At 71.3% G+C, this 56,569-nt stretch carries 51 protein-coding genes and 1 pseudogene (2 of these 52 running past the window's edge); 21 read left to right on the top strand and 31 right to left on the bottom strand.

The window, feature by feature from the left end:
- The 6 genes from ACWEN6_RS12650 to mshB all read right to left on the bottom strand — a co-directional run.
- Nucleotides 1–421 carry the beginning of a hypothetical protein gene (locus ACWEN6_RS12650; RefSeq protein WP_452570304.1) on the bottom strand. It extends 773 nt beyond the left edge of the window, so 421 of the gene's 1,194 nt are visible here — the first part of the coding sequence; it begins with the start codon at nt 419–421; the stop codon falls past the left edge of the window.
- A gap of 562 nt (nt 422–983) precedes the next feature.
- Nucleotides 984–2,174, bottom strand: a complete 1,191-nt coding sequence (locus tag ACWEN6_RS12645) for an MBL fold metallo-hydrolase (protein ID WP_452570303.1) — start codon at nt 2,172–2,174, stop codon at nt 984–986.
- A 254-nt stretch (nt 2,175–2,428) separates the two neighbouring features.
- Nucleotides 2,429–2,854 (bottom strand): hypothetical protein, encoded by a 426-nt coding sequence (locus ACWEN6_RS12640; RefSeq protein WP_452570302.1) that lies wholly within the window; start codon nt 2,852–2,854, stop codon nt 2,429–2,431.
- Nucleotides 2,855–2,868: 14 nt separating this feature from the next.
- A complete protein-coding gene (locus ACWEN6_RS12635) occupies nt 2,869–3,375 on the bottom strand; it encodes a flavin reductase family protein (protein WP_452570301.1) in 507 nt (168 codons plus the stop codon).
- 10 nt (nt 3,376–3,385) lie between these two features.
- Nucleotides 3,386–4,288, bottom strand: coding sequence for a DUF6113 family protein (locus tag ACWEN6_RS12630; RefSeq protein WP_452570300.1), 903 nt, complete (start codon nt 4,286–4,288; stop codon nt 3,386–3,388).
- Nucleotides 4,289–4,298: 10 nt separating this feature from the next.
- Nucleotides 4,299–5,204, bottom strand: a complete 906-nt coding sequence (mshB, locus tag ACWEN6_RS12625) for an N-acetyl-1-D-myo-inositol-2-amino-2-deoxy-alpha-D-glucopyranoside deacetylase (RefSeq protein WP_452570299.1) — start codon at nt 5,202–5,204, stop codon at nt 4,299–4,301.
- A 67-nt stretch (nt 5,205–5,271) separates the two neighbouring features.
- Between mshB and ACWEN6_RS12620 the strand changes: the two genes are divergently transcribed.
- Both ACWEN6_RS12620 and ACWEN6_RS12615 read left to right on the top strand, forming a co-directional pair.
- Nucleotides 5,272–7,335: a prolyl oligopeptidase family serine peptidase gene (locus tag ACWEN6_RS12620; protein ID WP_452570298.1), complete on the top strand. Its 2,064-nt coding sequence runs from the start codon at nt 5,272–5,274 to the stop codon at nt 7,333–7,335.
- A gap of 288 nt (nt 7,336–7,623) precedes the next feature.
- Nucleotides 7,624–9,042: a pectinesterase family protein gene (locus ACWEN6_RS12615; RefSeq protein WP_452570297.1), complete on the top strand. Its 1,419-nt coding sequence runs from the start codon at nt 7,624–7,626 to the stop codon at nt 9,040–9,042.
- 85 nt (nt 9,043–9,127) lie between these two features.
- On the opposite strand, the gene ACWEN6_RS12610 is transcribed toward ACWEN6_RS12615, so the two are convergent.
- On the bottom strand, nt 9,128–10,906 hold the full coding sequence (locus ACWEN6_RS12610) for an ABC transporter ATP-binding protein (RefSeq protein WP_452570296.1): 1,779 nt from the start codon (nt 10,904–10,906) through the stop codon (nt 9,128–9,130).
- Nucleotide 10,907: 1 nt separating this feature from the next.
- Nucleotides 10,908–12,599, bottom strand: coding sequence for an ABC transporter transmembrane domain-containing protein (locus ACWEN6_RS12605; RefSeq protein ID WP_452570295.1), 1,692 nt, complete (start codon nt 12,597–12,599; stop codon nt 10,908–10,910).
- Between the two features lie 176 nt (nt 12,600–12,775).
- Here ACWEN6_RS12605 and ACWEN6_RS12600 point away from each other — a divergent pair, with 176 nt between their 5' ends.
- The gene (locus ACWEN6_RS12600) at nt 12,776–13,009 is read left to right on the top strand and encodes an RNA polymerase subunit sigma-70 (protein WP_354840311.1); all 234 of its coding nucleotides are present in this window, start codon (nt 12,776–12,778) and stop codon (nt 13,007–13,009) included.
- A 1-nt stretch (nt 13,010) separates the two neighbouring features.
- Nucleotides 13,011–13,553, top strand: a pseudogene (locus ACWEN6_RS12595) (Clp protease N-terminal domain-containing protein); the annotation flags it as partial.
- Nucleotides 13,554–13,946: 393 nt separating this feature from the next.
- On the opposite strand, the gene ACWEN6_RS12590 reads toward ACWEN6_RS12595, so the two are convergent.
- Nucleotides 13,947–14,075, bottom strand: coding sequence for a hypothetical protein (locus ACWEN6_RS12590; RefSeq protein WP_452570294.1), 129 nt, complete (start codon nt 14,073–14,075; stop codon nt 13,947–13,949).
- A gap of 263 nt (nt 14,076–14,338) precedes the next feature.
- Between ACWEN6_RS12590 and ACWEN6_RS12585 the strand changes: the two genes are divergently transcribed.
- Both ACWEN6_RS12585 and ACWEN6_RS12580 read left to right on the top strand, forming a co-directional pair.
- Complete coding sequence (locus ACWEN6_RS12585; RefSeq protein WP_452570293.1) at nt 14,339–14,824, top strand: DUF2975 domain-containing protein; 486 nt, start codon at nt 14,339–14,341, stop codon at nt 14,822–14,824.
- The gene (locus ACWEN6_RS12580; protein ID WP_354840300.1) at nt 14,824–15,045 is read left to right on the top strand and encodes a helix-turn-helix domain-containing protein; all 222 of its coding nucleotides are present in this window, start codon (nt 14,824–14,826) and stop codon (nt 15,043–15,045) included. Before ACWEN6_RS12585 ends, ACWEN6_RS12580 begins: the two co-directional genes overlap by 1 nt.
- Nucleotides 15,046–15,056: 11 nt before the next feature.
- On the opposite strand, the gene ACWEN6_RS12575 is transcribed toward ACWEN6_RS12580, so the two are convergent.
- Nucleotides 15,057–16,073 carry an aldo/keto reductase gene (locus ACWEN6_RS12575; RefSeq protein WP_452570292.1) on the bottom strand — a complete coding sequence of 339 codons (1,017 nt, stop codon included), beginning with the start codon at nt 16,071–16,073 and terminating at the stop codon, nt 15,057–15,059.
- Nucleotides 16,074–16,186: 113 nt separating this feature from the next.
- Here ACWEN6_RS12575 and ACWEN6_RS12570 point away from each other — a divergent pair, with 113 nt between their 5' ends.
- Nucleotides 16,187–16,810 carry a TetR/AcrR family transcriptional regulator gene (locus ACWEN6_RS12570; protein ID WP_452570291.1) on the top strand — a complete coding sequence of 208 codons (624 nt, stop codon included), beginning with the start codon at nt 16,187–16,189 and terminating at the stop codon, nt 16,808–16,810.
- 714 nt (nt 16,811–17,524) lie between these two features.
- On the opposite strand, the gene ACWEN6_RS12565 is transcribed toward ACWEN6_RS12570, so the two are convergent.
- A complete protein-coding gene (locus ACWEN6_RS12565) occupies nt 17,525–18,502 on the bottom strand; it encodes a quinone oxidoreductase family protein (RefSeq protein ID WP_452570290.1) in 978 nt (325 codons plus the stop codon).
- A 228-nt stretch (nt 18,503–18,730) separates the two neighbouring features.
- Here ACWEN6_RS12565 and ACWEN6_RS12560 point away from each other — a divergent pair, with 228 nt between their 5' ends.
- The gene (locus ACWEN6_RS12560; RefSeq protein ID WP_452570289.1) at nt 18,731–19,339 is read left to right on the top strand and encodes a TetR/AcrR family transcriptional regulator; all 609 of its coding nucleotides are present in this window, start codon (nt 18,731–18,733) and stop codon (nt 19,337–19,339) included.
- Nucleotides 19,340–19,682: 343 nt separating this feature from the next.
- Here ACWEN6_RS12560 and ACWEN6_RS12555 read toward each other — a convergent pair whose 3' ends face one another.
- From ACWEN6_RS12555 to ACWEN6_RS12540, 4 genes are all read right to left on the bottom strand, one after another.
- On the bottom strand, nt 19,683–19,808 hold the full coding sequence (locus tag ACWEN6_RS12555; protein ID WP_354840281.1) for a hypothetical protein: 126 nt from the start codon (nt 19,806–19,808) through the stop codon (nt 19,683–19,685).
- A 438-nt stretch (nt 19,809–20,246) separates the two neighbouring features.
- The gene (locus ACWEN6_RS12550; protein ID WP_452570288.1) at nt 20,247–21,611 is read right to left on the bottom strand and encodes an MFS transporter; all 1,365 of its coding nucleotides are present in this window, start codon (nt 21,609–21,611) and stop codon (nt 20,247–20,249) included.
- A 645-nt stretch (nt 21,612–22,256) separates the two neighbouring features.
- Nucleotides 22,257–22,385 (bottom strand): hypothetical protein, encoded by a 129-nt coding sequence (locus tag ACWEN6_RS12545; RefSeq protein ID WP_452570287.1) that lies wholly within the window; start codon nt 22,383–22,385, stop codon nt 22,257–22,259.
- A gap of 624 nt (nt 22,386–23,009) precedes the next feature.
- A complete protein-coding gene (locus ACWEN6_RS12540) occupies nt 23,010–23,138 on the bottom strand; it encodes a hypothetical protein (RefSeq protein WP_452570286.1) in 129 nt (42 codons plus the stop codon).
- 484 nt (nt 23,139–23,622) lie between these two features.
- Between ACWEN6_RS12540 and ACWEN6_RS12535 the strand changes: the two genes are divergently transcribed.
- From ACWEN6_RS12535 to ACWEN6_RS12520, 4 genes are all read left to right on the top strand, one after another.
- The gene (locus tag ACWEN6_RS12535) at nt 23,623–24,411 is read left to right on the top strand and encodes a nucleotidyltransferase (RefSeq protein ID WP_452570285.1); all 789 of its coding nucleotides are present in this window, start codon (nt 23,623–23,625) and stop codon (nt 24,409–24,411) included.
- A 130-nt stretch (nt 24,412–24,541) separates the two neighbouring features.
- Entirely contained in the window at nt 24,542–24,667 is a 126-nt protein-coding gene (locus ACWEN6_RS12530) for a hypothetical protein (protein ID WP_452570284.1), read from the top strand.
- A gap of 11 nt (nt 24,668–24,678) precedes the next feature.
- The gene (locus ACWEN6_RS12525; protein ID WP_452570283.1) at nt 24,679–25,443 is read left to right on the top strand and encodes a DUF5753 domain-containing protein; all 765 of its coding nucleotides are present in this window, start codon (nt 24,679–24,681) and stop codon (nt 25,441–25,443) included.
- Nucleotides 25,444–25,474: 31 nt separating this feature from the next.
- Nucleotides 25,475–25,702: a DUF397 domain-containing protein gene (locus ACWEN6_RS12520; RefSeq protein ID WP_452570282.1), complete on the top strand. Its 228-nt coding sequence runs from the start codon at nt 25,475–25,477 to the stop codon at nt 25,700–25,702.
- A 208-nt stretch (nt 25,703–25,910) separates the two neighbouring features.
- Here ACWEN6_RS12520 and ACWEN6_RS12515 read toward each other — a convergent pair whose 3' ends face one another.
- From ACWEN6_RS12515 to ACWEN6_RS12505, 3 genes are read right to left on the bottom strand one after another with little or no spacing between them, the layout of a single operon-like run.
- Entirely contained in the window at nt 25,911–26,648 is a 738-nt protein-coding gene (locus tag ACWEN6_RS12515) for a succinate dehydrogenase/fumarate reductase iron-sulfur subunit (RefSeq protein ID WP_452570281.1), read from the bottom strand.
- A 55-nt stretch (nt 26,649–26,703) separates the two neighbouring features.
- Complete coding sequence (locus ACWEN6_RS12510) at nt 26,704–28,629, bottom strand: fumarate reductase/succinate dehydrogenase flavoprotein subunit (protein ID WP_452570280.1); 1,926 nt, start codon at nt 28,627–28,629, stop codon at nt 26,704–26,706.
- Entirely contained in the window at nt 28,626–29,402 is a 777-nt protein-coding gene (locus tag ACWEN6_RS12505) for a succinate dehydrogenase cytochrome b subunit (protein ID WP_452570279.1), read from the bottom strand. Before ACWEN6_RS12505 ends, ACWEN6_RS12510 begins: the two co-directional genes overlap by 4 nt.
- Before the next feature lie 188 nt (nt 29,403–29,590).
- On the opposite strand from ACWEN6_RS12505, the gene ACWEN6_RS12500 reads away from it, so the two are divergent.
- The 7 genes from ACWEN6_RS12500 to ACWEN6_RS12470 all read left to right on the top strand — a co-directional run bounded on the left by ACWEN6_RS12500 (nt 29,591) and on the right by ACWEN6_RS12470 (nt 37,649).
- Nucleotides 29,591–30,529: a LysR family transcriptional regulator gene (locus ACWEN6_RS12500; protein WP_452570278.1), complete on the top strand. Its 939-nt coding sequence runs from the start codon at nt 29,591–29,593 to the stop codon at nt 30,527–30,529.
- A gap of 155 nt (nt 30,530–30,684) precedes the next feature.
- Nucleotides 30,685–31,884: a PP2C family protein-serine/threonine phosphatase gene (locus ACWEN6_RS12495; protein ID WP_354840253.1), complete on the top strand. Its 1,200-nt coding sequence runs from the start codon at nt 30,685–30,687 to the stop codon at nt 31,882–31,884.
- A complete protein-coding gene (locus ACWEN6_RS12490) occupies nt 31,881–33,458 on the top strand; it encodes a sensor histidine kinase (RefSeq protein WP_452570277.1) in 1,578 nt (525 codons plus the stop codon). The genes ACWEN6_RS12495 and ACWEN6_RS12490 overlap by 4 nt, the downstream gene beginning before the upstream one ends.
- Nucleotides 33,451–33,900, top strand: a complete 450-nt coding sequence (locus tag ACWEN6_RS12485) for a response regulator (protein WP_354840248.1) — start codon at nt 33,451–33,453, stop codon at nt 33,898–33,900. The genes ACWEN6_RS12490 and ACWEN6_RS12485 overlap by 8 nt, the downstream gene beginning before the upstream one ends.
- A 234-nt stretch (nt 33,901–34,134) precedes the next feature.
- Nucleotides 34,135–34,950 carry a hypothetical protein gene (locus ACWEN6_RS12480; RefSeq protein ID WP_452570276.1) on the top strand — a complete coding sequence of 272 codons (816 nt, stop codon included), beginning with the start codon at nt 34,135–34,137 and terminating at the stop codon, nt 34,948–34,950.
- Nucleotides 34,951–34,959: 9 nt separating this feature from the next.
- Nucleotides 34,960–36,867: a fumarate reductase/succinate dehydrogenase flavoprotein subunit gene (locus ACWEN6_RS12475; protein WP_452570275.1), complete on the top strand. Its 1,908-nt coding sequence runs from the start codon at nt 34,960–34,962 to the stop codon at nt 36,865–36,867.
- A complete protein-coding gene (locus tag ACWEN6_RS12470) occupies nt 36,867–37,649 on the top strand; it encodes a succinate dehydrogenase/fumarate reductase iron-sulfur subunit (protein ID WP_452570274.1) in 783 nt (260 codons plus the stop codon). Before ACWEN6_RS12475 ends, ACWEN6_RS12470 begins: the two co-directional genes overlap by 1 nt.
- Nucleotides 37,650–38,064: 415 nt before the next feature.
- Here the strand turns inward: ACWEN6_RS12470 and ACWEN6_RS12465 are convergent, their stop codons facing one another.
- The 8 genes from ACWEN6_RS12465 to ACWEN6_RS12430 form a co-directional block, all read right to left on the bottom strand.
- Complete coding sequence (locus tag ACWEN6_RS12465) at nt 38,065–39,321, bottom strand: hypothetical protein (protein ID WP_452570273.1); 1,257 nt, start codon at nt 39,319–39,321, stop codon at nt 38,065–38,067.
- A gap of 82 nt (nt 39,322–39,403) precedes the next feature.
- A complete protein-coding gene (locus tag ACWEN6_RS12460; protein ID WP_452570272.1) occupies nt 39,404–41,911 on the bottom strand; it encodes a hypothetical protein in 2,508 nt (835 codons plus the stop codon).
- A 109-nt stretch (nt 41,912–42,020) separates the two neighbouring features.
- A complete protein-coding gene (locus tag ACWEN6_RS12455) occupies nt 42,021–42,410 on the bottom strand; it encodes a (deoxy)nucleoside triphosphate pyrophosphohydrolase (protein ID WP_452570271.1) in 390 nt (129 codons plus the stop codon).
- A gap of 63 nt (nt 42,411–42,473) precedes the next feature.
- Nucleotides 42,474–43,454, bottom strand: coding sequence for a hypothetical protein (locus tag ACWEN6_RS12450; protein WP_452570270.1), 981 nt, complete (start codon nt 43,452–43,454; stop codon nt 42,474–42,476).
- Between the two features lie 245 nt (nt 43,455–43,699).
- Nucleotides 43,700–44,890 (bottom strand): ABC transporter permease, encoded by a 1,191-nt coding sequence (locus ACWEN6_RS12445; RefSeq protein WP_354840225.1) that lies wholly within the window; start codon nt 44,888–44,890, stop codon nt 43,700–43,702.
- Nucleotides 44,887–45,543 (bottom strand): ABC transporter ATP-binding protein, encoded by a 657-nt coding sequence (locus ACWEN6_RS12440; RefSeq protein WP_354840222.1) that lies wholly within the window; start codon nt 45,541–45,543, stop codon nt 44,887–44,889. The genes ACWEN6_RS12445 and ACWEN6_RS12440 overlap by 4 nt, the downstream gene beginning before the upstream one ends.
- The gene (locus ACWEN6_RS12435) at nt 45,540–46,526 is read right to left on the bottom strand and encodes a peptidoglycan-binding protein (RefSeq protein ID WP_452570269.1); all 987 of its coding nucleotides are present in this window, start codon (nt 46,524–46,526) and stop codon (nt 45,540–45,542) included. Before ACWEN6_RS12435 ends, ACWEN6_RS12440 begins: the two co-directional genes overlap by 4 nt.
- The gene (locus tag ACWEN6_RS12430) at nt 46,523–46,945 is read right to left on the bottom strand and encodes a hypothetical protein (protein ID WP_452570268.1); all 423 of its coding nucleotides are present in this window, start codon (nt 46,943–46,945) and stop codon (nt 46,523–46,525) included. The genes ACWEN6_RS12435 and ACWEN6_RS12430 overlap by 4 nt, the downstream gene beginning before the upstream one ends.
- A gap of 88 nt (nt 46,946–47,033) precedes the next feature.
- Between ACWEN6_RS12430 and ACWEN6_RS12425 the strand changes: the two genes are divergently transcribed.
- A complete protein-coding gene (locus tag ACWEN6_RS12425; protein ID WP_452570267.1) occupies nt 47,034–47,690 on the top strand; it encodes a response regulator transcription factor in 657 nt (218 codons plus the stop codon).
- Between the two features lie 53 nt (nt 47,691–47,743).
- Nucleotides 47,744–48,808: a sensor histidine kinase gene (locus tag ACWEN6_RS12420; RefSeq protein WP_452570266.1), complete on the top strand. Its 1,065-nt coding sequence runs from the start codon at nt 47,744–47,746 to the stop codon at nt 48,806–48,808.
- Nucleotides 48,809–49,023: 215 nt separating this feature from the next.
- On the opposite strand, the gene ACWEN6_RS12415 is transcribed toward ACWEN6_RS12420, so the two are convergent.
- The 5 genes from ACWEN6_RS12415 to ACWEN6_RS12395 form a co-directional block, all read right to left on the bottom strand.
- Nucleotides 49,024–50,118 (bottom strand): C40 family peptidase, encoded by a 1,095-nt coding sequence (locus ACWEN6_RS12415; protein ID WP_452570265.1) that lies wholly within the window; start codon nt 50,116–50,118, stop codon nt 49,024–49,026.
- Nucleotides 50,115–50,795: a hypothetical protein gene (locus ACWEN6_RS12410; protein ID WP_452570264.1), complete on the bottom strand. Its 681-nt coding sequence runs from the start codon at nt 50,793–50,795 to the stop codon at nt 50,115–50,117. The genes ACWEN6_RS12415 and ACWEN6_RS12410 overlap by 4 nt, the downstream gene beginning before the upstream one ends.
- A 2-nt stretch (nt 50,796–50,797) precedes the next feature.
- Nucleotides 50,798–53,518 (bottom strand): type IV secretion system protein, encoded by a 2,721-nt coding sequence (locus ACWEN6_RS12405; protein ID WP_452570263.1) that lies wholly within the window; start codon nt 53,516–53,518, stop codon nt 50,798–50,800.
- Nucleotides 53,519–53,592: 74 nt separating this feature from the next.
- On the bottom strand, nt 53,593–56,076 hold the full coding sequence (locus ACWEN6_RS12400; protein WP_452570262.1) for an ATP-binding protein: 2,484 nt from the start codon (nt 56,074–56,076) through the stop codon (nt 53,593–53,595).
- Between the two features lie 78 nt (nt 56,077–56,154).
- Nucleotides 56,155–56,569 carry the end of a TcpE family conjugal transfer membrane protein gene (locus ACWEN6_RS12395; protein ID WP_452570261.1) on the bottom strand. It continues 3,047 nt past the right edge of the window, so the window shows 415 of its 3,462 coding nt (coding positions 3,048–3,462); the start codon falls outside the window, past its right edge; the stop codon is at nt 56,155–56,157.

Genomic DNA, 56,569 nt, shown 5'->3' with positions numbered 1-56,569 from the left:
GGCCGGAGCCGTCGACGTTCGGCGCGATCGCGGTGATCGCGTCGGGAGACCTGCGGACCAGGCGGTTCATCTCCCGCTCCAGCTCGCGGGCCGAGTAGGCCGCGGGCAGGACGCTGACGGGCACCTCCCGGCGCACCTGGCCGACCAGGTTTCCGATGTGCCTGGGCGCGTTGCCCTTCCAGTAGACCCGCAGTTCGTGGTTCTCCGGCGCGGCCACGATGCCGGCGAACCCGGCGCCGCCCTGCGCCTTGACCGCGGCGGTGATGCGGTCGGCGGCCTTGACGAGCTTCTCCTGGGTGGCCAGCAGGTCCTTCCAGGAGGCGAAACCGCCCGGGACCGCGCCGGCCGGCTCGATCGGGCGGGCGGTGGTGTCCTTGACGGGAGCGGGGGCGGGGGCCGCGGCGGCCTGCCCTGCCGCCATCCCGACAAGAAGAAGGGCGGTGCCAAGCGCCACTGCCAGACGACGGGGGGATCGTGGGGTTCTTGTGGTGCTCGGGGGGTTTTCCACCTGAATGCTCCTCCGTGGCTTGCTTGCGCGGATGCATCCGGTATTCCATGCATTAAGGGGCTAATCAATGCCTTGACCCGGGTTTCCAGGGCTGGTAAAAGCGGCGCGTCGGACAGCCGCATGCCGGTATTCCGGCTTCGCACTTATTGGAGGCGATAGCGGAGCAGCGAAGCCTCACCTGCGGACATACGCCTACACGCTTCCGCAATTCCAGCAAAAGGCGCATACCATTCGCTGTCCGCTTCTGGACAGGACGAAAAGACGTTGATCACCGGCCAGGGACGCCTTATCGGCGACGGCCCGCCGGGGCCTCGCCCGCCGGGGCCTCGCCGGCGCTCCGACGCCCGCGCTGACGCCCACGCTGACGCCCACTGCTCACGCTCGCCGAGATGCCGCCGGTGGAGGGCGAGCGCCGCCGCGAGACGGTCCTCTGACTCGCCTTCGTCACCCCCGCCCGCACCCGTCCCGAGCCGCGTCAGCCGGCGGTCAGGGTCCGGGTCTCGCCGACGGCCAGGTCCCACAGGTCGGTGCGGTCGCGTCCGGCGGCGATCCACGCGGCGCGGGTCTCCTGGACCGGGGCCATCAGCGGCTCGCCGGACAGGACGAACGTCCCCCAGTGCATGGTCGCCATCCGCCGCGCGCCGACGTCCTGGCACGCCTGGACGGCCTCGGCCGGGTCGACGTGGGTGACGTGCATGAACCAGCGCGGCTCGTACGCGCCGACCGGCATGAGGGCCAGGTCGATGCCGGGGTAGCGCTCGCCGATCTGCTTGAAGCGGTCCCCGTAGGCGGTGTCGCCGGCGAAGTAGATCCGCTGCCGCGGCGAGGTCAGCACCCAGCCGCCCCACAGCGACTTGCAGGTGTCGAACAGCGTCCTGCGGCTCCAGTGGTGCGCCGGCACGAAGTCGAAGCTCACCTCGCCGATCTGGGCGCTCTCCCACCAGTCCAGCTCGGTGACGTTGGTGAACCCCCTCTTGGTGAACCAGCTCGCGAGGTTGGCGGGGACGAACACCGGCGTGTGGCGGGGCAGGCGGCGCATCGTCGGGGCGTCGAGGTGGTCGTAGTGGTTGTGGCTGATCACGACGGCGTCCACCGGCGGCAGATCGCTCCAGGCGAGCCCGGGCGGGGTGAGCCGCTGGCGCACGCCGGGGATCTTGCGCGACCACACGGGGTCGGTCAGCACGGTCAGCCCGCCGATGCGCAGCACGTAGGTCGCATGGCCGACCCAGGTGACGGCCGCGTCCTGCGCGGCGACAGGCGGCAGGCCGGCCCGCAGGACCGGGATCTGGTCGACGTCGCCGATGTCCGGCCGCAGCCCGCCGTGCCAGGTGACGCTGACGATCTCCCGGAAGTCGGGCAGCGGGCAGGTCAGCCGGTCCTTGAAGTCGGCCGGGAACCGGCGCGGCGCGGCCGGCCCGCCGGGCGGCGTCGCGGGCTCGTGGGACGGGGTCGGGCCCGGGCGCGTCGCGGGCTCGTAGGACGGGGTGACGGGCGGGCGCGTCCCCGGGCCCGGGGACGAGGGCGCGCGCCCGGAGGGCGTCGCGGAGGCGGCCGGCTCCGGGGACGAAGGGGCACGTCCGGGCGACGGCGTGGCGAGCGGGAGCGGCATGCCGGGCTCACTCGGCTGAACGACCGGGGAGACCTCAGGACTGACGGTTTGCGACATTCGACCCTCCTGTTCGTCACCGAGTGGAGGCGGGTTGTTTCCAGTTGGGGATCACCACTCTGCTGTCATGATCCCCCGTGGGCGGAAAACATGCCTCAGCCGACGGAGGTATCCGTCATGTCCTCCCTGATGCCGACATGGTGGTCGAAAATCTGCTGCTCACCGCAGGTGTGTCGTCCAGTAACGTTCCCGCCTGCGCGGGCTTCCTCCCCGATATGTCATCTACTGACATTCCCGCCGAAGCGGGATTCCTCTCACTCCAGGGTGCGCCTTCGCCATCGGGCCGGGTGCCTCGGGTATCCGCCCTCGTCCAGATCGGCGAGCCGCTCGAACGGGTTCCACGAGGCGTAGTGGCCGCAGATGACCAGGGAGAACCCGGCCGCCAGCACGTACAGCAGCAGCATGGGCAGGCCGACGCAGAAGGCGTACTGGGTGGCGTGCCGCGCCTCGTGCCGGAGCAGGGCGCCGGTCAGATAGCCCTCCTCCTGGGCCGTCACCACGACGTTGCCCACGGTGAAGGCCCCCGCGACCGGGAAGCGGATGCGGTACCCGTGCGCGTACAACAGGCCGTGCTCGCCACGCCGCACCCGGGCCCGCCCGGCCACGGCGATGAGCAACCCGAGCGGCGTCGACAGGTTGACGTAGTTCACGACCTGCCTTGCCCGGTGCCGACCGCGCATGCCTCGATTGTCGCTCAGCCGCCCGGACGGTGGTAGCGGCCCTCGTGGAACAGCAGCGGCGCGACGTCCCGGGGCAGGTCCGCCGAGACGACGCCGCCGACCACGATGGAATGGTCGCCCGCCTCGTGCACGGCCGTCGTCCGGCACTCCAGCGTCGCGATGGCGCTGTCGAACAGGGCCAGTCCGAGCGAGCCGCGCCGGTGAGACCAGCGGTGGAGCTGCCGTTCGAGCGTGAGGCCGCGGGTGGCGAAGGCCCGCGAGGTGTCCTCGCCGTCGTGGCCGAGAATCGAGATGCCGAAAACCCCCGCGTCCAGCACGGCGGCGTGGAATCTGGCGATCTTCTCGACGCAGATCAGCACCAGCAGGGGTTCCAGGGAGACCGAAGAGAAGGAGTTGACCGTCATGGCGTGGTCGACGCCGCCGGACAGCGTAGTGGCGATGGCGACGCCGGTGGCGAAGCGGCCGGTGACCTTGCGGAAGACCTCTTGATCGAGACGGTTCTCCGCGGGTCCCTGTTGCACGCTGGCCAGCTTATGCGGACATACCATCCGAGATGTTCATGGGGCGCGCGTTGCCACCGCCGAACGGCCCCGGGCGCAGCAGCCAGGAGCCCGGCGAGGGGATCATCAGGACGGCGACCACCAGGGCGATGGCCCCGCCGCCGAGATACCAGTAGCCGGCCGGCGTGGCCGCCACGATGAGATCGCCCTCGGGCTGCTTGATCGCGAAGACCAGCGCGATGAGCATCCACCCCATGCCGATGACGAAGGCGCTCAGCTTGGTGCCCATCAGCCGCCCCGCCCCGTACAGCAGACCGAACAGGATCAGCGACAGGACGATCGGGACAGGCGGCACGAGATCGCCGATGCCCCACGAGTGCTGCAGGCCGGACACCACGCCATAGACGGCACCGAGCACGAACAGCATGCCGTAGGCGGCGCCGGTGACCACGGCACTGGGCTCGGCCTCCGGCGGGTACTCCTCCCGCCACCTCTCGGCCCAGGACTCAGCCCCCTGCGGCCACTCCCCCTGCGCCGCGACCCCACCGACGGGCCCTTGCCCACCAGGGGGAACCCACGCTCCCCCGGGCCCACCAGCGGGGACCTGGGCACCTCCCGGACCGCCGCCCGGAACGCCGGGGGTGCTGGGGCTCTCGGGGACGAGGTGGGGAGTGTCGGCCCCTGAGTGGTCGCCCGCACGCGGCACGTCAGCCCCGGCCCCTGAGTGGTCGCCCGCACGCGGCACGTCAGCCCCGGCCCCTGAGTGGTCGCCCGCACGCGGCACGTGGGCCTCAGCCCCATCACCGAGGCCCGGCACGTCGGGCTCGGCCCGGTCGCCGGAGCGCAGGACGTCGGCCTCGGCCCGGTCGCCGGGGCGGCGGGCATCGGCCCTGGCCTGGCGCGATGGGTCGGCCTTGTCCTGCTCTTCGTCCATGTTCCGAAGGCTAGCCGATGCCCGCGAAGAGATCGTCTTCGCGGTCGCCCGGCTCGCCGAGCCCGCCCTCCTCCTCCGGCAGCGCCCGCCCCGCCGGGCCACGGACGCCGGCCTTGAGGATGTAGTGCTCGACGCCGAGCGCTCCCTCACCGGCCTTCTGGGACACCACGAACCACGGCGCGGTGAGGTCGATCTGGGAGCGGTGGGCCCGCATGGCCTCCAGCTTGGCCGAACCGTACGCGCGGGCGTCGATCACCGTGGTGATCTCGGAGTCCGGGGACCCGAAGGGGATGTCCTCCACATCGTCGGCGAAGAACTCGACGCCGGCCTCGCGCATCGCCTCGCCGACCTTGCGCAGGGACGACTTGGACATGGCCGTGATGTAGAACTTCGCGACCTGCCAGGGCTCGCCCTCGCCGAAGGAGGCGTCGGCGGCCAGCTCGAAGGCCCGCCAGGCGACGCGGTGAGCCTGGATGTGGTCAGGATGGCCGTAGAAGCCGTTCTCGTCGTAGGTCACCAGCACCTGCGGCCGGACCTCGCGGATGGTCTTCACCAGCTCGCCGGCCGCCTCGTCGAGATCGGCACGCCAGAAACAGGAGGGGTTGTCGTTGGTGGGCTCGCCCATCATGCCGGAGTCGCGCCAGCGGCCGGCGCCGCCGAGGAAACGGTGGTCTTCGACGCCCAGCGCCTTGCAGGCGGCCTCGAGCTCGCCGATGCGGTGCTCGCCGAGCCGGTCTTCCTTGCCGGCGGCGAGATGGGCCAGATCGGGCACGACGATCTCGCCTTCTTCGCCGAGGGTGCAGGTGACCAAGGTGACATGGGCGCCCTCGGCGGCGTACTTCGCCATCGTGGCGCCCGTGCCGCTGGTCTCGTCGTCGGGGTGGGCGTGCACGAGCAGCAATCGACGATCTGTCATGCCAGAAGGCTAGCCAACCCGACCGACAGAACGGCGATGCCCTGAGCCCACCTGGCAGGATGAGGGCATGAGTGAGAGCTTTCCCCGTCTTTACGCACGGACCCGCCGTTTCACGCTGGGAGCCCCCCGCGGGTTCACGATCTCCCCTGACGGCGGCCGTGTCGCCTTCCTGCGCAGCCGGTCGGGCACCGACCCCGTGACGTGCCTGTGGGAGCTCGACCTCACCTCCCGCGCCGAGCGCCTGGTGGTGGACCCCGCCGACCTCGGCGCCGCCGACGAGGACCTGCCGGCCGAGGAGCGGGCCCGCCGCGAGCGGGCCAGAGAGCAGGCGGGCGGCGTCGTCGCCTACGCCACCGACGCCGCCGTGACCTCGGCGGCGTTCGCGCTGTCCGGCGGGCTCTACCTCGCCGACCTGCCGTCGGGCACTGTGCGCCGGCTCGAAACGCCCGGGCCGGTGATCGACCCGCGCCTGTCCCCCGACGGCTCCACGGTCGCGTACGTGACCGGCGGCGCGCTGCACGTGCAGGAGGTCGCCACCGGCGCCGACCGCGCGCTGGCCGCGCCCGAGGCCGAGAACGTCACCTACGGCCTGGCCGAGTTCATCGCCGCCGAGGAGCTCGACCGCATGCGCGGCCACTGGTGGTCGCCGGACGGCACGGCGCTACTGGCCGAACGCGCCGACGAGTCGCCCGTCCAGGTGTGGCACATCGCCGATCCGGCCAACCCCGGCCGAACTCCCACCGCCGTCGCCTACCCCGCCGCCGGCACGGCCAACGCGACGGTGGAGCTGGTGATCCTCGGGCTGGACGGCTCGCGCGTGCCCGTCCCGTTCGAGGACGAGTACCTGGTGAACGCCTCCTGGGACCGCTACGGGCCGTCGATCGTCACCATGCCCCGCGACCAGAAGGCGATCAGGCTCTGGTCCGTCGACCCGGCCACGGGAGCGGCCACGCTCGTGCGCGAGGACACCGACGAGGCGTGGGTGGACGTCGTCGGCGGGGTCCCCGCGCGGCTGGGGGACGGCACGCTGGTGTGGGTGGCCGACGCCGACGGCGGACGGCGCCTGATCATCGGCGACGCCCCGGTGACCCCGCCGACCCTGCAGGTGCGGGACGTGCTCGGCGTCGACGGCGACACCGTGCTGTTCCGGGCGAGCGGCGACCCGACCGAGATCCACCTGTGGACGTGGTCGGCCGGCGCGATCACCCCGCTCACCACCGAGCCCGGCGTGCACACCGGCCGGCTCACCGCGGGCACCCTGCTCATCGCCTCCCAGACCCTGGACGGTCCGGGCACCACCGTCCAGGTGCGGCGCGGCGAGCAGCGCCTGCACATCGCCTCGCTGGCCGAGCGTCCCCGGCTGGAGCCGCGCGTCTCGCTGGTGCGCACGGGTGAGCGCGACCTGGCCACCGCCGTCCTGCTGCCCAGCGGGCACGTGCCCGGCTCGCGGCGGCTGCCCGTCCTCATGGATCCCTACGGCGGGCCGCACGCGCAGCGCGTCATGGCCAACGGCCGCATCTTCCTGGAGCCGCAGTGGTTCGCCGACCAGGGCTTCGCGGTGATCGTGGCCGACGGCCGCGGCACGCCGGGCCGCGGGCCGGCGTTCGAGCGCGAGGTGCTGCACAACGTGCCGGGCCCGGTGCTCGAAGACCAGGTGGACGCGCTGCACGGCGCCGCCCGGCTCTACCCCGACGACCTGGACCTGAACCGGGTCGCCATCAAGGGCTGGTCGTTCGGCGGCTACCTGGCGGCGCTGGCCGTGCTGCGCCGCCCTGATGTGTTCCACGCGGCCATCGCCGGCGCCCCGGTCACCGACTGGAGCCTGTACGACACCGCCTACACCGAGCGGTACCTCGGCCACCCCGCCGAGCGGCCGGAGGTGTACGAGCAGACCTCGCTGATGCCCGACGCCGAGAAGCTGTCCCGGCCGCTGCTGCTCATCCACGGCCTGGCCGACGACAACGTGGTGGCGGCCCACACGCTGCGCCTGTCGTCGGCGCTGCTGGCCGCGGGGCGTCCGCACATCGTGCTGCCGCTGTCGGGCGTCACGCACATGACCCCGCAGGAGGTCGTCGCGGAGAACCTCCTGCACCTCCAGGTCGACTTCCTCAAGAAGTCCCTGGGCGCCTGACCCCGTGGCCGCCGGGCAGACCCTCCTCCGGAAAGGGGGCCTGCCCGGCGGAAACCCTCCGGTCTCCGGAGGGAGTGACGCACCGGCGTCACGACGACTCCGGCGATGAACGTTTCGCCCTCCGTGGACGGTGACCGGGCGCGCGTCCGTACTCGAAACCGCAGCTAGCACGCCGGGAGAGGGATCCCTCTCGCGAAGTGACGTGCCGTTACTTTGTTGACTAACCCAATTTAATCGGCTTAGCTCCCCCCGCGCCTCCGACTTCGCAGGGAAAGGGGTACAGGCCACATGATGCTGAAGCGGTTGCTGTCGGCCGGCGGAGCGCTGGCCGCCGTATGTTCGGCCTCGGTCCTGCTGCCGCCGCACGCGTCGGCCGCGGCGGGATGCCGGGTGTCCTACGCCATCACCGCGCAGTGGGGCTACGGGTTCAGCGCGGACGTCACGATCACCAACCTGGGCGATCCCATCTCCGGCTGGCAGCTGAAGTGGTCCTTCGACGCCGGCCAGACCGTCACCCAGGGATGGAACGCCTCCATCACCCAGAGCGGCGGCGACGTGACCGCCTCCAACGTCTCCTACAACGGGTCACTGGCCACCGGGGCCTCCACCGCCTTCGGCTTCAACGGAACCTCGACCGGTTCCAACCCCGTCCCCGCGGCCTTCACCCTCAACGGCACCGCCTGCACCGGCTCGCCCACCACCCCGACCCCCACCCCGACCCCGACCCCGACGCCCACCCCCACCCCCACCCCCACGCCGACACCCACGCCCAGCCCCACACCGACGCCCACCCCGACGCCCACGCCCACGCCCTCGCCGGGCGGTCAGCCGACCGTGGCGTCGGACGGCACCGGGAAATACCGGACCGTGCAGGCGGCCATCAACGCCGTCCCGTCGAACAACACCGGCAGGGTCACCATCACCATCAAGCCCGGCACCTACCGTGAGATCGTCACGGTGAACAAGCCGTACGTCACCCTGCAGGGCCTGGGCTCCTCGCCCGCGAACACCGTGATCGTGAACAACCGGTCGGCGGCGAGTAGCGGCGGCACGTTCAGCAGCTACACCGCCATCGTGTCCGCCCGCGACTTCACCGCGACCAACCTGACCGTCTCCAACGACTACACCGAGAACGGCAGCACGGTCGACCAGCAGGCCGTCGCGTTGCGCCTGGACTCCGACCGCACGACCCTGACGAACGTCCGGCTGCTCGGCGACCAGGACACCCTGCTGGTCAACGACTCCGCCCGCGCGTACGTCAGAGGCTCCTACGTCGAGGGCACGGTCGACTTCATCTTCGGCGGCGGCACCGCCGTGTTCGACAACTGCGACATCTACGAGAAGCGCAGCACCGGCGGTCCGCTCACCGCGGCCCGCACCGCGGCCTCCAAGACCTACGGCCTGCTGATCTACAAGTCCCGGATCACCGGCGCCACCGGCAACACCACCAACCTGGGACGGCCGTGGGGGCCCGACGCCCAGGTGCTCTACCGGGAGTCCTCGCTCAGCGCGACCATCAAGACCTCGCAGCCCTGGACCGACATGTCCGGCAACTCATGGAAGAACGCGCGGTTCCTCGAATACCGGAACACCGGCGCGGGGGCCGGGACGAACTCCAACCGTCCCCAGCTCGCCGACTCCCAGGCGGCCAACTACACCCCGCAGCGGTATCTCGCCGGATCCGACGGCTGGAACCCCATCGGCTGACCGGAGAACCGGCGGACGGCCGCCGGCGGGGCGGGGGCACCGCCGCGCCGGGCAGGAGATCACCCGGTGACCGGACCGCCCCCGGTCACCGGGTCCCGCCCGGCTCGGCGGGCTGGCGGGAGGCGCCGTGCCAGCTCTCCCAGAGGGCGGCGTAGGCGCCCTGCGCGGCGACGAGCTCATCGTGGGAGCCCAGCTCGCTGACGCGGCCGTCCTCGACGACGGCGACGCGGTCGGCGTCGTGCGCCGTGTACAGCCGGTGGGCGATGGCGATCACGGTGCGGCCCGCGAGGACGGCGGCGAGCGACCGTTCCAGGTGGCGGGCGGCGCGCGGGTCGATCAGCGAGGTGGCCTCGTCCAGCACCAGCGTGTGCGGGTCGGCGAGCACCAGCCGGGCGAGCGCGACCTGCTGGGCCTGCGCGGGCGACACCGTGACCCCGCCGGAGCCCACGGCGGTGTCCAGGCCGTCCGGCAGCGCCCGCACCCATTCGAGGGCGTCCACCGCCGAGAGCGCCTCCTCGACCGCCTCGTCGCCGGCGTCCGGCCGCCCGATGAGCACGTTGTCGCGCAGCGTGCCGCGGAACACGTGGTGCTCCTGAGTGACCAGGGCGACGTGCCCGCGCAGCTCGTCCAGCGGAAGCTCGACCAGCGGAACGCCCCCGACCCGCACCGAACCGGTGCGCGGGCCGTGGATGCCGGCCAGCAGGCGGCCCAGCGTGGACTTGCCCGCGCCGGACGGGCCCACCATGGCCAGCCGCTCCCCGGGGGCCACCTGCAGAGAGACGCCGTGCAGCACGTCGTGGCCCTCACGGTAGGCGTACCGGACGTCCTGGGCGGCCAGCCGTTCGCCCTCGGGACGCGCGGCGCCGGCGCTGCGGTCGTCGGGGACGTTCGCCACGCCGAGCAGCCGAGCCATGGACGCCCCGCCGACCTGGAGCTCGTCCACCCAGGACAGCAGCCGGTCGAGCGGGTCGATGAGCTGCTGGACGTACAGGGTGGCCGCGGTCACCTGGGCCAGGTCGACCCACCCGCGAAGGTAGAACAGGCCGCCTGCCAGCAGCGTGGCCACGATGGGCAGCACGTAGCCGAACTCGACGGTGGGGAACCACACCGTGCGCAGGCCCAGTGTGTACCGTTCGGCGGCCCACGACCGCGCGATGTCGCGGTCGGTGCGCTCGTGGCGGCGGCCCTGCAGACCGAACGCCTCGACCGTCCGCGCGCCCTCCACGGTCTCGCTCAGGCCCTCGGTGATCTCGGCGTACGCGGCGTTCTCGCGCAGGTAGCCGTCCCTGGCCCGCTTGAGGTACCACCGGGTGGAGTACCACAGCAGGGGGACGGCGACCAGCGACGGCAGCACCAGCAGCGGCCCGACCAGCGCGAGGGCGCCGATCACGAACGCCCCGGCGACCACGGCGATCAGCGTCTCGGGGACGGCGTGGCGCACGGTGCGCGACAGCGCGTCGACGTCGCGCGACGTCCGGGTGATCAGGTCGCCGGAACCGGCGCGCTCCACCGTGGACAGCGGCAGGGCCAGGACGCGGTCGACGAACTCCTCGCGCAGCTCGGCCAGGACCTTCTCGCCCAGCTTGGCCGAGGCGTAGACGGCGTAGCGGATGAGCACGGCCTGCAGGACGATGAATCCGGCGATGGCCAGCGCGATCGCGTCGATGTCGGCGCCCGTGCCGGCGCGCACGTCCTCGACCAGCTCGCCGAGGAACCGCGGCCCGGCGAGCCCCGCGACGGCGGCCAGGCCGTGCAGGCCCAGGGCCAGCGCCAGCCGGCCGGGATACTTCAGCGTCAGCCGCCGCGCGTAGGCCCGCACCTGGGCCTGGTCGGCGACGGGCAAAATCTGTCTCTGGGCGCTCACGTCAGCTCTCCCCGCGGGTCACGGTCGCGGCGTACTCGGGATCTGCGGTCAGCAGGAAGCGGTGGGAACCCTCGGCGCGCACGCGGCCGTCCTCCAGGAAGATCACGGTGTCCGCCCGGTCGAGCACGAGCGGGCTGGTGGTGCAGACCAGCGTCGTCCGGCCCAGGCGGGCCGTGCCGAGACGCTCGGCGACGCGGGCCTCGGTGTGGGCGTCCACGGCGCTGGTCGGGTCGACCAGGATGAGCACCTCGGGGTCGGCGAGCAGGGCGCGGGCCAGGCGCAGCCGCTGCTGCTGGCCGCCGGAGAACTCGCGCCCGGCCTCGGCGACGTGCGAGTCCAGACCGTCGGGCAAGGCGTCGACGATGTCCTCGGCGCAGGCGACGTGCAGGGCCGCGCGCATCTCGTCCTGCGAGCCGCGGCCGGCGACGTCGAGCTGGTCGCGCAGGCGCCCGCTGAACAGCCGCGCCGCGTTGTCGGCCACCAGGATGCGGCGGCGGACCTCCTCGGTGGCCAGGTCGCCCAGAGGCACGCCGCCGAAGGTGACGTCGGCCGCGACGTAGTGGCCGAGCCGCTCCGCCACGGCGATGACCTCCTCGGGGACCGCGCCGGCCAGGGCGGTGAACCGGCCGGCGCGCAGCACCACGCCCGAGGCGGCGTCCACCAGGTCGCCCCCCTCGGCGGTGGCCGTGCCGGCGCCCGCGACCTCGGGCTCCAGTGACAGGATGCGGACGACCCTGCGGGCGGCGACGTGCCCCTTGGTCATCTTGTCGGCGGCCTCGGTGAGCGTGCGCAGCGGGCCCACCAGGAACAGCGCGTAGCCGTAGAAGGCGACGAGCTGGCCCACCGTGATCGTGCCGTCGAGGGCGTAGTGGGCGCCGCGCCAGGTGACGAAGGCGATGAGCATGCCGGGCAGCAGAACCTGGGCGCCGTCCATGGCGGAGTCGACCGAGGCCACGCGCACCCCGGCCTCGCGCACCCCCTGGGACTCCTCGCGGTAGCGGCCGGCGAACACGGCCTCGCCGCCGATGCCGCGCAGCACCCGCAGGCCGGCGACGATGTCGGAGGCCCGGGTCGCCAGGTCGCCCTGCAGGTCGCGCTGGCGGTGCTGCCTGCGGTGCAGCGGCCGGAGCAGTGGGGCGAGCGCCACGGCCATCAACGGCACGCCGACCAGGACGATGAGGCCGAGCTGCGGGGAGGTGACCAGGAGGATGATCGTCACCGCGCCGATCGCGACGACGGCGCCGACGCCGCGCAGCAGGATGTCCACGGTGTTGCCGATGTGGGCGATGTCGGAGTTGCCGACGCTGATCACCTCGCCGGTGGACAGCAGCTTCGGCAGGGTGGGGCCGAGCCGGGTGGCCTGGCGGACGGTGACCTGCACCGTGCGGTAGGCGGCGGCCAGCCAGTTGTAGACGGCCATGCGGTGGCGCATCACTCCGCCGAAGGCGGTGAGGACGCCGAGGCCGAGCAGTATGGCCGACCAGCGGACCAGGCCGCCGGTGTCGTCGGCGGTGAGGCTGTCGATGGCCTTGCCCAGCGTCAGCGGGACCAGGGCCTGGCTGAGCCACCACAGGATCGCGTAGCCCACGCCGACGCACACGGGGCCCGCCTGCCCACGCGCCACCCACCACAGGTACCGGATCGGACTGCGGGCATCGGGAACGCCGGGATCGGCGATGGGAAGGGAGCGCATGGCCTTTCCAGGCTTCCAGCCGGGGACCCCGCTCGGCAATCGATTTTCCGGCCGTCTTGCGGGGCCACCAGCCAAAACCCCGCACCGTCCCCGATGTGCGCAATAGATCTTCCACTTTTCGGCAGGTCGTCAACCACTGTTGACACGCCCTGCCGTGTCAACCTATATTGACGGCTATGAGCGATACGGCACAGCTGGCCTCCGATGCCGGCAGCCGCGATCCGTCCGTCGGCCTGCGGGCCGTGCGGGCGCTGCGGATTCTGGTCGAGCGGCTCGAGGCACTCCAGGTCGACAACGCCCGCGAACAGGGCTGGACCTGGCAGGAGATCGCGGTCCTGCTCGGCGTCACCAGGCAGGCGGTCCACAAGAAGTACGCGGGCGGCCGCGGACTGCTAAGACGGGAGAAATGAGATGTTCGAACGGTTCCATGCCGACGCCCGGCAGGCCGTGGTCCGCGCCCAGCACGAGGCCACCGTCCTCCACCACGACAAGATCAGAACCGAGCACGTCCTGCTCGGGCTGCTCGCCCAGACCGGCTCGGTCACCGCTCGGGTACTGGCCCGCCACGGCCTCGACCACGACACGGCTGGTGACGCGGTGGCCCGCGTCCTGGGGTCGCACACCGGCGACGGCAGGGAGGACATCGACGCCGACGCGCTGGAGTCGATCGGCATCGACCTCGACGCGATACGCCAGAAGGTCGAGGCCGCCTTCGGCCCCGGAGCCCTGGACCGCGACCGGAAGCGCCCCACACGGCGCCTGGGCGGGCACATCCCCTTCAGCCCACGGGCCAAGAAGGTGCTCGAACTGTCGCTGCGCGAGGCCATTAACCTGGGTCACAACTACATCGGCGATGGCCACATCCTCCTCGGCCTGCTCCGCGAGGGCGACGGCCTGGCCGCCCGCGTCATAGCCGACGCCGGCATCGACTTCACCGCCCTGCGCCAGGAGATCCGCGCCGAGCTCAACTGAACGCCACCGCCGCCTGCCCCTCATCGCACCTCGCCGGCTCGACGCGACGGTGGCCGGACGGCCTCGAGGGCCTGGGGGGTTCGGCCGGTGGGCGGCCGAAGGGAAGCGAGGGGCGGGACAAAAGGTGGCGGCCACGATTCTCGCCGTCATGGAATTCGGCGTTCTCGTCATTCGTGGCTTCGACGCCTGCCGTCGCCGTCGTCCGGGAGCCGGAAACTTCGTCCGGATGTCAGATGTCCCGGGAATCGCGCGATGCGCTGGTTCGGCGGAGGCTTGATGAAAGAGGTTCGGGTCGCGGTCGGCCATCGCCGCGGTGAATCTATTCTTGTTTCTATCGAGAAGTCGCTCTAGGTCATCTGCGGTTCGGGCGGTTTCTCAGTCCCAGGTGGTTCCGGCGGCGCGGGAGTAACCGTCCCAGGTGGTGCCCGCGGTGCGCGAGTACGAGTCCCGGGTGGTGCCGGCGGAACGGGCGGCGGTGGCGGCGGAGAAGGCGGTGGCGGTCATTTCGATTCTCTTTTCCGGAGGGCTTTCGTGTTCGTCCTTGTACGAACAACTCTCCGGCATCGCGAGCCCCCGGAACAGACGATTCAGCGGCAGCAAACTGCACCGCGTTGACCACTTCCTGCCACCCCGCAGGGCGGCGTAGGGCTTGGGGGCGGCGGTGTCCTGCCACGACGCGGAAGCCGCCGCCGGCCCTCCAGACCCACCCTTGCCTCATCTATCGACATTCGATAGATTCCCATCGTAACTCGATGGGAGGACAGGTCATGGGAAAGCTGGCGGTGCGCGCGCTTCGCGCCGTGCTCGCGGTGCTGCTCGCAGGCACCGTGCTGGTACAGGCAGGGATGGTGTGGGCCTTGGCCACCGACCCGGAGGAGGGGTCGCTCCCGCTGACCCCGCTGCGCGTGATCGCGATCCTGGGCATGGTGTCGGTCCAGGTCGCCCTGGTCTGCGTATGGCGGCTGCTGGCGATGGTGCGACGCGGAACCGTGTTCTCCCACGCCGCCTTCCGGTACGTGGACGCCGTGATCGGCGCGATCGTGGCGGCCGCCCTCCTGTGGTTCGCGGTCACGGCCCTCAACGCGCCGGGCCAGCGGGACGACCCGGGCGTCACCGTCATCATGGGCGGGGTCGGCCTGGCGATCCTGGGTGTCGCGCTCATCGTGCTCGTGCTGCGGATGCTGCTCGCCCAGGCCGTCGCGCGCGACGTCGAAGCGGCGCGGATGCAGGCCGAGCTGGACGAGGTGATCTGATGCCGATCGCCGTCGACATCGACGTGATGCTGGCCAAGCGGAAGATGTCGGTGGGCGAGCTCGCCGACCGCGTAGGGATCACCCCCGCCAACCTGGCGGTACTGAAGAACGGCCGCGCCAAGGCGGTGCGCTTCACCACGCTCGCCGCCCTCTGTGAGGTGCTCGAGTGCCAGCCGGGCGACCTGCTGCGCTGGGAGGCCGAGGACGCCGCGGGCGGATGACCTGCCCGGGATCACCCGGCGGCGAGCATGCCGGTGACGGGGGTGAGGTCGCCGGTCCACGAGACCTCGTCCAGCCGGGCCACCGCCTCCTCCGGCAGGTCGAGGGCGAACCCGGCCATGTTGCCCTCCAGGTGGGCGACGGTACGCGGACCGATGATCACCGATGTCACCCCGGCGCGCGCCCGCACCCAGGCGAGCGCGACGGCGGCCGACGTGGCGCCGAGTTCGTCCCCCACCTTCCCCACCTCGGCGGCGACGGCGAGCGTCCGCGGGTTCAGCAGGTCGTCGGCCCAGGCACGCCCCGCGGCGCCGGGGAAGGCCAGCAACCGGCCGATCCGGCTGTCGCGGTCGGGCGCGGTCCCGCCGGCGTACCGGCCGGCCAGGACGCCGCCGCCGAGCGGCGACCACACCAAGGCGCCCAGTCCGTGCCGCTCGCAGGCGGGCAGGATCTCGGCCTCGATGACCCGCCTGATCAGCGAGTACTGGGGCTGGAGACTGACCAGCGGCGTTCCCCCGACCCGCTGGGCCGCCCACTGCGCCTCCACGATCTGGCCGGCCGTGAAGTTGGAGCACCCGATGTACCTGACCTTGCCCGAGCGGACGAAGCCGTCCAGCGTCGCCATGGTCTCCTCGATCGGCGTGTCGGCGTCCCAGGCGTGGCACTGGTAGAGGTCGACGTAGTCGGTGCCGAGCCGGCGCAGGCTGGCCTCCAGCGCCCTGGTGAGGTGGACGCGTGACAGCCCCCGGTCGTTGGGGCCGGGTCCCTGCGGGAAGAACGCCTTGGTGGCGATGACGACCGAGTCGCGCCTGCCTTTGACGGCCCGGCCGACGATCTCCTCGGACCGTCCGCCCGAGTAGTTGCCTGCCGTGTCGATGAAGGTGCCGCCGGCGTCCACGAAGGCGTCGACGATGCGGGCCGCCTCCCTCTCGTCGCAGCTCGCCACCCCTGTGTCGCCGAAGTTCATGGTCCCCAGGCAGGCCCGGGAGACCTTCAGGCCCGAACGGCCCATCGTCGTGTACGTCGTCATCCGTGCTCTCCGGCTTCCCCGCGAGGCTAGGATCGGAACAGTTGTTCCGCTTATGGTCGGCCACCATACGGAACGCCTGTTCCGGATGTCAACGAGATGACGGTGTAGCGGAGATGACCGAGGACGCGGCCGGCAGGCCCCTGCGCGCGGACGCGCGGCGCAACCGCGCGCGCGTGCTGGAGGCCGCCGAGACGGTGCTGGCCCGCGACGGACTGACCGCCTCCATGCGAGCCGTCGCCGAGGAGGCCGGAGTGGGGCTCGGCACCATCTACCGGCACTTCCCGACCCAGGAAGCCCTCTACCAGGCGATCATCGCCGACCGGCTGCGCAAGCTCGTCACCGAAGGGGAGACCCTGCTGGCCACCGGCGACATCGAGCGGGCCTTCTTCGGTTTCCTGACCCGCATCGTCGAGGTGTCGGCGGAGAAGCGGACGCTGTCGGACGCGCTCACCGGCGCGGGCGTCGACGTCAAGGACGGCACGTCCGACATCGCCCGCGACATGCGCGCCCTCATCGTGACCATGCTGACCCGCGCCCAGCGGGAGGGTGCCGTCCGCGACGACCTGCGCATGCCCGAGCTCCTCGCCCTCCTGGCCGCCGCGTGCACGGCCGTGGAACGCGGCCAGTGGCAGGCCCACGTGGCCCCCCGGGCCCTTGCGGTCATGTTCGACGGCTTCCGCCCGCGCGTACGGCGAGATGTCCCGGAGGGCGAACAGGGCGCACACCCGGCGCCGTAGAGGCCGTGCGCGTGCGGTGCGCCGGTGGGCGGGGTGAGAGATCTGTGGAGCGGGAGCAGGCGCGGCGCCGCCCTGGAAGTGGCGTCGCCCTGGAAGTGGCGTCGAATGTGCCGCGCTCGAATATCCGAGGCCCGGTATTTCCCGCGGGCCGGAAAATCGGATGCCGCCGGCGCGGCGGCGCTGACCGCGCGTGCGACGCTTATCGGGGTTCTCCGCTTTCATTCCGCCGGGCGGAGGGTGGTTCCATTGTCTTTCCGCGCGCCCGGATCGTCGTTCCGGGCTTGTTCCGGCTTTCGGTTCCTCTGTGGAGTCTTCTCGGCTCTGCCGTCAGTCCCAGGTGGTGCCGGCGGCGCGGGAGTGACCGTCCCAGGTGGTGCCCGCGGTGCGCGAGAACGCGTCCCAGGTGGTGCCGGCGGAACGGGCCGGGAAAGCGGTGCCGGTCATTTCTCTGTCTCTTTTCTGGAGGGCTTGTCGTTCGTCCTTGCACGAACAACTCTCCGTCATTCCAAGCCCTCGATACAGACGATCCGGCGGCAGCAAGCTGCGCGCCCGCGACCACTTCCTGCCACGCTCCGCGCCATATCACCTCTCCACACCCATGCCGCGCGAGTAGAGACGCCGGCCCACCGGCCGTACAGGCGCGGCGAGCGCCCGCACGACGGCGAGATGGCCCCTTCGACTACCCGGGCGTGGGACGGCGAAACGCGGGCGGGCTCAGGGCAGCAGCAGGACGCGGCCGCGGTGCGCCCGTTCCTCCAGCAGCCGGTGCGCCGCGGACGCCTCGGTCAGCGGCAGCCGGGCGTGGACGACGGCGCGCAACCGCCCGGCCGTGAAGTGACCGGCGAGTTCCTCCATCTCCTCGCGTGCCTGCACCGGGTCGGCCGCCCGCCAGGCCAGCAGGGAGAACCCTGTGACGGATCGCAGCGCGAACAGACCGGCGACCGGGATCTCCGACAGCTCACGGCTCGCGGCCCCGTAGACGACGAGCCGGCCGAAGGGCGCCAGCAGGTCGAGGCCGCTGCGCAGGACACCGCCGCCGACGGAGTCGAGCACGACGTCCACGCCGTCGGGCGCCGCCTTCCGCACCTGGTCGGGCCAGGTGTCGTCGGTGTAGTCGATGGCGACGTCGGCGCCCTGCTCGCGGACGAACTCCAGCTTGTCCGGCGAGCCCGCGGTGCCGATGACCCGTCCCGCGCCGAGCAGCCTGGCGAGTTGGACGGCCAGATGCCCGATGCCGCCCGCGGCGGCGTGCACCAGCACGGTCTCGCCGGGCGCGAGCCGGCCGGCGCGCAGGACGCGCAGCGCCACCGGGGCGGCCATGGGCAGCACGCTCGCCGCGCCGTCATCGAGCCCCGGAGGCACCTCGGCGAGCCACCGGGCGTCCGTCACGACGTGGTCGGCGAACGCGTCCTCGGCCACCAGCGCGGCGACGCGGCGTCCCACGAGTCCAGGGTCGACGCCGGGGCCGACGGCCTCGACGGTGCCCACGACATCCCCGGTGAGCAGGCCGGGCAGGGGACGCTGGAAAGGGGACCCGGCGGCCGGGCCGCGGCGGAACACGGTGTCCACGAAGTTCGCCCCGACGGCCTCGGCCCGGATGAGCACCTGCTCGGCGCCGGGAACCGGGACCTCCACCTCCTCCATGGTCAGGACCTCGGGGCCGCCGTGCTCGTAGTAGCGGATTCGGCGCATGAAGCACTCCTGGGAGTCGCGATGAACTGGACTGTCGGTCAAGTTAACACCGAAGTGGACCGTGGGTCCAGTTGCCCGTTCAGCGAAGGAAGGGCGCCGAGCGGGACCGGCGCGGGCGCGAGCCGCCAGGATGTCCGGCGGAAGAAGCCGGGATGCGACGATCGGGATCCGGGCGAAGCCGCCGGCACGTCCGGACGAGGGGCTGGAGCCTGAACGGAAGAGGAGCCGATGACCGACGGCCGTCATGAGCGCGCCGACGCCGCGCGCAACCGGCGCGCGATTCTGCGGGCGACCGAGGAACTGCTGACGCGCCGCCGGCCCGAGCAGATCACCATCGAGCAGGTGGCCGCCGCGGCCGGCGTCGGCAAGGGGACGGTGTTCCACCGGTTCGGCAACCGCATGGGCTTGATGGTGGCGCTGATGCAGGAACGCGCCCTGGCCTTGCGTGAGGCGGTGCAGAACGACCCGCCTCCCCTGGGGCCCGGGGCGCCGCCGCGCGAGCGGCTGCTCGCCTTCATGGACGCCGTCGTCGAGGTCGCCGGACGCAACAAGGGGCTGCTGGCCGCGCTCGGGCACGCGGTCAGCGCGACGCCGAAGCCGGAGGAGGCGCAGCGGCGAGAGGACCACCCGGTCTACCGGTTCTGGCACGGACACGTCAGCACGCTGATCGCCGCGGAGCGGCCCGATCTGGACGCCGAGCTCCTGGCGCACCTGCTGCTCGCCGGCCTGCACAGCGATCCTGTGCTGCAACTGCTGGAGAGGGGCGAGGCCGCGCGCCTGGCCGAGTCCCTGCGCGCCCTGGCCGACGCCTTGCTGCTCTCCCCCCCACGGCCCTGACCCGGCGGTGACCGGTCCCATGCCGCACATGGCGCCACGGTTCGCCTCGTGCGTCGGCTGATGCCTTTTGGGCGTGCTCGAACGCCGAGGGAGGCGAGGGGGGATCTCATGGGGTACGGCCGGCCGGACCGGTGGGATTACCGCGGCGGTGGCGCTGACACCCGCAGGCTTCGTTGGTGTCCTGCTCGGCCGATGGCGTCGAGGGCGGCGATCGGGCGCCCGACGTTCTCTGTCGGCCGGATGGTGCTCTTCAGATCGGTCTTCCGTCGATGGTTCGTGCGGTCGGAATCAAGTCGATGTCGTCGGATTCGATTGGTTGTTGTCGGATTGGGCTTTCTGGTTTTCAGTCCCAGGTGGTGCCGGCGGCGCGGGAGTAACCGTCCCAGGTGGTGCCCGCGGTGCGCGAGTACGAGTCCCAGGTGGTGCCGGCGGAACGGGTGGCGGTGGCGGAGAAAACGGTGGCGGTCATTTCGAATCTCTTTTCTCTGAGTTGTTCTGTTCTGTCCTTGTGAGAACAACTCTCCGGCATTCCGCGCCCTCGGAACAGACGAAACGGCGACAGCAAGCTGCACGCCCCTGACCACTTCCTGCCACCGTCGGCACGCGGTGGTCACGCTCGACATATTCGCAGGTCAGTGGCGGTGTGAGGAGCGCCGGACGGCGGCCGTGCGGGTGGCTTTCCGGCGGGCGTGCCGCGGAGGCGGCGGCGGTCCGCTCGATATGGCGGACCCGTCCGCCCACCACGGGGCCCGCCCGGCGCCCGGCCGCGGATCAGCGAGGCGTTCTCAGCCTCCGGAAGACGCCGCCCGCGAGGGCGTGACCGCCCTCGCGGCTTTCCTCGACGCACGAATACAAATGCCACAAGATAGCAGGGAAACGGGAGCGAACACCCAATCTCATCGGCGCCTTAAATGTGTGCCACGTCGGGAACGGGCTCCGCGGACATTCGCCTGACGACCGAGCGCCACATGACGAGTTGCAGCACGCCGAGGATCACGGCGAAGAGCATCAGGGTCCACATGCCGACCTGCTGGGCGACCGTGCCCGCCAGCCAGGGGAACACGGCTCCGCCCATGAGCGACACGCCGTTCGTGACCCCGATGACCGTGGGCACCAGGCGCGCGGCGGTCAGCCTCGGCACCATCGCCATGATGGTGGGGAAGATCGGCCCGAGGAAGAAGCCGAGCAGGACGAACCCGGCGGCGGCCACGGCGGGCACCGGCGCCAGCCAGGTCAGCACGGCGGACGCCGTGACGCCGGTCAGGCACGCGTAGAGCATGCCTGCGGGCCCGAGCCCGACGCGGGCGGCGGCAGGGCTGATGAGGAACCGGCCCAGCGTGAGGCCCAGCCAGTACCCGCTGATGGTGTACCCGGCCATCAGGCTCGGCTGCGCCTGCTCCTCGACGAGGTAGGTGAACCCCCAGTTGCCGACACCGAGCTCCAGGCCGACGTAGACGGCCAGGAGCGCGGACGCCAGCAGCACCGCGGGCGACCGCAGGGCACTGACCAGCAGCCCGCGCCCGCCTGGCTCCGCCCCTTGGGAGGCGGCCGAGCCGGCACCCGGGGCTTGGACGCCGCCGCCGGCGGCCGAGCCGGAATCCGCGGCCTGCAAGCCGTGGGCAACGACCGAGCCGGCATCCGCGATGTGGTGGTCCGGATCACCGTGTGTCTCATCACGTGGAGTCTCGTCACGAGCACTCCGGCCGCGGCGGGCCGGGACGTCGTCCCTGGGGTAGATCGCTAGGAAGCCGGCCAGCAGCGGCAGGGCGAGCAGGGCCAGCGCCAGCCACACGGCGGTCCACGGCGCAAGAGTGAGGATCCACGCGGCCAGCAGCGGCCCGAGCAGCGCCCCGACGCCGAAGAAGGCGTGCAGGCGGTTCAGCAGCGTCGTGGCCCTGGGCAGCCTGGTGAGGTAGGTGTTGAGCGCCGCCTCCAGGATGCCGATGCCGTATCCCGCGACCACCTGCACCGCCACGAGCGCCACGAACGGCGGGAGGGTCGCCGTGTACAGCGCGGCCAGCACGGACGCGCCGCAGCCCACGGCGAGGGTCATGCGGATGCCGAGACGCTGGATCAGCGCGCCGGCCGTGGTCCCGGCGAGCATGAAGCCGGCGGAGAAGGTGAAGAACGTGATCCCGATCGTGGCGTTGTCCACGCGGTAGTCGGCGATCTGCGATGGCAGCAGTACGCCCCCGACGCCGGCGCTGACGCCGACGTACACGAAGGCGATGTACGCCAGCACGACCGACGCTCGGCGCGTGCCGCGAGGCATGGCCACGAATCCCCCAGATGACAGCACTCAGCGCGGACAGCCCCGGACGACCGCGCAGGTCGCGGACGCGGTTGGTGCCATCGGCGAATGAATCGAGGCCACCAGGGGGGATGAAGCGGTGCAATGCTACCGAATCACCCCGGACAGGCACAGCACACCAAGCCGCCCTTCACCAGATGCCGAGGTTCGCCGGGGCGCTGACCCCTGCCTTCGCCGGATGGGATTCTTCGCCCGCTCTCGGCGGTCTTCTCCGGCGCCGGACCGGCGAGAGGGGGGACGGTGAATGCGGCGCCGATGTAGGGCGGGCGACCCGGTACACGTCCGCGGTCACCGCACTCGGTGAGGCGCGGGAAGCCCTGGAGGCCGCGGAGAGCGGAGGGTGGCGTGTGGCCCGGCGAGCGGGTCAGCCGTCCTGGAGCGGATCCCGGAAAAGAACCTGGGAAGTATCAGGATGAAAGGCCGGGGATCGCGGGGAATGTGCTGCGCTTTCAACGTTTCCTCCGGCGACTCCGTCAGCCCGGTAGGCGGAGGGTGACGATTCTGGTCGGCCGGGTCGTGCCGTTCATCTCTCAGCGGGGCGTTCCGCCGTCTTGATCGGACGTTACTCGGTGGTTTGTGATTCTATTCTTTCTCGAACAAGGCTTCTCAGTCCCAGGTGGTGCCGGCGGTGCGGGAGTAACCGTCCCAGGTGGTGCCCGCGGTGCGCGAGTACGAGTCCCAGGTGGTGCCGGCGGAACGGGCGGCGGTGGCGGCGGAGAAAGCGGTGGAGGTCATTTCGTTTCTCTTTTCTGGAGGGCTTTCGTGTTCGTCCTTACACGAACAACTCTCCGGCATCACAAGCCCTCGGAACAGACGATTCGACGGCAGCAAGCTGCACGCCCCTGACCGCTTCCTGCCACCGCGAGCACGGCGTGCCGACCTCGCGTGCTCACCGCCCAGGACACCGGCGGCACGCCGCCGAAGGACTCCGTGGCACGCTCGCCGCCCTTGGCCTGCGCGACCGTGACCACACGGCGTCCAGGCAGGTGTACCTCGGGCACAGGAGAAGAAGATGCCTGACGGAAGACGCCGAAGACGCGGAAGAACGGAGAGAGGAGGCGGGGAGGAGCCGAGTGTGTCGCCGGGCCGCGGTGCGGCGGTCCGGTCCGGCGGGCCGGGGGACGCGCAGGGCGTCGGCCTGTCATCGGAGCTCGTCCCGGAAATCGGGGAATGTGCGGCGCGAATGGTCTTCGTCGTCCCGCTGATCCAATGGGATCGATGATCGGGACGGGGGCCCTCACGGGCGGGTGGGTCTGTTATTTCTTGTCACGTGCGCTGGTGCCGGAGACGAATCTCCAGGAAGTATCGGCTTCGGGTCGCGAACCAACGGGACGGAATTCGCCGTAAGGTTTTCTCAGCCTAGTCCCAGGTGGTGCCGGCGGCGCGGGAGTAACCGTCCCAGGTGGTGCCCGCGGTGCGCGAGTACGAGTCCCAGGTGGTGCCGGCGGAACGGGTGACGGTGGCGGCGGAGAAAGCGGTGGAGGTCATTTCGTTTCTCTTTTCTGGAGGGCTTTTGTTCGTGTCCTTGCACGAACAACTCTCCGGCACGGCAAGCCCTCAGAACAGACAATTCGACGGCAGCAAGCTGCACGCCCGTGACCGCTTCCTGCCAGCCTCTGCTTCGTGCTTCCCCCGACCCGACGGCCGGACCGCGCGGAGACACCGCCCCGCCCGGTCTCACTCCCGTCGTGACCTGGGGCTTGCACCACCACCTGGTCGCCGCCTGCCGGGTACACCATGACCAGAATGTGCTGCGGCGTCCACGCCTCCCAGTCGGGTTCGCGGTAGTGCACCCGCACGCGGTAGTGGCCCTTGCCGCGAAACGCGCGTCGTCGACATGGTGCTCGCGAAACCGCACCGCTCCGCCGTGGTGACGGCGCGCGGTAGTCGACCTACAGTTGGACTAACTTGAGTTAGACCCATCCCACGGCAGGAAGGTCACGGCGCGCCGAACGGACGCAGACTGTGCCTTATGACAGATGACGCCACCCGTGTCCTTCTCGATCGGTTCCTCGGCGCCGTTCGGCCGTCCCTGCCGTTGGTCGCGTTATGGGCGCACGGGTCGCTGGGGGGCGGTGACTACCAGCCCGGACGCAGCGACCTGGACTTGATCGCCATCGTCGCCCGGCCGTGCACGGCGGAGGAGGAAAGGGCTGTCAAGGAGGCGCATGAGCATCTGGAGAAGATCATGCCCCTCGCCGCGAAGCTGCACTGCAGTTATGTCGCCGTCCCTGAGGTGGCCGATCCGGGGCAGGACCATCTCACCTGGGCTCACCAGGAGCTGTACCACCGCCCCGTCACGCCGGTGACCAGGCGTGAGCTGCACGAGTTCGGGGTGGTCCTCCACGGTCCCACCCCATCGTCGGTCCTGCCGCCGGTGACCGACGAGGAGCTGAGAGACTTCATCGTCGGCGACCTGGCGGGCTACTGGCGTCCGTCCCTGGAGTTCCCCGAGGAGTACCAGGAGGACATCTGGGTCGATCTCAGCCTGCTGACCCTGGCCAGAGCGACGGTGACCCTGCGCGAGGGGCGCCTGATCACCAAGCGGGAGGCCCTGGACGTGCTCGCCCGGCTCGGTGCCCCGGCCGAGGTCGTCGAGGACATCCGACGACGCCGCTACGAGACGCCCTCGCCCGCCCCGGCCTCCCCCGAATGGCGAACCCGCCGTGCCTCCCTGACCCTCGACTACCTCGCCCCCGCCATCGACCGCACGGTGTCCGCACACGATTTCCGGCGCGGCCATCCCCAGCATGAGGGGTAGAGGCGTACCGCTCGCTGATCGTTCAGCGGTCCACGACCACCGAGACGGACTCCGTGGCCCTCACCGGAAGCCGCCGGCAGGCCCACACCGTCTTGCCGGGTCGGCCGATGGGACGGGTCACGCCATTCTCGTGAGCCAGGGCCGCCACGATGGCCAGGCCGCGACCGTGGACGGCTTCGAGACCGAGTTCGAGCATGCGCGGCTGCTCAGGTCCGTGGTCGGTGACTTCGTCGTCTGCGTGAACAAGCAGATCTGACACGTGAGCAGGTGGCCGAGCACCTGGGATGCGCTCCAGCGACGATCACGCCCTTCGAGATCGCCCGCTCCGGCCCACGGGTAGGGGAGGTCGCGCTGATGCTGGAGTTGTACGGCATCGGCGGAAGTCAACGGGACGCGCTGCTCGCGATGGCAAAGGAAGCGCGCAAACGCGGGTGGTGGCATCCGTACAGCGCTGCGGTGCCCCGTTGGTTCGAAACGTATGTCAGCCTCGAAGAGGAGGCCGTCAGGATACGCGCCTACGAGTCAGAGCTGATCCCCGGCCTGATGCAGACCGAAGAGTACAGTCGAGCGACCATCCTGGCCGAGCCTCTCGTGCCCGAAAGCGATGAGATTGACCGCCGAGTGGCGGTTCGGTTGGAGCGCCGAAAGCGACTCACTGGTGACGCGGCGCCGACCATATGGGTAGTGGTGAACGAGGCGACCATCCGGCGCGTCGTGGGTGGTGCACCAACGATGCGAGCTCAACTCCGGCATCTACTGTCGACCACGAAGCTGAACAACATCATCCTGCAGGTCCTGCCCTTCGAAGCAGGAGCGCATCCCGGCATGGACGGCGCCTTCACGATTCTGCAGTTTCCCGAGTCGATCGATCCCGACCTGGTCTATGTCGAGTACCGGGCGGGCAGCCTCTATCTGGAGGACCCCTCCGAGGTGGATACTTACAACGTGATATTCGACCATCTGCGTGCTCGCGCACTTGGGCCGGACGAATCGCGCGCGTTGATCGCAAAGGCGGCCGACGACTTGTCCTGATCGCTGCTCGATATCGGGAGTCATAGTGGACATGTCGCAGGCCAAGTGGCGGAAAAGCTCACGGAGTAGCGGCCAGGGCGGCAACTGCGTTGAGATCGCCCTGGTGACATACATGGATCACATGGGAGGACGCCCAAGTGGCGATCCACTTCGCCTGATACGAGACTCGAAGCAACCGGATAACGCTCCGCTCACCTCCTCCCCCGCCGCTTGGAGCACCTTCATTGCCGGCCTCAAGGAAGGCTCACTCCATCCATGAGCGCCCCTCTGCCACGTGTGACTCGGCGCCCTCGGAGGGGAGCTCGAGGGGCGGAGCCCTTCGATGGCGGCGGAGCCGCCTGGGAGATACGGCCCGAGCCGGAGCGCCCCCAGGGCGCGGAGGCGAGGACCTTCGCCGTTCCCAGACTGCCGTGCCGTGAAGGGCCCCCGGGCGCGGAGGCGAGGCCCTTTGCCCGGGGGACGGAGGGTTACCTGGCGGCTTTGAGGTAGTCGCGGTTCATTTGGGCGATGGCGTCGAGGCTGATGCCCTTGGGGCAGACGGCGGTGCATTCGCCGGTGTTGGTGCAGCCGCCGAAGCCTTCGAGGTCCATCTGGTCGACCATCGCCACGACGCGGGAGTCGCGTTCTGGCTGCCCCTGCGGGAGCAGGCCGAGGTGGGTGATCTTGGCCGCGGTGAACAGCGAGGCCGAGCCGTTGGGGCAGGCGGCCACGCAGGCGCCGCAGCCGATGCAGGTGGCGGCGTCGAAGGCCGAGTCGGCGTCGTCCTTCTTCACCGGGACGCTGTGCGCGTCCGGCGCCGAGCCCGCGGGCACGGAGATGAAGCCGCCGGCCTGGATGATGCGGTCGAAGGAGCTCCGGTCGACGACCAGGTCCTTGACCACGGGGAACGGCGCGGCGCGCCACGGCTCGATGGTGACGGTGGCGCCGTCCTCGAAGTGGCGCATGTGGAGCTGGCAGGTGGTCGTGGCGCGCTGCTCGCCGTGGGCGACGCCGTTGATGACCATGCCGCACATGCCGCAGATGCCTTCGCGGCAGTCATGGTCGAACGCGACGGGGTCGTCGCCTTCGAGGATGAGCCGCTCGTTGAGGACGTCCAGCATCTCCAGGAAGGACATGTCCGGCGACACGTCCGTGACCTTATAAGTCACCATCCGTCCGCTGTCGGCGGGGCCGTTCTGCCGCCAGACCTTCAGGGTGAGGTTCATGGTTCCGCTTACCGTTCCTCGGTCGCAGGGCGGGGCTCAGGACGCGTGACCGCGCTCACTTGTAGCTCCGCTGGGTCATCTTGACGTACTCGTACTCGAGCTGTTCCTTGTGCAGCACCGGCGTGCCGTCGGGGCCGTACTCCCACGCCGCCACGTACGCGAAGCCCTCGTCGTCGCGCAGCGCCTCGCCGTCCTCGGTCTGCGACTCGGCGCGGAAGTGGCCGCCGCAGGACTCGGTGCGGTGCAGGGCGTCCAGGCACATCAGCTCGGCCAGGTCGAAGAAGTCGGCGACCCGCCCGGCCCGTTCCAGCGCCTGGTTCAGGCCCTCCCCCTCGCCGGGCACCTTGACGTTGTTCCAGAACTCCTCGCGCAGCTCAGGAATGCGCTCAAGGGCCTTGCGCAGGCTCTCCTCGGTGCGCTCCATGCCGCAGTAGTCCCACATGAGCTTGCCCAGCTCGCGGTGATAGGAGTCGGCGGTGCGGGTGCCGTTGACCGACAGCAGACGGCCGATCTTGCCGGTGACCTGGCCGATCGCCTCGTCCACGTCCGCCTGGCCGACCTCGCCGAACGGGCCGCCGGCCAGGTAGTCGCCGAGCGTGGTCGGCAGGACGAAGTAGCCGTCGGCGAGCCCCTGCATCAGCGCGGAGGCGCCGAGCCGGTTGGCGCCGTGGTCGGAGAAGTTGGCCTCGCCGATCACGAACAGGCCCGGGACGGTGGACTGCAGGTCGTAGTCCACCCACAGGCCGCCCATGGTGTAGTGGACGGCCGGGTAGATGCGCATGGGCCGGGTGTAGGGGTCCTCGCCGGTGATGCGCTCGTACATCTCGAAGAGGTTGCCGTACTTCTTCTCGACGGCCTCGCGGCCCAGCCGGCCGATCGCGTCGGCGAAGTCGAGGTACACGCCGAGCCCGCCCGGTCCGACGCCGCGGCCCTCGTCACAGACATTCTTGGCGGCGCGGGAGGCGATGTCGCGCGGCACCAGGTTGCCGAAGGCGGGATAGATCCGCTCCAGGTAGTAGTCGCGCTCGTCTTCCGGGATGTCCCCCGGCGCCCGGTCGTCGCCCTTGCGCACCGGCACCCACACCCGGCCGTCGTTGCGCAGCGACTCCGACATGAGCGTCAGCTTGGACTGGTAGTCGCCGCTGACCGGGATGCAGGTGGGGTGGATCTGGGTGTAGCACGGGTTGCCGAAGTAGGCGCCGCGCCGGTGGGCCCGCCAGATCGCCGTGGTGTTGCAGCCCTTGGCGTTGGTGGACAGGAAGAACACGTTGCCGTACCCGCCGGTGGCCAGCACGACGGCGTCGGCGAGGTGGGTCTCGATCTCGCCGGTGACCAGGTCGCGGACGATCACGCCGCGGGCCCGGCCGTCGCTGACGACCAGGTCGAGCATCTCGTGGCGGGTGTGCATCTCGACGGTCCCGGCGGCGATCTGCCGCTCCAGCGCCTGGTAGGCGCCGAGCAGGAGCTGCTGTCCCGTCTGGCCCCGCGCGTAGAAGGTGCGCGACACCTGCGCGCCGCCGAAGGAGCGGGTGTCGAGCAGGCCGCCGTACTCGCGGGCGAACGGCACCCCCTGGGCGACCGCCTGGTCGATGATGTTCACGCTGACCTGGGCGAGCCGGTAGACGTTGGACTCGCGGGCGCGGAAGTCGCCGCCCTTGACGGTGTCGTAGAACAGCCGGTAGATCGAGTCGCCGTCGCCGCGGTAGTTCTTGGCCGCGTTGATCCCGCCCTGGGCGGCGATCGAGTGGGCGCGGCGGGGCGAGTCCTGGTAGCAGAACGACTTGACCTTGTACCCGAGCTCGCCGAGCGTCGCGGCGGCGGATCCGCCCGCCAGGCCGGTGCCGACGACGATGACCGTGAGCTTGCGCTTGTTGGCAGGGTTGACCAGCTTGGCGGAGAAGCGCCGCTTGTCCCAGCGGTCCTCGATGGGGCCTTCTGGGGCCTTGGTGTCGCGGATCGGGTCGCCGATCGTGTAGTTCACTTGACTGCTCCGATCGTCACGGCGAGGGGGACGGCGAGGAAGCCGAGGACCAGCACGGCGGCGAGCACGGCCGCGCCGGCGTTGAGCAGGTGCCGGCTTCGCCCGCCGGCCAGGCCCAGGGTCTGGAAGGCGCTCCACAGGCCGTGGCGCAGGTGCAGCCCGATCATGATCAGGGCGACGACGTAGAAGGCGGTCACCCACCAGCGCGAGGGGTCGAAGCCCGCGATCACGCGGTCGTACGGGGTGGCGGCGAAGCCCTTGGGGTTGACCACGCCGAAGGTCAGGTCGAGCAGGTGCCAGACGACGAACAGCACGATGATGACGCCGCCGTAGCGCATGGTGCGCACGACGTAGCCGCCGGCCTGCGACTTCCGCTTCGCCGCGTACTTGACCGGCCGCGCCTTGGCCGCGCGGCGCGCCAGCGAGACCGCCGCCCACATGTGCAGCACGACGGCGGCGGCGAGCACGATCTCGGTGAGGGTCAGCACGGTGCGAGCCGGCAGGGCCGGTTCGCCGACGGTGCGCAGCCACTCGGCGTAGGAGTTGAAGGTGTCCCTGCCGAGGAACAGCTTGGCGTTGCCGATCATGTGACCGATGAGGAAGAGCACCAGCACGGCGCCGCTGACGGCCATGACGGCCTTCTTGCCGTTGGACGAGCGCAGGAAGCCGTGCCGCCGCCCATGGCGCGCGCCGGGGCGCTTGGAGGACCTGGGGGGCGAGGTGCGCGGCGTCACCACAGCGGTGGAAACGCCTCGGTCTATCGTCGATGTCACGTCTTCCGACGGTAGAGATGGGGCGTCCAGGCGTCCAAGTCATGAAACGCCTGGTCTCCATAGCCAGGCGCTATCCCCCATGGCTCGCCGGGCACGGCGGGCCCGGGCGCGCGGCGCCGATGCGAGCAATCTCACAGCGGACGGGCCGACCTGGGAGATGCCGGAGCCGTCCCCGTACGCTGTGAGACGTGCAGCTACAGCAACTCGCGTCCTTCGTGGCTGTGGCCGAGACATCGCACTTCACGCACGCGGCGGAGCGCATGCGCCTCGCCCAGCCCTCCCTCAGCAAGCAGATCAAGTCCCTGGAGGCCGAACTCGGGGCCGCCCTGTTCAGCCGCGCCCGGGGCAACGTGACGCTGACCCCCGCCGGCGAGGCGCTGCTGCCTTTGGCCCGCCGCATGCTGGCCGACGCCGACACCGCCCGCCGCGAGGTCGCCGAACTGGCCGGGCTGGGCCGCGGCCGGGTGCGCCTGGGGGCGACACCGTCCCTGTGCGCCGGGCTGCTGGCCGACGCGCTGGCCCGCTTCCACGGCGACTATCCCGGCATCGACCTGCTGGTGGAGGAGGGCGGCTCGCGCGACCTGGTCCGCGACCTCGCCCGGGGCCAGCTCGACCTCGCGCTGATCATCCTGCCGTTGCAGAGCAGCGACCCGTCCCTGGTGACGCAGGAGATCCTCAAGGAGAACCTCGTCGTCGCCTCTCCGTCCGGCTCCGCGGGCCGCAGGGCCTACGTCCGCATCGAGGAGCTGCGCGGCCGTCCGCTGGTGATGTTCCGGCGCGGCTACGACCTGCGCGAGGCGACCCTGAACGCCTGCCGCCAGGCGGGGTTCGAGCCGCGGTTCGCCGTCGAGGGCGGCGAGATGGACGCCGTGCTGCGCTTCGTGGAGGCCGGGCTGGGCGTCGCCGTGGTGCCTTCGATGGTGCTGGACGGGCGTCCGGGCCTGGCCGGCACCCCGCTCGCGCCGCCGGGGCTCGGCCGCACGATAGCGCTCGCTCACCGCAAGGACGTCGAACCGACCCGGGCGGCTCAGGCCTTCCGCGCTACGCTGCTCTCTTATCTGTCGCAAGCCGCGGAGGAGGGGGCGCTACCGCAGGGTGTGGTGCTCGCCGAGCTGCCGGCCGTGTAACGCGTGGGGGTTACAACAGATCGGTACGTACACGACGTTTCATGTCCTATTCGGACCCCCAAGTCAGGGTTTTTCACTTCCATGCGTCAGAACGACTTTCGCTATATGGTGCAGGGCGACAGGCAAGGTCAGTCATCACGTCACAAGAGGAAGCAGTGACCGCGCTCTCGCCCGGCACGCCGGCGGCGCCCCACGAGATGCAGACGATCCTCCTCATCGAGGACGACGCGGGAGACGCGTTCCTCGTCGAGGAGCTGCTCGCCGGTGCGGCGACGCCTCCTAAGATCATTTGGGCGCGCAGCCTCGCTGAGAGCCGCGACCGGCTCACCGACGAGGTCCAGTGCGTGGTGGTCGACCTGTCGCTGCCCGACGCCACCGGCCTCGAGGCCCTCCGCCAGGTGATCACGATGGCGCCGGACACCGCCGTGCTGGTGCTCACCGGGCTCAACGACGCTCACGTCGGCGTCGAGGCCGTCGCCGTGGGCGCGCAGGACTACCTGGTCAAGCAGGACGTCGACGAGCGCCTGCTGGCCCGCGCCATCAGCTACGCCATCGAGCGCAAGCGCGCCGACCTCGCCCAGCGCAAGCTCGCCGACGCCCAGCACCTCAGCCGCGAGAACGCCCGCCTGGAGCACGGCCTGCTGCCCGTCCCCATGCTCAAGCCCGAGCTGGCGCGTGACGGGCTGCAACACCAGGCCCGCTACCTGCCCGGACGCCGCCAGGCCCTGCTGGCGGGCGACTTCTGGGACACCGTCCAGACCCCCGACGGGGCGGTGCACGTGGTCATCGGAGACGTGTGCGGCCACGGCCCGGACGAGGCGGCGCTCGGCGTCGCGCTGCGCATCGCCTGGCGCACGCTCGTGCTGGCCGGCCACACGGGCACCGAGTTGCTGACGACCCTGGAAGCCGTCCTGCGCAACGAACGCAAGTCCCCTGAGATCTTCACCACCATGTGCACGGTCACCATCGACCCCGGCCTGCGCACCGCCAAGCTCCACGTCGTCGGGCACCCGCCCCCCGTGTGGGTGCGCGGCGGGGTCGACGGCGGCGTCCTCGACGTCGTGCCCGACACGCCCTCCGGTCCTCCGCTCGGCATCTTCACCGACGTCGACTGGGCCACGATCGACCTCGACCTCGGCGACGACTGGTCGATGCTGCTCTACACCGACGGCCTGATCGAGGCGACGGTGGGCGGCGGGCCCGACCTGCTCGGCACCGAGGGGCTCATCCGCCTCATCCGCGAGCAGGGCGAGATCGACCTCGACCGCATCATCACCTCGGTCCAGGAGATGCACAGGGACGCGCTCAGTGACGATCTGGCCGCCGTGCTGGTCGGCCGCAGGCCCCCGCCATGACCGACCTGGCGCCCCTCCCCGCCCCCGCACCGCCGAGCGGGGTCGGGCGCCTGCCCCTCGGACGGTGGTTCGCCATCACCGGGATGCTCGTGGCGCTGGCCTTCGCCCTCGGATCCGCCGTGACGGTCATGACCGTCGAGCGCCTGCGGGTCGCCCGCGTGTCGGTCGTCGACGTGATCGACCCGGCCGTCCTGCACACCCTGGAGATCTCCACGGCCCTGTCGACGCAGGAGAGCTCCATCCGCGCCTTCGGGCGCACCAACGAAGAGCAGTACCTGCGCGACTACCAGCAGGGCCTGCAGGCCGAGGCCGCCGCCACCGCCCGGCTCGCCCCCCTGGTGACCCGCATGGCCGACCCGGCCGTCCGCGCCGGCTTCGACCGGCTCACCGTCGCCTCGGCCGCGTGGCGGCGCGACTACGCCGACGTCGTCATCGCCAAGGTGCCCACGCTGAAGACCGGCACCGCGACCACCTACGCCGCCGTCAACACCCTGCGCTTCGGCGCCGTGCGCGCGGCCCTGTCGGCGCAGCAGGACCGTCTCGGCGACCTGCACGACGTCGGCAGCGCGCGCATCGAGGCGGGCTGGAAGACCTTCTACCTCGTGCTCCTGGTGATGGGCCTGGTCTTCGTCGGCGCGGCGGTGGCCTTCACGCTCATCGTCAGGTACATCGTGCTGCGGCCGATCTCCCAGCTCACCCACCAGGTGCGGGCGGTGGCGCAGGGCGACTTCGAACACCAGCTCCAGGTGCGCCGGCCGGCCGAGCTGGCCGAGCTGTCGGGCCGCGTGGACGCCATGCGCGGGCGCATGCTGCGCGAGTGGCGCCGCGCCGCCGAGGCCCAGCGGCTGCTGTCGGACCAGGCGGCCGAGCTGCGCCGCTCCAACGCCGAACTGGAGCAGTTCGCCTACGTGGCCAGCCACGACCTGCAGGAGCCGCTGCGCAAGGTGGCGAGCTTCACCCAGATGCTGGAGCAGCGCTACGGCCACCAGCTCGACGAGCGGGCCAAGCAGTACGTCACCTTCGCCGTCGACGGCGCCAAGCGTATGCAGCTCCTCATCAACGATCTGCTGAACCTTTCCCGTGTGGGCCGGGTGGGCGGTGAGAAGGCCCCGACGGACATGGAGAAGGTGCTGGACACCGCCGTGGGCAACGTCTCGGCGAAGATCGAGGACACCGACGCCGTCGTCACGCACGACCCGATGCCCACGGTGTTCGGGGACCGCGTGTTGCTCGCCCAGCTCCTGCAGAACCTCATCGGCAACGCCTTGAAGTTCCGTTCGGAACGGACTCCGCACGTCCACATCTCCGCCCGGCAGGAGGGTGACATGTGGGAGTTCGCCTGCGCGGACAACGGCATAGGCATCGACAGCAAGTACGCTGATCGGATCTTTCTAATATTTCAGCGCTTGCACCCACGGGACGTGTATCCCGGAACCGGCATCGGCCTGGCACTGTGCAGGAAGATCGTCGAGTACCACGGCGGCAAGATCTGGCTGGACGAGCCAGACCCCGGCAACCCGGGCACCACGTTCCGCTGGACCCTGCCCGCGATCACTGGAGATCAGCATGGATGACTACCGCTTCATCGACGTCCTTCTCGTCGAGGACGACCCTGGAGACGTCCTGCTGACCAAGGAGGCGTTCGAGCACAACAAGGTGCAGAACAAGCTGCACGTCGTCAGCGACGGCGAGCAGGCCATGGCCTTCCTGCGCCAGGAAGACCCCTACTTCGACGCGCCGCGGCCCGACCTGATCCTGCTCGACCTCAACCTGCCCCGCAAGGACGGCAGGGAGGTGCTGGAGGACATCAAGGCCGACGCCGCCCTGCGGAGCATCCCGGTGGTGGTGCTCACGACCTCCGAGGCCGAGGAGGACATCCTGCGCAGTTACCACCTGCACGCCAACGCCTACGTGGCCAAGCCGGTCGACTTCGACCAGTTCATCAAAGTGGTCCGTCAGATCGACGATTTCTTCGTGTCGGTCGTGAAACTGCCAAAGAACGGTCAACGTCTGTAGACCCTGACACGGGGGTGACAGGGACGTGACAGGAATCACACGAGGTCGGCCGAAAAAGTGAGTGACCCTTCTCACACGCGGGGTACCCAGGGTCGTAACGTAGAGCCCCACCGGCCCGCGCGCGGCTGTGCGACCGGCGCGAACCACGACGCGCGCGGCATCCAGCCCTACGTGAAAGCCTCGGACCCTCACCTTTGACACCAGAGGGGTCCGCGGGAGGTGGAGAGTTCTCCGATGACCCAGACAACGGCCGGCCGGCCGATCAACGAACCGGGGCAGAGGAAGCAGCGGGCCCAGATCACGGCCCGCACCCTGCGCACGGACCGATGGTGGCTCGCACCGGCCATCACCTTCGCGGCGCTCGCGTCATTCCTCGTCTACGGCTTTTGGGCGATCTTCGACAAGAGCTACTTCGTCGAGCCCTACATCGCCCCCTTCGCGTCACCGTGTCTGACGCCCAACTGCGCAGAGGGTGCCCGCTTCCTCGGGATCACCATCTTCGGCGACTGGTGGACGCTGCCGCCCGGCATTCTCATCCTCGGCCTGCCGGCCGGGTTCCGTCTCACCTGTTACTACTACCGCAAGGGTTACTACCGCGCGTTCTGGCTCTCGCCGCCCGCCTGCTCGGTGGCCGAGCCGCACAAGAAGTACACCGGTGAGACCCGCCTTCCGCTGATCCTGCAGAACATCCACCGGTACTTCTTCTACGGCGCGATCCTCATCGCCCTGGTGCTCACCTGGGACGCGGTGCTGGCCCTGCGGGACGCGAACGGCAACTGGGGCCATGTGGGCCTCGGCACGGTCATCCTGTGGATCAACGTGGTGCTGATCTGGTCGTACACCTTGAGCTGCCACTCCTGCCGGCACATCACGGCCGGGCGGCTCAACCACTTCTCCAAGCACCCGGTGCGCTACAAGATGTGGACCTTCGTCTCCAAGCTGAACCGGCGGCACATGCTTCTGGCCTGGCTCTCCATGTACTCGGTCATGATCGCCGACCTCTACGTGCGGCTCGTCGCCAAGGGCATCGTCAACTTCCCGTTCGCGTAAGGAACACCAGTGGATATCGAGCGTCACGAATACGACGTCGTCGTCATCGGAGCGGGCGGCGCGGGCCTGCGGGCGGCGATCGAGGCCCGGCAGCAGGGCAAGCGAACGGCCATCGTCTGCAAGTCCCTGTTCGGCAAGGCCCACACGGTCATGGCCGAGGGCGGGGCCGCGGCGGCCATGGGCAACGTCAACTCCGCCGACAACTGGATGGTGCATTTCCGTGACACCATGCGCGGCGGGAAGTTCCTCAACAACTGGCGCATGGCCGAACTGCACGCCAAGGAGGCCCCCGACCGGGTCTGGGAGCTGGAGGCCTGGGGCGCGCTGTTCGACCGCACCAAGGACGGCAAGATCAGCCAGCGCAACTTCGGCGGCCACGAGTACCCGCGTCTGGCCCACGTCGGCGACCGCACCGGCCTGGAGCTGATCCGCACCCTCCAGCAGCGCGTCGTCGCCCTCCAGCAGGAGGACGAGAAGCTGCACGGCGACCCCGAGGCCTACATCAAGGTCTTCGCCGAGTGCACGATCACCCAGTTGCTGAAGGCCGGCCCCGGCCCCGAGGCCGCGATCAGCGGCGCCTTCGGCTACTGGCGCGAGACCGGCCGGCTGATCTGCTTCGACGCCCCCGCGGTGGTCCTGGCCACCGGCGGCATCGGCAAGTCCTACGTGGTGACCTCCAACTCCTGGGAGTACACCGGCGACGGGCACGCGCTCGCGCTGCTCGCCGGGGCCAAGCTGATCAACATGGAGTTCATCCAGTTCCACCCGACCGGCATGGTGTGGCCGCCGTCGGTGCGCGGCATCCTCGTCACCGAGTCCGTGCGCGGCGACGGCGGAGTGCTGCGCAACTCCGAGGGCAAGCGGTTCATGTTCGACTACATCCCCGAGGTGTTCAAGGACAAGTACGCCACCACCGAGGAGGAGGCCGACCGCTGGTACGACGACCAGGCGAACAACCGCCGCCCTCCGGAGCTGCTGCCCCGTGACGAGGTCGCCCGCGCCATCAACTCCGAGGTCAAGGCGGGACGCAACTCCCCGCACGGCGGGGTGTTCCTGGACGTGTCGAGCCGGCTGCCCGCCGCCGAGATCATCAAGCGGCTGCCCTCGATGCACCACCAGTTCAAGGAGCTGGCCGACGTCGACATCACCGCCGAGCCGATGGAGGTGGGCCCGACCTGCCACTACATCATGGGCGGCGTGGAGGTCGACGCCGACACCGGCGCCTCCTCGGTGCCCGGCCTGTTCGCGGCCGGCGAGGTCTCCGGCGGCATGCACGGCTCCAACCGCCTCGGCGGCAACTCGCTGTCGGACCTGCTGGTGTTCGGACGCCGCGCCGGCGCCGGCGCCGCCGAGTACATCGACGGCCTCGCCGCCCGTCCGGTCACCCCGGCCGAGACGATGAAGAGCGCCGAGATCGACGCCGTGGCCCCCCTCTCGCGGACCGGCGGGGAGAACCCCTACGAGGTGCACCACGAGCTGCAGCGCACCATGAACGAGCTCGTCGGCATCATCCGCAAGGCCGAGGAGGTCAAGGAGGCCCTGGAGGTCGTCGAGAAGCTCAAGGAGCGCGCGGCCAACACCGGCGCGCCGGGCGGACGCATCTACAACCCCGGCTGGCACCTGGCCATCGACCTGCGCAACATGCTGCTGGTGTCGGAGTGCGTGGCGCGCGCGGCGCTGATCCGCGAGGAGAGCCGGGGCGGGCACACCCGCGACGACTTCCCCGCCATGTCGGCCGAGTGGCGCCGCAAGCTGCTGCGGTGCGCGGTCACCCCCGACGGCGAGGTCACCGTCGAGGAGGTCGATCAGCCCTCCATGCGCGACGACCTGATCCAACTGTTCGACCGGGCGGAGCTCAGTAAGTACGTCACCGCCGAGGAGCTGGCGGACTACGACGCGCTCGTTAAGGAGTCCTGATGGGTTACAAGGCCAAGTTCCGCATCTGGCGCGGCGAAGGCGGCGAGGGCAAGCTCGAGGACTTCGTCGTCGAGGTCAACGAGGGCGAGGTGGTCCTCGACGTCATCCACAGGCTCCAGGCCACGCAGACCCCCGACCTGGCGGTGCGCTGGAACTGCAAGGCCGGCAAGTGCGGCTCCTGCTCGATGGAGATCAACGGCAGGCCCCGGCTGGGATGCATGACGCGGATGTCCACCTTCGAGGAGGACGAGACGATCACCGTGACCCCGATGCGGACCTTCCCCGTCATCAAGGACCTGGTCACGGACGTGTCGTTCAACTACCAGAAGGCGCGGGAGATCCCGTCGTTCACCCCGCCGCAGGGCGTCGAGCCCGGCGAGTACCGCATGCAGCAGATCGACGTCGAGCGGTCCCAGGAGTTCCGCAAGTGCATCGAGTGCTTCATGTGCAACAACGTCTGCCACGTGATCCGCGACCACGAGGAGAACAAGGCGGCGTTCGCGGGCCCGCGGTTCCTCATGCGCATCGCCGAGCTGGACATGCACCCCTACGACGTGGCCGACCGCAAGCAGTCGGCGCAGGAGGAGCACGGCCTCGGCTACTGCAACATCACCAAGTGCTGCACCGAGGTCTGCCCCGAGCACATCAAGATCACTGACAACGCGCTGATCCCGATGAAGGAGCGCGTCGTCGACCGCAAGTACGACCCGCTGGTCTGGCTCGGCAACAAGATCTTCAAGCGCTCCGGCGCGTCCGATTCCACCACCGGCAAGACCGGCTGACCGCAGCCCACCCCCCAGCCCGAGACCGCCGGTCTCGGGCTGGTCCGTTTCCGGCGGCCTCGTCTCAGGCGGGTCGGTTTCCGGCGGCCTCGTATCTAGTGCGCTGTCCACGAACGCTGACCGGCTCGGGCGCCGTAGCAGGCGCCGGCATCGCCATACCACGACCCGCCGACCCGGCGCCGATCACTGCCAGCACGTGGCCGGGGTGGAGAGCCGCGCCCGGTGAACGTACGTGGTCACCGCACCAGCTGTTCCGTTTCCGGCGGCCCTCATCCCAGGCCGGTCGGTTTCCGACGGCATTGCAGGGATTTCGCCGCGCCGCGTCCGGCGTGACCGGTGCATGGCAGGCGGACCAGCCCTCACGACGGAGGCGGACGGCCCTGGCAGAGGCCGCCGCGGAGACGGTCCGCGTGGGTCAGCCCTTGCGGCGGAGGCGACCGAAGAGGCCGAGGAGGCCGGCGCTCGGCTTGTCGGCCGGGACGGCGCCGGGGAGCGGCGCCTGCAGGGTCGTGTCGCGCGCGCCGGCGTCCGGCGTCCATGGTCCTGGAGCGAGCTGATCGCCGTTCTGCGGCCCTGTGCCGGGCATGGCGAGGCCGGAACCCGCGCCGGGGCCGGCGGGCCCCTGTGCGTCCGCACGGGGCCACGGCTCGGCGGCGCCGGTCATCCCGGCCGGCAGCGCGACCGGGCCGCCGTCGCCCGGGTGCCCGTACCCGGGGTGCCCCTGCTCGTACACCACGCCGTACCCCTGCGGGTCGTACGGCAGGCCGTACCCCTGCGGGTCCTGGGCGCCGTACCCCTGGGGCGCGCCGGGCACGTTCGGATAGCCCTGCACCGGGACGAAGCTGATGATCGGCGCGTACGCCGTGCCGCCGTGGTAGATCGGGTAGCCCGGCATCGGCAGGCCGGCGGGGAGCTCGTCGCCGCGGTGCCTGCCCGGCGCGCGCGGGCCCGCCTTGCGTACCGCCGCCGCGTGCGCCAGCCGCCGCACCCGGCCCTCGAAGATCAGCACGCCGAGCATCACCAGGACGGCCAGCAGCACGCCGGGAATGGCGAGCTTCCTGCTCAGCGTGAGCTGGTCGTACTCGGGCGAGGCGTTGCGGATCTCGATCGGCACCGAGTCGGGCGTCGGGTCATCGAACGACGCGGCCGCGTCCAGGGACTCCGAGGCGCTCGGCGTCGGCGTCGGGCTCGCCAGGGCCAGCGACACCATCGGGTCGGGCGCCGGCGTCTCCACGGGCTGGGTGGAGGGGGTGATGAGCGGCGCGCTGGACGGGATCGCCGGCGGGGTGGTGAACGGCGTGCTCTCAAGGGTGGGCGGCGGCGCGAGCGGAGCCGTCTTGGTCGCCGTCGGCTTGGGCTTGGGGGGCTTCGTCGCCGTCTTGGTCGGCTTCGGGGTGACGGTCCTGGTGCGGGTGACCGTCGGGTCAGGGCTGGTCGTGATCGTCACCGTCACGGTGGGATCGGGCTCCGGAGTGTCCAGCGGGCCGGCCCCGGGGTCGTCGGTGATGGTCGGGTCGGTCGGCTCCACCTGATCGGTGGGGTCGGCCATCACGACCTGGGCCGCGTTCGCCCGGGGCGCGGTCATCGGCGCCGTGGCGAGCAGGACGACACCGGTCAGGCCGAGCGCCCCCAACACCGCGGACACGGCCGTCACATGCACGCGTCCGCTCACCGATGCCGCCTTCCGAGGTGCCACCCTGCCGATCACTACGAAAGTCTAGACCGGCCAAAGTAACAGTAAAGGGTGTTCAACCTCAGAGCTTCTTCGACTCCCCGGTTTTCCGCGCCGCGAACCTGCGCCGCAGCCTCAGTTGCAACCACAGCGCGCCGACCAGGATCACCACCGCCGCCCCGGCGGCGGGCAGGCCGCGGACCATTTCGAGTTCGTCGTCCCCCGCATCGGCCATCAGGCCCTGCCTGGCGGGGCGGGGATCCTGCGGCGGCGGAGCCCCCGCCGAGGACCCCTGTGGCCCTCCTCCGGGCACGGCGCCCGGCAGGACCGCCCCAGGAGCGACCCCCGCGCCGGCCCCGGTACCGCCCCCCGGGACGGCGGACCCGGCCGCGCCCCGCGGACCGGCCCCCGGAGCACCGGGAGCGCCGGCCCCAGAAGCACCGCCCGGAAGACCCCCAGGGACGCCCCCGGGAACGATGCCCGGAACACTCCCTGGAACGGCCGCCCCGGGAACAGCCGCTCCCGGCACGCCACCCGGACCGACGAGGCCCGGAACACCACCCGGGGCGCCGCCGCCGGGAATGACGCCGCCCGGCACACCCCCCGGAGCTACGCCACCCGGGGCGCCCATGGCCTGCCCCGGCCGGGGCCGGACGGCGCCCGGCCGTGCTCCCGCCGGCAGCGGAACCGTCCCCACCTGCCCGGGAAGCATCCGTCCCGCACCGCTCTGGCCGGCGACGGCCCCCCGCCCCTGCACCTTGCTCCGCCCCGGCGCGCCCGTCCCCGAATGGCCCTTGCCCGGGACGCCCGCCTCAGCACGGCCCTGCCCGGGGACGGCGCCCGGCGCCCGGCCGGGAACGCGGCCCGCGATGACCGTCCCGGCCTGCCCGGGAATCGGGCCCCGCGCCCCGGCCTGCCCAGGGACCCCGCCGTAGGGCTGGACGCGCGGCGCCGCCTTCACGCTCGGGGCGTTGCCCGCGCCCGGAGCGATGACCGGGCCCCTGACCTGCGCGGGACTCGGCACCGGCGCGGACGGCGTCGCCAGGGGCAGCCGTACGCCGGTGCTCATCGGCGGCATCGCCCGGGGCGCCCACGCCGGCGCCACAAGGGGCATGGGGCCGGGAAGGTGCGCCGGGCCGGCGATATACGCGGAACGGGGACGAAGCCGCTGATCGGGACGCGCCGGGACACCCGGGGCCGGGTGCGGGAGAGACGGCATCGGTCCGGCGACGACCGCGTCCGGACGCGCGTCGCCGGAGTCCGTCCCGGCCATGGCCCGTGACGCCTCGGGCCTGATCGCCCGATGCCGCTTGCCCGTCTTGCCCGTCTTGCCGTGGGACTTCCCCTCGCCGGCCGCCGAACCTCCGGCCTCACGACCACCGGCGGCCGACCCCGCGACCTCACCGTCACCGGCCGCCGATCCCTCGACCTCACGGCCACCGGCCGCCGCCCCCTCGGCCTCACGGCCACCCGGCTCCGCGCCCACGACGGCACGATCACCGACCGAGGGGACCACGGCCTCAGGGCTCGCGAGCAAGGGAGGTGCGACGCTTTCGGCGGGACGGCCTCCGGCGAGTTCGGGCACGGAGCCCGGCTTGGCGGCCGGGCTTTCGGGCTTGGCCTTCTGGTCGGCTCCGGCCTGCTCGGCCCCGGAGCCCTGTGCCGGTTCGGGGCCGGTGGGGCCTGCTGACGAGGTGCGGGGGCGGGCGTCGGGGCGCTGGGGCAGTGACGCCGGAGCCGCGGGAATCTGCTTGCCGGACGTGCCCGGCTTGTCGGCCGAGATATCGGCGTCACTCGTGTCGCCGAGGTCGCGGGTGTCGCCGCCCGTGGTGTCGCCAGTGGTGTCGCCCGTGCCGGTCGTCGCGCCGATGCTCTCCGGGTCGTCATCGTCCCCGCCGGCCGTGGAGCGCCTGCCGCCGGGCTTCACGCCCCACGCCGCGCGATCGGCCAGAAGGGCGGTGCCGTCACCGCGTGCCTCGCCGCCCGCCGGTCCGCTTTCGCCCGCCGCGACGCCGTCCGGCGGAACCTCGCCCGGGGACTGGCCGGCGGCCGGACCGGGGAGCAGGCCGTCGGTGGCCTTGAGGTCCCCGAACCCCTTGTCGTCGATGAGCAGCTTGGCCTCGGCCGTGCGCCGGATCCACTGGACCCCCGCGGGGTCGCGCAGGTGGGCGATGGCGGTGACGCCGACCTGCTCCGCCTCGCGCGGTACCCGCACCGCGACGTCGACGTCCTTGGTGCCGGCGACCTCCTTGAAATCGCACACGCGCAGGCGCGCGCCGGGCCGCACCGGCGTGCGGGCGAGGTCCTCGCAGCCGACGGAGGACAGCGCCCCCTCGGGGCTGGCGGACACCGCCACCCTGGCCCGCCCGGTCTGCGCGTCGAGGCGGACGCGGAAGTGCAGGACGTCCCCCGCCCGGACCGGCCCCGCCTTTTCCGCAGGCCGCCCGGCGAGCATCAGGCGGACGGTGAGCTTGGCGGCATCGACGGACTCTGGCGGGTCCATCGACCCGCGTTCCGCCGCGCGCGCGAGGAGCGGCGAGGTGCCGCTTCCCAGCACCAGCGCGCCGGCGCCGACTCCGACGACGGACATCACCCGAGCACGTTGCCACCAACCGGCCACCGCAGAACCCCGTTCCCCCGATACGATGCGCGACAAACACATCACTGTCCGTGACTGTTATCTCACACCTCGGCGGCGTTCAACCCTGGGGGATCAGATCTTCCACGACCCGGACGACCGGTAGGTCGGCGGGCAACCAGGCGATGTCGTAGAGCTCGTCAGGAGCGAGCCACCGGAGCGCCAAGTGCTCAAGGGGGTGCGGCACGCCGGAGGTGAGCCGGGCCAGCCAGACGCGCATGACGTACCCGGGACTCAGCGGCCAGTCGCCGCCGACACGGTCGCCCACCGCGATGCCGACGCCGAGTTCCTCGTGGCACTCGCGGATCAGCGCCTCTAGGTCGCTCTCTCCCGGATCGACCTTGCCGCCGGGGAACTCCCACCCGCCGGCCATCGCCGGCGGTCCCGCGCGCTGGGCGGCCAGCAGTCTGCCCCCTTCGACGATGGCCGCCGCCACAACAATCTTCTCCATGCGGGTAAAGACTAGGGAGTCTGCCCGGATCGCGCCGCTGGAGGCCGCCAACCGGCGCTCAGATCAAGGGTGACCCCCATCGATCCCCCAGTCGACCTTCGGCCGCGGCGGCGGGCCGCCGGGGGTGATCTCGGGCAGGCCGCCGGGCAGGTGGTACCGGACCCGCCACTTGTACCAGCCGCCCCCGGCCACGGGGCCGCCGTCCGAACCGCGACCGGGGGTCTGCTCGATCTCGGAGTAGGCGGGCAGCAGCGAACGGGGGTCGATGTAGTAGACCGCGTGGTAGCCGCTGTTCATCGCGCCGCGGTAGCTGTAGGGGTGCGCCTGCGGGTCGAGGCCCGACGCCTTGAACGACCACATCAGCGCCTGCCCGCCGTAGTACAGTCCGTCGGCCCGCTGGACCGGCGTCATGTCCACGACCTGCCGGAGGTACTGCTTCCCCTTGACCTCGGCGAGCCGGGGCGCGGCCGGGTCGACAAGGCCCTTGTACTCCTTCCGCAGGTGCGCGATCCACGCGTCCGCTTGGGCGGCGGTCATGCCGCCGGAGGAGAGGTTGTCGGTGATGTAGCGGTAGGCCGACTTCGTCTGGCACATGGGGTCGCCGGTGCCGCGGTCGGTCCAGTTCTTGAAGCGGTAGCTGTACAGGTAGGCGTGACCGTCGACGCAGACCGACATCGGAGCCCCCTGGTCGGCCGCTCCCCAGGCCAGGCGCCACTGCTTGGTGCGGTAGTCGAAGCCGCTCTCCCAGACGTAGTCGGGCTTGGCGGCCTGGAACCTGCCGTGATCGGTGTACGACTCCTCGGTGATGCGCATGATCGGTTGCATGGCGGTCGCCCTGAAGCTCGCGAAGAAGAGCGCGGCCGGGTCGATCTTCGCGACGTCCTGCGCGGTGAGCGTGCCCTTCTTGAGCGCTTCGAGCCCGGACCGGCCGGCGTCCGGCCCGGTGCCGCCGCCGCCCAGGTTGCGCCAGACCAGCCAGCCGCCCGTCGCCACCCCGCACACCACGACCAAGGACACCACCACGGCCACGACCGCCCGTCCCATCTTCTTCGGCCGGGGCGGCGGAGGCGGACCTTGCGGTGGGTGTCCCGGAAGCGGATGTCCCGGAAGCGGATGTCCCGGAAGCGGTCGGCCGTGTGGACGCCGGTCCCCCGGCTCGTTCGGATCCCCCGACCACTGCGCCACGCGGCCTCCCCGGTCGTCCCTTCAAGTGCCGGTCGGCCACGCTACAGCAAGTACGACATCGCCTCCGTCGATGCCGGCCGCTACCCGGCCTGAGAAGGGTGCGTTCATCCCGTCGCCAGGGCCTCGGTCGGAGTGAGGGCGGCGGCGCGGCGGGCCGGGTAGAGGCCGGAGACGACTCCGACCAGCACGGCCGCGGTGACACCGAGGGTGATCACCTGGGTGGGGAGGACCAGAGGCCAGCCTTGGGCGAAGGCGAAGAACAGACTCGCGGCCAGGCCGATGATGGTCCCCGTGACGCCCCCGCACAGGGACAGGGCCACCGCTTCGACCACGAATTGCAGACGGATCTGCCCTCGCGTGGCCCCGAGGGAGCGGCGCAGGCCGATCTCCTGACGGCGTTCCAGCACCGAGATGACCATGACGTTGGCTATGCCGATGCCTCCGACGAGGAGGGCGACCGCGCCGAGTCCGAGGAAGAGGCCGTTGAACGCCGCACGCGCGGCCAATTCCGCGGTGAGAGCGTCGGACGGGCGGCTGACCTGGACTTGGTCGGGATGTTCGGGGTCTGCGGTCGCGGCGAGCGCCTTCGCGATCGTGGTGACGCGGTCGTCGGCCGACCGTTCGTACACGATGGTGGGGTGGCCGTCGAAGCCGAGTTCCTTTTCCGCATACGGCCAGCCGACGAGCGCGGCGTTGTCGAGGCCGGGGGCGAGGGGGAGCGAGTCGAGTATGCCGATGACCGTCATCCACCGGCCCGCGATGTAGATCTGCCGTCCGGGCCGGTCGATCCCGAACCGGTCCGCGGCGTACGTGCCCAGGACGACGGCCGGGTACCGGGCGGTGGCCGGGTTGAGGAACGTGCCGGACCTGACCGTCCCCTTCAGCGTCGCAAGGAGGTCCAGCCGTACGGCGGCGACTCCCACTCCGTTGGTGACCGCCGGGTCGATCAGCCTGGTACGGCGCGCGGTCGCCCCTTCCACGTACGCGATGGCGGTGGCCCCCACCACGCCGGGGATGTGGGAGACGCGGGCGACCGATTCGAGCGGCAGTGACGCCTGTTTCCCGCTGATCGAATGACCCGGCGCCACGGTCAGCACGTTCGTCCCGACACGGGCGAGTTGCTCCTGGAGACCGGCGCCGCTGACCGCGCTGATGCCCATCACGGCGACCATCGACGCGATCCCGATGGCCACTCCGAGGGCCGACAGCACGGCCCTTCCCCGGCGTGCCCGCAGCCCGGCCAGCCCGACGGCGACCAGGTCCCACGGGCTCAGCCGGGCCGGTTCGGGAATCACTGGAGCCTCCCGTCCAAGACGTCCACGCGACGTGGGAGCGCCTCGGCCAGGTCGGTGTTGTGGGTGATGACCACGACTGTGGTGCCTTCCTCGTGCAGTTTCCACAGGATGTCGACGATGCCCGCGCCGGAGGCCGTGTCCAGGTTGCCGGTGGGTTCGTCGGCGAACAGCACCACCGGCCGGGCGACCAGGGCGCGGGCGATGGCCACCCGCTGGCGTTCGCCGCCCGACAGCTCGTGGGGGCGATGGGTGAGCCGATCGCCGAGCCCGACGCGTTCGAGCGCCTCGTGCGCGGCCATGATGCGGCGGCGGGCGGGGACGCCCAGGTAGAGCAGCCTCGTGGCCACGTTCTCCGCGGCCGTCAGATGGGCGGTGAGGAAGAACTGCTGGAAGACGAACCCGATCCAGTTCGCTCTCACCGCCGACAGCCGCCGGTCGGACAGAGTGGCCATGTCGTGGCCGAGCAGCCTGACGCGGCCCTCGCTCGGCCGGTCCAGCGTCCCCATGAGGTGCAGCATGGTGGACTTGCCCGACCCGGACGGCCCGCAGACGGCCACCAGTTCCCCTGGGCCGATCGTCAGCGTCGCGTCCCGCAAGGCGCACACCCCACCGGGGTAGGTCTTGGACGCGTGCTCCAGCTCGATAACGCTCATGGTCTGGGCACCTGCACCTGCGTGCCCTCGGCCACTCCGGTGACCTCGACGAGCCCCCCGGCGAACAGTCCGATCTCGACCGGGACGAGCCTTCCCGCGACGTTGACCGCGAACGTGCCGTCCGCCTGCCCGAGCAGGGCCTCGACGGGGACGGCGAACACGCCCTTGTGAACGGCGCCGGCGAACCCGGCGGTGACAGGTGCCGCGACCAGACGTCCCGCGGCCCTCGGGTGGTCCAGGCCGATCGTGACGGCGATGGTGGCCGTCTCGGTGCCCTGCCCGGTCTGGCCGGTGGTCGCCGCCTTGGCGACGGTGCCGATGGTGGTGACGTGCCCCGTCGTGGTCTTTCCGCCGGGGAGCGTGATGGTCACCTTGCCGCCTCTGACCGCGAGTTGCTGCCGGTCGACGGGAACGTCGACGACGACCTGACGTCTCAGGCCGGTGACGGTGAGCAGCGGGCCCGAGGCGAGCCCGCCGAGTCGTGCGGTACGGGAGGCGACCCTGATCGGGCCTGGTTCCACGACGGTGTCCGACGGGGTGATCGTGCCGGTCTGGGGCCGGCCGAGGTGGCGCTGCCACGCCTTGACGGCCTGCGCCGTCGCCCAGGTGAACCGGTCGTCCACGACCAGCGAGTAGCCCAAGGCGGCGAGATTCCGCTCGACCACCCGCACATCCCGGCCCCGCAGCCCGACCGACAGCGTTCGCCACAGTGGGGTCCGCCCGTAGATGAGCGGAACGGCGTGCCCGTCGGCCGCGTAGACCGGCCGGCCGCGCCTGATGATCCGGCCGTCAACGGGCAGCCACGTCACGATCCCGGCACCGCCAGCCACGGTCGTGCGGCCGGCGTAGGAGAGCGTGCCGTCCACGTTGGTCCTGCTCACCAGGTCCGTACGGACGACGGGTGTCGTGGGGAACGACGGGGTGGCCGCCTGCGTCGGAGCGCAGGCGGTCAGCACGAGCGCCAGGGCGACCAGCCGTCTCACTCCCCCACCTCCTTCTGACAGGCGGCCATGATGGCGTCGAGGTCCTTGCCGGGCGGCGGCGAGCCGACTCGGATCCCCGGCTCGGCGGCCGTCGGGTCGGACGCGTCGACGCCGTTCTTGCGCAGGCAGGCGGCCGTCTTGCGCATTCTGTCGATGTCATCCGCGCTCGGAGGTTCCTCCCGCGGGGCGTACTTCTTGCAGGTCTTCAGCGCGGCTTCGAGCTTGTCCTTGGGCACACCACGGCCGTCGAGGTTGAAGCCGTCCTCACCGGCCGGCGGGTCGGACGCGTTGACTCCCTGCTTTCGCAGGCACTGGGCGTACTTGACGAGCTGGTCGTGCTTCTTGGCGTCGGCGCCGAGGCCCGGGATGGCGCCGCATCCCGCGACCAGGAACGCCAGGACGATGACGAGTCTTCTCATGCGGCAGACGATCGCGGAGGGGACGTTTCGCGGTCGTCTCCGCGCTCGTTAACGCCCAGGTAACCCCTGAACGGGTATGACTTGGGTCATGCGTGTGCTTGTGGCCGAAGACGAGAAGGCTCTCGCGGACCTGGTCGCCGAGGGGCTGCGCCGGTACGCGATGGCGGTCGACGTCGCCTACGACGGCACGGCGGCGGCCGAACGGCTGAGCGTCCACGACTACGACGTGCTCGTTCTGGACCGCGACCTACCGGGGACGCCTGGCGACGCCATCTGCCGGGACCTCGCGCAAGTGGGTGCCCGTACGCGGATCCTGATGCTGACGGCGGCGGCGTCCGTGCGCGACCGGGTCGCCGGGCTCGGCCTCGGCGCCGACGACTACTTGCCCAAGCCGTTCGACTACGAGGAACTCGTGGCACGTGTCCAGGCCCTCGGACGCCGCAGCCGGGCGCCCGTCCCGCCACTGCTGACCCACGGGGACATCGTTTTGGACACACCGCGCATGCAGGCGTTCCGGAACGGCCGCTATCTGGCGCTGTCGCGCAAGGAGTTCGCCCTGCTGGAGGTGCTCATGCGGGCGGACGGCGCGATCGTGAGCGCGGAGGAACTGCTCGAGCGGGCCTGGGACGAGCACACCGACCCCTTCAGCGGGGTCGTCCGGGTCACCATGAGCAAGCTGCGCGCCAAGCTCGGCGACCCTCCGGTCATCGGGACGGTCGCCGGCAGCGGATACCACCTGTCATGACGCTCAGGTTCCGGCTCGCCGCGCTCTACAGTGTCCTGTTCGTCGCCACGTCCATGGCCGTACTGGTGGCCGTCAACGTCCTGTTCGCCTACGGCGTCGTGTACCAGTCGACGACCAAGTCGGCCGTCGTCGATTTCGGCCCCGACGGCACGCCCGTCATCGAGCGGCACGCCGCCACCACCGGCCCCGGCATCTCGATCATCACGCTGGTCGTGGGGGTCGTGCTGATCGGTGTCTCGATCTGGGCCGGGTGGTGGCTGTCCGGGCGCACACTGCGGCCGTTGGGGCGGATCACGGCGACCGCCCGGCGGTTGTCGCTGACGAATCTGGACGAACGGATCGCGCTCAAAGGGCCGAAGGATGAGTTGAAAGAGCTGGCCGACACCTTCGACGCCATGCTCGACCGCCTCGAGCGCGCGGTGACCGCACAGAGCAGGTTCGTCGCGAACGCCTCGCATGAACTGCGGACGCCGCTCGCCATTCAGCGGGCGGCCATCCAGATCGGCCTGGCCGACCCGACACCCGAACGGATCGAGCGCTTCAGAGCGGAGTTGCTGGAGGCCAACCGGCGGACGGAGCGCCTGATCGACGGACTACTCGTGCTGGCACGCAGCGACCACGGCCTCGACCTCGACGAGGTCGAGGCCGTGCGGTTCGACCGGGTCGCCGCCGACGTTGTGGCCGGCTTCCCCAGGGTCACGCTGCGGTCCCGGCCCACCACCGTGATGGGGGACCCCGTACTGCTCACCCAGTTGGTGACCAACCTGGTGGAGAACGGGGTCCGGCACAATGTGCCCGATGGAAGCGTGGAAGTACGGCTGACACCGGATGACGGGCTGGTCGTGTCCAATACCGGTCCAGAGGTCCCGGCGGATCGCATTCCCGAGCTGTTCGAGCCCTTCCGCCGTATGGCGCCCGACCGTACGCGAAGCGCCGACGGCTCTGGCCTGGGCCTTTCCATCGTCGCTTCGATCGCGAGAGCCCACGCGATGACCGTGATGGCCCGACCGAATCCGGGCGGCGGCTTGATGGTCCGCTGTCGCCTCCCAGAACCTGCGGGCCCGAGCCACCTCCGGGAAGCGGCAGGCGCCGCTCTCGCCGGGGACGATCAGCTCTAGCAGTGTCCCGGCCCCGCCCGGTGATCTACCGCGTACTCCGCGGATAACGACCGGGGCGGGGAACCAGTCCTCCTTGACGGCCGGCGGGGCGCCGCGGGGGCCGTCCTCGCCGTTCTGGCGCCGCTCATGGCCGTCCCGGTCGCCGGAGCGCTCCTGGAGGCGCCGTACGCCTCGTCGATGTGGTGCGGCCAGGAGGGCGGTGCCGAGCACGCGGGTCAGGTGCGGAGGCGTTTGAGCTGGGCCAGGACGTCCTCGTTGCGCAGGGGGCGGGTGTAGCCGACGATGTTGGGGCGCTCGCGGTAGGTGGTGACCTTGATCGGGCCGCAGAGGGTGCACCGGGCCTCGATCATCTTGCCCGGAGAGACGACCATGCCGACATGCCCGGGATTGTCGGACGACGTCCCCGGGCCCGCGTTGAAGAAGACCAGGTCGCCGGCCTGCTCCTCGCCCTTCTTGATCTTCACGCCGAACGGCCACTGGCCGAAGGTGGTGCGCGGGATGGACAGCCCGGCCGACCGGTAGGCCATGTAGATGATCCCCGAGCAGTCGAACCCCGCCGGCCCCGTGCCGCCCCAGATGTAGGGCTTGCCGCGCTGGGCCAGCGCGTAGGCGAGGATCTGGCGGACGACCTCGTCCGGAGCGGCCTCCACGATCGGGGGGTCGCAGTCGGGGTCGGCCTCGGGCGGCAGGTCGAGCGTGCCGCTGGTCGCGTAGCGTCGGGCGATCTCCAGCACCTGCTCGACGTACCACATGGCGTGGTTGTAGACGAACAGCGCGCGTTTGAGGTCACCGGGGGCGCCGTTGCGCTTGAGCATCTTGGCGGCGCCGAGGATGGCGTCGGCCGGGTTGTAGACGTCGCCCCAGCCGTCGCCGTCGCCGTCGGAGGCGTACCCGCTGAACTTCGACGGGATCTTGATCTTCGCCTTGCCGCCCCACGTGCTGATCAGGAACTGCATGGGACCCGCGGCGCCCGCGTAGTTCGTCCCGCTCTTCACGCCCGCGAGGGTGGACCGGCCGTGGTCGGTCTCACGCTTGCCCACGGCCGCGAGGACCGTCCACTGGACGCCGATCTTCTTGCCGTGCTTCTTGTAGAGCTGGAGGTAGTCGGCGGGGATGTCGGAGCGGGCGGTGTCGGACACGTTGGTCACGTTGACGACCCCGCTGTCGCCGTTCGCGCAGTCGGTGGTCACGCCGCTTCCGCCGCCGAGGAAGGAGGGGAAGGTGCTCATGAGCATGGGCGCCATGACGAGCGTGATCAGCACGACTCCGGCCAGCCCCAGGAGGAGCGCGACGCGCACCCGTGAGGTCACTGCGTGGTCCCCTCGCCGGTGTCCCCGTTCTCCCCCGTGCCGGCCCCTCCGGGGTCTCCGTCCTGGCCGGCGTCGGCGGGCTGCAGGTCGAAGACCCGCCAGTCGGTGCCGACCTGGGTGAGGGTGACCGCGTAGTCGGCGCTGCGGTTCTGCGGCCCGCTCTTGGCCGTGATGCGCTGGGCCGCGGTCACCACCAGGACGAGCGACCCCGCCGAGATGTCGCGGATGGACTTCAGCCGGCCCGTGCCCTGCGAGACGACCTCGTCGGCGCGGTTCTGCTCCACGGTGGCCGGCGTGGTCACGTCACGGGCCAGGACGGCGCCGAACTCGCCGGTGGTGAACGCCTTCAGCCGCTCGGCGTAGGAGGCGGGATCCTCGTCGTAGCGGTAGGTGGCGTACGAGGCCGCGAACCGCTGGGCGGTGTCGGCCGCCTGGGCGATCTGCTCGCGCGAGAGCGGCAGGTAGCCGTAGATGTCGAACGTGCCGGGGGTGATCGCCGGCGCCGGCGAGGCCGCTGAGGACGGCGGCGGCGCCGCGGTCGTGGTGGTGACCACGCCGGGCGGCGGCTCGCCGTCGCCCCCGGAGGCCGGGCGCATCGACAGATAGATGCCCACGGCCGCCAGGGCGACGACCACCCCGGCGAAGACGAGACCCCGCCGGTCGTTCACCTGGGCCATCGTCAGTCCTTGTCTCCGTCGCCCGGACGCAGCCAGAACGGCGCGGACTCGTCCTCACCGCGCCCGCCGCCCGAGCGCGGTGGCAACCACAGGGGCGGAGCCTCCGAGCGGCCGCCGTCCGAGCGCCCGCCCCGCGAGGACCCGTTGGAGGACCGGCCGCCCGAGCCGCCGCCGAACAGCCCGCCGGACGACCCGCCGGACGACCCGCCGGATGAGCGCGACGACCCTCCGGACGAACGCGAGGAGCCGCCGGACGACCTGCCGGAGGAGCCGCCCGACGAGCGGCCGGACGAGCCGCCGCCGAACAGGCCGCCGGAGGAACGGCCCGATGAGCCGCCTCCGCCGAACAGGCCACCCGAACCACCGGACGAACCACCCGAACCACCCGAACCGCCGGAGGAGCCGCCGCCGGACAGGCCGCGGGGGCCGCCGGCCGTGGAACGCGCCGCGCGCGGCGCCTCGGACCGGCGGGACGACCCGCCACCCGAGGACCCGCCCGACGACCCGCCGGAGGAGCCGCCCGCCGCCGAGGACCGTGACGCCCAGCCGCCCGACCGGCCGCCGAACCAGCCGCCCACCGAACCGCCACCGCCACCGCCCGAGCCCGCCGAAGCGGGCGATCCGCCGCCGGCGCCGGAACCCGCGCCGGTGCGCGTCGGCGGCCGGGGGCTCGCCTGGCCGCCGCCCGCCCTGCCCGCGCGTCCCGACAGGTTGAGCGGCGGCGCCGCTCCGGGACGCGGGATGGCGGTGCCGCGCCCGGCGGCCTTGCGCCGCGCGCCCGCCTGCCCGTCGGCGTCCAGCGGGGCGGGCTGGGCGCCCACCGGCACGCGGGAACCCTGCTGCTGCGGGCCGCCCGCGGCGGCCTCCTCGCCCCTGACCCGGCCCTGGGCGACCCCGGACGCGGCCGCCGCCGCGGCGGCTCCCCCGCCCGCCATGGCCGCCGCGTTGATGACCGGCTCGGCCTTGCGCAGGCCCCAGCGGCCCATGCGGGCCGCCGCGACCGGCGGCAGGGCGTTCGCGGCGCGCGACAGGGTCGGCGCGGAGGCCGCCTCGCCGAGCATCCGGGTGGCGAGCGTGTGCCCGTCCATGGACGCGAACAGGTGCTGGAAGGGACGCCGGTAGAAGAACACCGCGATCGTGAGCAGCGCGATGAACATGATCTGCATGCCCCACGGCAGGTTCGTGGAGATGATGAGCGCGTACCCGTACACGAGCACGCCGAGCACCAGGGCCAGCACCGCCTGTCTCAGCAGCGTGCCGACGAGCATCTCGACCCAGCGCATCGCGATGATCCGCCCGGAGCCCGGGTGCACGCCGAGCAGCAGGAACACCGGGCCCAGGATGAGCAGCAGCAGGAAACCGATCTTCAGTGCGATGAGCGACACCGCGACCAGGAAGATCAGCACGCCCGCGACCATGGCGGCCATGAGCGCCCCGATGGCGATGCTGAGCCGGGTGGTCCAGTCCTTGCCCTGGAAGAGGAAGAACATGGAGGTGCTCTCGAGCGGCTTGGCGACCTCCTCCTCGTACCTCGTCTGGTGCGCGCCGGAGGCCTGCTTCTGCCCGGAGACCTGTTCCTGCAGGTCGGTGGCCTGGATGTCGAGCAGCTTCGGCCCCATCACCGCCACCACCGGCGCCTTGGCGTCGGCCGTGCCGAACTCGCCCATCAGCCACGGCTTGCAGACCAGCGTCGACCACAGCGCGTCGGCGTTCTGGTCCACGCCCGGCGTGCCGTTCTGGCCGTAGCCGCCGGGCCCGGCCTTGGGGTTGGCCTGGCCCTTGGTCGGCAGGCAGGACGCCCCGCCCGCGCCCGGCAGCCCGCTGAACGCCGAGTTGACGACCTCGGCCGTCTTGTCGGTCACGGTCTTGCCCAGGCCGGTGAAGTCGCCGGGGCGGCTGAAGAACCACACGGCGACCGTGACGGCGAGGATCATCCAGATGACGCCCTCGGCCGTGGTGCTGGCGCGTTTGCGGATCAGCCCGTACCAGGCGAGCCAGACCGCCCCGAGCAGGACGATCACCCGCAGGTACGGCCAGTACATGGCGTCGGCCAGGTTGGTGACGATGTCGTCCACCACGTCCTTGATGGACTGGAGCGGTCCCTCGGTGGCCGCCGCCTGGTAGGTGGTGATCGTCATGCGGTCGATGTCCTTGGCCCAGGAGAACACCGAGTTGGCCCAGGCGTTGCCGAGCACCGCCGCGACGTCGTTGCACCCCAGACCGTAGGTGTGCCAGAACTGGCCGGCCATGCCGTACCGGTCGTAGTTGGTGAGCGGCTCGGGGACCGCCGCCTTGCCGACCGTCGCGGACGTGCCGCCCTGCGGCGCCGGGGAGACGCCGGGCACCGCGCTCTGCGCGGCCGGGGACGTCCCCGTCGCGCCGGCGCCGCCGGAGGCGGAGTCGGGCGGGGGCGGCTTGACCAGGCCGTCCATGCCGCCGCCCACGATCTCGGGTGACAGGTCGGGCGAGAGGTCACACGGGCCGGCCGCGCCCGCCACGGTCGGCGAGAACGCGATGGGAACCACGATCACGCTGAGGAGGACGGCAAGGATCAGCACGCCCCTGCGGCGCAGCCGCCTGCCGCGTCCGCCCTCGCCCGCCGCGCCTCCGCGACGCCCGGACGCCCTCGCCGCGCCCGCACGCCACACCGACGCCCTCGCCGCGCCCGCACGCCACACCGACGCTCCCGCCATGCCCGCACGCCACACGGACGTCCTCGCCATGCCCGCACGCCACACCGACGCTCCCGCCATGCCCGCACGCCACACGGACGTCCTGCCGCCGCTTCCAAGGTGACTCATGACCGCACCTCCTGCGCAGCTCCCGGCCTGTTGGTCCGCCCGCGAGGATCATGCGCGCCCTCGCCGGGCCTGTCGTGGGTCGGATTGGTGTCCAGCCAGCGCAGCAGGTCCTCGGAGATGAGATCCACCCCGATGCGGCCCGCGCGGCCGTCCAGATCGCGGAAGACGCACTCGCCGTTGCCCAGCGCCCGCAACGCGGCCTTGTGCTCCTCGGAGGGCTCCACACCCAGCAGCGCCATCACGTGCTCCACCTCGACGCGCTCGGTCGAGCGGAAGGCGAACACCGAGGACAGACAGTTGGTGACCTGCTCGTTCAGCAGGTCGCCCGCGTTCTGCGAGACCAGCACCAGCGCGGTGTTCCTGGAACGTCCCATGCGCGACACCTCGGGCACCAGCTTGGCGCCCTCCGGTGTCGAGGTGATCGCCCACGCCTCGTCCAGGAAGATCGCCTTGGGCGCGCGGCGGTCCAGGCCGTTCATCAGGCGCCGGGCGAACTGCGACACCAGGTAGAGCAGGGCGACCGACAGGCGCTGCTCGTAGGAGTAGTCGTCCCGGGCCGTGGCGACGTCGGGAAGGGTCAGCCCGCCGAGGGTGAACACCGTGGTCCACCCCTCGGAGTCGATCTGTTCGCCACCGGAGGGGTCGAAGCAGAGCCGGGCCAGGTGCATCTCTGCCATGGACCGCAGCACCGCGCCGAGGTTGCGCGAGGCTGCGTCCTCAGCCTGCTCCAGGTGGTCGACGACCTTGCCCAGCGACGGGTCGGCGCCGTTGGACACCGTCGCGACGGCCTGGATCATCGCCGACTCGCGTTCCTCCGACATGCGCGGCAGCAGCAGTCGCAGCGTCTCGGTGGCCATGGTCTTCTTGGCCGCGATGTCGTCCCCGAACGAGAAGGGGTCCAGCAGGCCCGGCGCCGCCGAGCCCAGCGGGATGATGCGGGCCTTGCGCCCGCGCTTCTGCAGGAGCTGAACCAGCGACTCGGCGTCGCCCTTGGGGTCGATGACCGCGACGGTGACCCCGCGCACCGCCATCTGGTAGATGAGCAGCAGCGCCAGGGTCGTCTTGCCGCCGCCCGGCTCGCCGGTGATGGCGATGGCCGTCGGCCGGTTGCGCGTCGCGGCCACGAGCGGGTCGAAGTGGACGATCGACCGCGCCCGGCCGAGCGTCTCACCGATGTACGGGCCGGCCCACCCGGCGCCGGTCTCGTCGATGCGGTCGCCGAGGTCGACGGTGGCCGTCGCCATGCCGCCCGCGATCGTGCGCAGCGGCTGCCGCTGGGCGTAGGCGTTGACCCGCACCCGCTCGCCCGGCAGCGCCTCGCAGAACAGCGAGAACTGGTCGCCCGTCGAGTTGACGATGTCGATGCCCATGTCGCGGTAGTGCTCCACGACCGCCTCGACCCGCTGCAGGCAGATCTCCTGGCTCGGCGCGGCCACGATCAGCCGGTGCCACCCGTAGACGAACGGCAGGCGCTCCTTGGTGATGCCGTGTTCCAGCATGCGGGCCGCGTCGATCTGCTCGGCCAGGGCGATCGGCGCCTCGGCCCCCGCTTCACGGATGTGGATGTCCATGTCGCGGGCGTGCGCCAGCTTGCGGGCGACGTCCTTGCTCGCCTTGGTGGGCGGGATGAGGCGCATCCGCGAGCTGACCTCGACCGGGAACGGTAACTGGTCGATGAAGTGCAGCCACGGCTCGCCGTCCGGGAACGGCATCAGGTCGGGGAACCTGGCGAACGACAGGTGGGCGACGTAGGAGTCGCCCTCGGGCTGCTCGACGCGCAGGAACGACCGGCCGTTGTGGATCTGCCCCTCGACCAGCGACTCGATCTCGCCCTTCCCCCACCGCCTGGACGGGGTGGCCGAGGACGGCGGGTCGCCGAGCGACCCCGAGGCGGCGTGCCGGAACAGCCAGGCGATCTCGCCGGAGCTGGCGTGGCGCGCGTACAGGGCGCTGGAGCCGAGGGCGCGGCCCAGGCGCTCGGCCTGGACGGTCCACTTGCCGATCTCGGCGTCCGGGACGTGGTCGTCGTCCAGGCCCAGACTCTTCTCGCCGCGCTGGTAGTAGCCGAGCAGCTGCGCCAGCACGCCCGTGCCGAGCTGCGCGCCCCGCGGGCCGAGCCGCACGCCGAGGTAGACCTCCTTGGTCCAGAAGTCCTTGGCCCAGACGTGGCGGTACATCTCCTCCAGGTAGTCGCGCCAGCCCTCGCCCTCGTCGGAGGTCGCGTTCAGCGCCATCGCCCACTCGGCGGCGGGATAGGCCCGGTGGGCCACCCGCAGATGCACCTCGGCGTCGGTCATGCGGATCGCCGCCAGGGCGATGGTGATGTTGGTGGCCAGCGCCTCCCGCTCCTCGGCGGTCACGAACTCGTAGCTGACCGTCGGAAGCCGGAAATACGCCCATGCCGACGTGTCGGTGAGGAGGATCCGATCGTCGAAGTAGCGTACGGCCAGCCTGCTCCTCGACCGCGACGATCTTCCCATCAGGCGGACCGCTCCCCGCACCGCGCTGGCTTGCTGGTCACTGAGCCACTACCTCCCCGCACCGCGCCGGCATGCTGCTCACTGGGCCACTTCCTCCTCGCTCGGGCGGTTCGCCACCGCCAGGCCGCTTGCCACAACTCCCGCGAGGGCGACGTACGCCCTGCGTCCCGAGGCCCGCAGATGCGCGAGCTGGACCGGGCCGGCGTGCCCGGGGGCCAGTTCGTCCTCCCACGGGACGCGGACGATGGCGCGGCAGCGGCCGCGGGCCACCGCCTCCGCCTGCTCCACCCCGGCCATGCTCCGCCGGCTCACGCCGTTGATCACCATGACCGCGCGCCGGCGCAACTCGGTGGAGCCGTGCCCGTCGAGCCAGTCGAAGGTCATCGCGACCGCGTCCGGCGCGTCCTCGCTGGCGGGGGCCACCAGCACGAGCTGGTCGGCGTGGGCGAGCATGCGCGCCGCCATCGAGGCGGCCGGGTCGACGATGATCAGC

The sequence above is a fragment of the Sphaerisporangium sp. NPDC004334 genome (assembly GCF_053602655.1).
The sequence above is the reverse complement of the archived record's forward strand: the minus strand, read 5'-3'. Positions and strand labels throughout refer to the sequence as shown.

Bases quoted from the DNA above. Each gene is read 5' to 3' on its own strand.
- ACWEN6_RS12645 (WP_452570303.1), bottom strand. From the start codon at position 2,174: ATGTCGCAAACCGTCAGTCCTGAGGTCTCCCCGGTCGTTCAGCCGAGT.
- ACWEN6_RS12520 (WP_452570282.1), top strand. From the start codon at position 25,475: ATGTCGCAGGCCAAGTGGCGGAAAAGCTCACGGAGTAGCGGCCAGGGC.
- ACWEN6_RS12515 (WP_452570281.1), bottom strand. From the start codon at position 26,648: ATGAACCTCACCCTGAAGGTCTGGCGGCAGAACGGCCCCGCCGACAGC.
- ACWEN6_RS12420 (WP_452570266.1), top strand. From the start codon at position 47,744: ATGGCCGTACTGGTGGCCGTCAACGTCCTGTTCGCCTACGGCGTCGTG.
- ACWEN6_RS12615 (WP_452570297.1), top strand. From the start codon at position 7,624: ATGATGCTGAAGCGGTTGCTGTCGGCCGGCGGAGCGCTGGCCGCCGTA.
- ACWEN6_RS12590 (WP_452570294.1), bottom strand. From the start codon at position 14,075: ATGACCGCCACCGCCTTCTCCGCCGCCACCGCCGCCCGTTCCGCCGGC.
- ACWEN6_RS12550 (WP_452570288.1), bottom strand. From the start codon at position 21,611: ATGCCTCGCGGCACGCGCCGAGCGTCGGTCGTGCTGGCGTACATCGCC.
- ACWEN6_RS12540 (WP_452570286.1), bottom strand. From the start codon at position 23,138: ATGACCTCCACCGCTTTCTCCGCCGCCACCGTCACCCGTTCCGCCGGC.
- ACWEN6_RS12470 (WP_452570274.1), top strand. From the start codon at position 36,867: ATGGGTTACAAGGCCAAGTTCCGCATCTGGCGCGGCGAAGGCGGCGAG.
- ACWEN6_RS12555 (WP_354840281.1), bottom strand. From the start codon at position 19,808: ATGACCGCCACCGTTTTCTCCGCCACCGCCACCCGTTCCGCCGGCACC.
- ACWEN6_RS12455 (WP_452570271.1), bottom strand. From the start codon at position 42,410: ATGGAGAAGATTGTTGTGGCGGCGGCCATCGTCGAAGGGGGCAGACTG.
- ACWEN6_RS12600 (WP_354840311.1), top strand. From the start codon at position 12,776: ATGAGCGATACGGCACAGCTGGCCTCCGATGCCGGCAGCCGCGATCCG.
- ACWEN6_RS12585 (WP_452570293.1), top strand. From the start codon at position 14,339: ATGGGAAAGCTGGCGGTGCGCGCGCTTCGCGCCGTGCTCGCGGTGCTG.
- ACWEN6_RS12560 (WP_452570289.1), top strand. From the start codon at position 18,731: ATGACCGACGGCCGTCATGAGCGCGCCGACGCCGCGCGCAACCGGCGC.
- ACWEN6_RS12620 (WP_452570298.1), top strand. From the start codon at position 5,272: ATGAGTGAGAGCTTTCCCCGTCTTTACGCACGGACCCGCCGTTTCACG.
- mshB (WP_452570299.1), bottom strand. From the start codon at position 5,204: ATGACAGATCGTCGATTGCTGCTCGTGCACGCCCACCCCGACGACGAG.
- ACWEN6_RS12460 (WP_452570272.1), bottom strand. From the start codon at position 41,911: ATGTCCGTCGTCGGAGTCGGCGCCGGCGCGCTGGTGCTGGGAAGCGGC.
- ACWEN6_RS12440 (WP_354840222.1), bottom strand. From the start codon at position 45,543: ATGAGCGTTATCGAGCTGGAGCACGCGTCCAAGACCTACCCCGGTGGG.
- ACWEN6_RS12450 (WP_452570270.1), bottom strand. From the start codon at position 43,454: ATGGGACGGGCGGTCGTGGCCGTGGTGGTGTCCTTGGTCGTGGTGTGC.
- ACWEN6_RS12630 (WP_452570300.1), bottom strand. From the start codon at position 4,288: ATGGACGAAGAGCAGGACAAGGCCGACCCATCGCGCCAGGCCAGGGCC.
- ACWEN6_RS12430 (WP_452570268.1), bottom strand. From the start codon at position 46,945: ATGAGAAGACTCGTCATCGTCCTGGCGTTCCTGGTCGCGGGATGCGGC.
- ACWEN6_RS12570 (WP_452570291.1), top strand. From the start codon at position 16,187: ATGACCGAGGACGCGGCCGGCAGGCCCCTGCGCGCGGACGCGCGGCGC.
- ACWEN6_RS12485 (WP_354840248.1), top strand. From the start codon at position 33,451: ATGGATGACTACCGCTTCATCGACGTCCTTCTCGTCGAGGACGACCCT.
- ACWEN6_RS12575 (WP_452570292.1), bottom strand. From the start codon at position 16,073: ATGACGACGTACACGACGATGGGCCGTTCGGGCCTGAAGGTCTCCCGG.
- ACWEN6_RS12410 (WP_452570264.1), bottom strand. From the start codon at position 50,795: ATGGCCCAGGTGAACGACCGGCGGGGTCTCGTCTTCGCCGGGGTGGTC.
- ACWEN6_RS12425 (WP_452570267.1), top strand. From the start codon at position 47,034: ATGCGTGTGCTTGTGGCCGAAGACGAGAAGGCTCTCGCGGACCTGGTC.
- ACWEN6_RS12580 (WP_354840300.1), top strand. From the start codon at position 14,824: ATGCCGATCGCCGTCGACATCGACGTGATGCTGGCCAAGCGGAAGATG.
- ACWEN6_RS12605 (WP_452570295.1), bottom strand. From the start codon at position 12,599: ATGCGCTCCCTTCCCATCGCCGATCCCGGCGTTCCCGATGCCCGCAGT.
- ACWEN6_RS12565 (WP_452570290.1), bottom strand. From the start codon at position 18,502: ATGCGCCGAATCCGCTACTACGAGCACGGCGGCCCCGAGGTCCTGACC.
- ACWEN6_RS12490 (WP_452570277.1), top strand. From the start codon at position 31,881: ATGACCGACCTGGCGCCCCTCCCCGCCCCCGCACCGCCGAGCGGGGTC.
- ACWEN6_RS12640 (WP_452570302.1), bottom strand. From the start codon at position 2,854: ATGCGCGGTCGGCACCGGGCAAGGCAGGTCGTGAACTACGTCAACCTG.
- ACWEN6_RS12545 (WP_452570287.1), bottom strand. From the start codon at position 22,385: ATGACCTCCACCGCTTTCTCCGCCGCCACCGCCGCCCGTTCCGCCGGC.
- ACWEN6_RS12480 (WP_452570276.1), top strand. From the start codon at position 34,135: ATGACCCAGACAACGGCCGGCCGGCCGATCAACGAACCGGGGCAGAGG.
- ACWEN6_RS12400 (WP_452570262.1), bottom strand. From the start codon at position 56,076: ATGGGAAGATCGTCGCGGTCGAGGAGCAGGCTGGCCGTACGCTACTTC.
- ACWEN6_RS12535 (WP_452570285.1), top strand. From the start codon at position 23,623: ATGACAGATGACGCCACCCGTGTCCTTCTCGATCGGTTCCTCGGCGCC.
- ACWEN6_RS12405 (WP_452570263.1), bottom strand. From the start codon at position 53,518: ATGGCGAGGACGTCCGTGTGGCGTGCGGGCATGGCGGGAGCGTCGGTG.